This window comes from Vibrio sp. EA2 (assembly GCF_033042495.1).
GTDB lineage: Bacteria > Pseudomonadota > Gammaproteobacteria > Enterobacterales > Vibrionaceae > Vibrio.
Genome location: NZ_JAWLID010000003.1, coordinates 344,823 through 402,493, shown reverse-complemented (window position 1 = coordinate 402,493; position 57,671 = coordinate 344,823). Strand labels below are relative to the sequence as shown.

The following is a 57,671-nucleotide window of genomic DNA, read 5'->3' as shown; positions in this document are numbered from 1 at the left end:
TTACCGTTGTTTCCGCACAATAACAACATCAAAGCCGGTTCAAGCCGGCTTTTTATTTCAGCCCCCAATAAATCATCCTCGCTACCTCACATCCTACGATAATACCGGTTCTTTGTACTCTCTAGTTCTAACAGGCGCTCTGCGAAAAGGTTTAGCGGTTTTTGTTTCACTTAAAGTCGTGCTTTTTGGTAGAATTTGTCGCCCTACTTTCAGCTCGAGATCATCATGAACTATCAATGCCCTCTATGCCACCTGCCTCTTGCGTTAAGCGTAAAGACGTTTAAGTGTGAAAATAACCATCAATTCGACATGGCAAAAGAAGGCTACGTTAATCTGATGCCAGTCCATCATAAACGTTCTAAAGATCCCGGTGATAACAAAGAGATGATGCAATCGCGTCGTCGCTTTCTGGAAGGAAAATATTACGACCCGATGCGCCAAGATGTCGCCCGTATCTGTACTGAGTACACCAAGGGAACCACGCACCAATTGTTGGATATTGGCTGTGGCGAAGGCTATTACACTGATCAGGTGCAAAAATCATTGCAGGCGCAAGATGAACAAGCCGTCACCTATGGCTTAGATATTTCAAAGATAGCGATTCGCTACGCGGCTAAGCGCTACCCAGATTGTCATTTTAGTGTTGCATCAAGCCATCGACTGCCATTCGCAGATCACTCTTTGGATGCTGTTCTGCGAATCTACGCACCATGTAAAGCGGAAGAGCTTAAACGTGTAGTGAAAGACAATGGTGTGGTGATTACTGTCACGCCAGCAGGCCGCCACCTTTACCAACTTCGGGAACGCATTTATCAAGACGTTCGATTACACGATGAAACCCCTGAAACTATCGACGGCTACGAACTAGAACAGCAACACCAGCTTAACTACATGATGGACTTAAAGGACGGTGACGCATTTGACTTGTTACAAATGACACCATTCGCTTGGAAGGCCTCTGACGAACTCCGTGAAGAGCTAAAATCCGCTACACTTTTCCAATGTGAGGCCGATTTTATGTTGCGAGTCTATCGCAAATCCACGCATTGATAACGCTCTATCGCAGCGCAAGTGAACATAGCACTCGTTGACTTAGATTGATCTTGTCGCCTCCACAAATATCTCTGGGACATTTTTGGAGGCTTCCAATGCGCTTTTCTATCTTAGGTCTTGCGTTTGCAACTTTTCTGACAGGTTGTATCTCGACCACAGCAACAACGTCTACTCCCATTTCAGCAGACGTGACCAGCTTTTATGATTACAAGCTGTATTCCCCATCAGGTATCCCTATTTCCATCAATCACCTTACACCTGAGTTACGACAAGCCGATGTGTTGTTGATCGGTGAATGGCACACACACGCAGGTATCCACCGTTTTCAAACCGATATACTAAAGCAATTATCCAACGGACAACGTCCCATTGCCCTTTCAATGGAACAATTCACTCGTGATAAACAAGAGGTATTGGACGAATATCTAAACGGCCAGATCGGTGAGCAGTTCTTCATCCAACAAAGCAATGCCTGGCCCAACTATGAAAGCGACTATCGTCCTCTTATCGAGTTTACCAAGCGTGCTGATATTCCGGTTATCGCGGCTAACGCGCCGAGAAAAATTGTACGTTGCGTTGGACTTAAAGGCGTCAGCTATCTGGATAAACTCGATAGCAAAGAACGCGGTTTTGTCGCTGAAACCATTAATACCGATGACAGCCAATACAAAGACAAATTTATGTCTTCCATGCATCACGGCGAGCCAGCACAAACAGAAAAACAGTACGCTGCACAAATGACCTGGGATGAAACCATGGCAGAATCCATTGTTAACTACCTAGCCAAACACCAGGGTACTCAAGTTGTGCATGTGGCAGGAAATTTCCACACCGAAGGCGGATTAGGTACCGCCACTTCGATTTTAAACCGCAATCCAAACTTAAAAGTGGTGATCATCTCGCCAACCCCAGACATCACCTCAGATAGCACCGACTACCAACTCGAAGTATTAGCGCCACCTATTCGCTACGTCCAGGACAGTAATCGTATGAAAGCCTTTAGTCACCTTATCAAGCGCAACACCGACCTCGAATGCCAATAAATCGCTGGCAAGTTTAAAATGACAAGTCGCCTTGTCATATAGGTCTGTTTTTTGCTTGAACCTTTGGATAATCATGAGAGGCGGCAAAGTCAGGCCTGATTTTTATCTGCACCATTTAAGAATCTTCCTGCATTGCCGATATAGTCAATAACTGCTTTTTACCCACACTCAGTGAGCGAGTGTCGATTTTCAAGGAGTATTCGATGAACCAAGTAGGAAGCAATCCAGTTAATACTTATGCTACTTTGCAGCCCACTGTGTCTTCCACAACGAAAGCCACAGAAGACATCAATGCGTCGCCGTTAAAAGTGGAACAGAACAAAGTGACACTTTCTCCTGAAGGTAAGGCGCTGCTTACCGCACTACAAGAAATCGACCACGAAAGTAAAAAAGCGGCAGCAGAAAATAAAACCGTGGGCGAAAAGGTAGAATCATTCACCCATGGCGCTTTGGGAATGGACCGTCCAGATAAAATCGAAGAAGAAGATAGCTCTTACTCCGCAGGACAGTATCTCTCAGCCGCGTTAAGTGTCGGCGGAATTCTCCTCGCGCTGGCATGATGGGCCAAGAGCATTACCCTTTCTGTCACAGCTTGTTGGTGCTATGGGTAATTTGCTAGTAAATGAAAATGACAATTTAGTTAAGATTCGATGACTTACACAAAAGTGTCATGGTTGGTTGTTTTAATGCCAGCGCTTTTAATAGACAAGGAAAATACAATGAAGCGCTTAGCATATCCTGTAGTTACCGCTCTTGCTGCCTCGACACTCTCTTTTAACGCTCTTTCAGCAGAGATCAAAAACGTCATTTTGATGATTGGTGATGGTATGGGACCTCAGCAAGTAGGTCTTCTTGAAACTTACGCAAATCATGCGCCACACTCAATCTATAAAGGTGAAACCACTGCCCTTTACAAATTGGCACAAGAAGGTGTGATTGGTTCTTCTTTGACTAACCCTGAAGACGCAATTGTGGTCGACTCTGCTTGTTCTGCAACCATGCTAGCGACTGGGATGCCAACCGCTTCAGAAGTAATCGGCATCGATAGCCAAGGTAATCATGTTGAAACCATTCTGGAAAAAGCCAAAAGTATCGGTAAAGCAACCGGCTTGGTTTCTGATACCCGCATGACGCACGCGACACCAGCGGCGTTTGCTGCTCACCAACCTCACCGATCACTAGAAAACAATATTGCAGTCGATATGCTAGAAACAGACGTAGATGTTTTGCTTTCTGGCGGCCTTCGTCACTGGATTCCAGGTTCAGCGAATGATAAAGGCGACACTTATAATCAGCTTGAAAAGCTCACTCAAGGCAACGTTGCCCTTAAGTCTAAACGTAAAGACGAGCGTAACTTGCTGACTGAAGCTCAAGAACAAGGCTATAGCCTGGCATTTAGCCGCGATATGCTAGAGCAAGCGAAAGGTGACAAATTACTTGGTCTTTTTGCTAACTCAGGTATGGCCGATGGCATCGCCTACAGCCAAAGTAAAAACGATCCAAAGCGCACACAGCCTTCTCTTAAAGAGATGACAGTAAAAGCATTGGATGTTTTGTCCAAAGATAAAGACGGCTTCTTCTTAATGGTTGAAGGCGGTCAAATCGACTGGGCTGGACACAGTAACGATGCGGGAACCATGCTTCACGAAATGATTAAGTTTGATGAAGCCGTAAATTCTGTTTATGAGTGGGCGAAAGACCGCGATGACACATTGATCGTTGTGACGGCTGACCATGAAACTGGCTCTTTTGGTTTCAGCTATTCATCAGCGAATCTGCCAAAACCAGAGAAGCGCAGTGGCGAAGCGTTCAAAAACAGAGACTATGCACCTAACTTTAACTTCGGTGATTTCTCTATCCTTGATGGCTTGTACAACCAGAAGAAAAGCTACTACGGCATGATCAGCGAATTCCAAGCGCTTGATAAGAAAGAGCAAACACCAGAGAAATTTGCAGATGTAGTGAACGCAAATAGTGATTTTTCAATTACACCTGAGCAAGCTGAACGCGTATTGGCAAGCAAACCAAACCCATACCGACTTGCAGGGCATAAATATCTGGACTCTGAGTACGTGCCAACGATCAATGACTTTGACGCATTCTACCCTTACAACGACCGCACAAACTTACTTGCACGTGAACATGCAACGAAGCAAAACACAGTTTGGGGCACGGGTACACACACGCATACTCCGGTGAATGTATTCGCTTGGGGTCCTGCTGAGAAAATCCTACCGGTTTCAAAAATCATGCATCACTCTGAACTAGGCGAATTCCTAAAGCAGCAAATCAAATAATCACTTTGCACTTACTTTACCACTTTGTGGTTTTTCAGACGCTCTCCCACGAGAGCGTTTTTTTATGGATGAAAACTGAGGTACACCAACCCGTGCCGCTGATTGTTTTACAAGGCTTCGGCTAATCACCTTCAACTCAATACTTGAACCTCGCTTCCCGATAGAAACAAAAAAGCACTCAAAAGTGTGAGTGCTTTTCCAAATAGAGGGCGAGCAATTAAGCGTCTTTCTTTTCAACCATATGCAGATGTACATCCTGCTGAGGGAATGGAATAGAAATGCCTTCTCGGTCAAAGCGAAGCTTCACTTCTTTGGTGACATCCCAGTAAACGTCCCAATAATCATCCGTTTTTACCCAAGGGCGAACAATGAAGTCCACAGAAGAGGTATTAAGCGTATGCACTTTAACCATTGGCTCTGGCGTACGTAGTACCGATGGATGAGAGGTAATGATATCGGTCAGTACGGATTCCGCCTTAAGTAAATCATCAACGTAACCAATACCAAAAACCATATCCACACGACGAATACGCTCGTGCGTTACGTTTTTAATAACATCACCCCAAATTTTACTGTTCGGTACAATGATGATCTGGTTATCGAAGGTACGAATCGTGGTGTTAACTAAGCTCATATGACTTACTTTACCATCCACGCCACCTGCATAAACGAAGTCGCCAACATCAAACGGACGGTAGATTAACAGCATCATACCTGCAGCGAAGTTCGACAACGTATCCTGCAATGCAAAACCGATGATCACACCGGCAATACCGAAACCGGTAAGAATTGGCGCTAGGTTCAGGCCTATCTGAGACAAGCCAACCATAATACCAATCACCCATACGAACTTGCCGGACATCGAAACAAAGAAATCCTGCATCAAATGGGAGAGTTTTAAGTTTCGAGACGCCACCGCCTTACGCATCACTTTTCGGGTTATTTTTGCTAATGCACGAGCAATCACCAAAATTAATACGAAAATAAACAGCTGAAATAGGTGCTGTGGTGCATTTCCGGCTAACCAATCCACTGCAGAGTCTGACCAGTGACTGACGATAGACCACACAACTTTGCTATTCAGTAGATCATGAGTAATGCTACCGGTGACTTCGAAGATTTGACGCTTGTACTCAGAGGTTTCGATGCCAATCTTGTCCCCAATTGATATCAAGTTGCGCAGGCTTTCCGTTGCAATATCCAACCTTTCCTTGACGATCATTTGGGTCACTTGCTGCGCCGCTTTTTCCGACTCAGGACTAGAAGAAAGTTGCCCACCGATGATTTCACTTTGCTGACTCAGGTACTGCACGGATGCCGATAACAAACGGATACGCTTATCTACCTGTTCTTTAAACTCTGTCTCAGCACGCTTGTTTTGTTCATCCAGTTGCTCTAACCAAACTAAGTTTTGCCGTCTCGCCTCAAAAATCACATCTAGGTAGTGCTGTATTTCACGATAGTCATTCACTATCGATAACTTTTCCTCATCCTTAGCCGCATTCAGTTGCTCTGTCACAGACTTAGTTTTTGAGGCCAGAAAGTCCGTCGCATCGTCAACGTACTTTTCTTGTGTTTTGACTAATTGAACCAGTTTGTCGTGCGGGATAGATTCTTTTTCAATCGCGGTCGCTAACTGAGCACGTAGTTGTTGGTTTTTTTGAAACAGCTGTAACTGAAGTGCATCACGCTCATCACCATTTTGCTGGTTTAAACTCTGGGTTAAATCGATGATATCGATATTCAAGTTATCAATGGATGCTTCAGCCGCTGATACGGCAGGCTCTTCTTGTTTCTCAGCCGCGTTAACAAACACAGGACTCATCATAACGATGAAAAGAGAAAGTAACGCAACCCAAGGTGTCAGGCGATTTTTCAGCGGAAAACTAAACGTCATTTTTACCTCGTAAAAAACTGGATTCGATCAGAGACGAAAGCAGGCGAGAACATCACCTTTGTTTATTTTACATCACGCATTGATAAGTACGCGTCAAAAGAGAGGGTTAGATGTAAAAGTGAGGTCAGGCACACACCAAAAGTGTGTAAATGATCTTAGATGAGTATCTTGACCCTCACTTTAATAGCAGCCCAGGCATATCATTAATGCCATTAGTCACCACAAAATGGCGATAATGTGGCGACAGATTTTACGAACATGTACGTGTACATTTAAGGAGTAGCAGTTTTCATACCCTTGAAAACCCTTTATCACCTAGGCTCTGTGGGGATGGTTTAAAATATGGTCTTCCCAGTCGACAACATCGATTTCGTACACCACTTTATTACGTACACTTTCACCTGCTGCGTGCATCGCTGACTTTGATCCAGTGATAAGTGGGTGCCATTCTGGTAACGATTGACCTTCAGCTAAAAGACGATACGCGCAAGTATGTGGTAACCAAGTAAAATCATCGATGTCTTCACGGGTTAGCTTTGTACATTCTTCACCAGACGTGAAGCGATTTGGATAATCTTTGCATGAGCAAGTTTTGCTGTTTAACCAGCTGCATGCCACGTTAGTGTAATAAATTTCATCAGAATCTTCATCCATGAGCTTGTGAAGGCAGCATTTACCACAGCCATCACACAGAGATTCCCACTCCTCTTCGGTCATCTGCTCTAACGTTTTACTTTGCCAAAATGGAGTGCTCATAGTTTCGGTCTCACCAAAGGAATTAGGGGGCGATTTATACCTGTCTCACCACAAAAGTTCAAGTATTCAGCAATTATCCTGTTAGCGAATTTACCCGTTAACGACAATAAGCGATTTTTTGGTGGAATGCTCTATTCTTAAACCTGTGTAAGTTGGTTTAAATATTGATAAGAGGGAGAATCACTTATGGGCATCATATCTTGGATAATCTTAGGTTTGATCGCAGGAGCATTAGCAAAGTGGTTAATGCCCGGTAATGACGGTGGTGGGTGGATTGCCACTATGTTCCTGGGAATCGCCGGGGCCTTTGTGGGTGGTTTCTTAGGGAGCTTTTTGGGTCATGGCGGCGCAACAGGCATCAACGTAGGCAGTATCATTACCGCCACTTTGGGCGCATTCGTCATCTTGTTTGTCTATAACCGCTTCCTAAAGTGAGCATTTCAACAAGCTGAAAGAGTACAAGGGCTTTAGATATACTTGTACTTTTTATTCGCTTCCCCCTTCCAATCCACGCCAAAATGACCATAATTGCCTGCTCAATTTTTAAGAGGTTTACATTATGGATTGTCGCTTAGGCTGTGGCGCGTGTTGTATCGCCCCAAGTATCTCTTCACCGATTCCTGGCATGCCAAATGGTAAGCCGGCAGGGGTTCGCTGTGTACAACTGAACGATGACAATCTGTGTAAACTATTTGGTCAGCCTGAGCGCCCAAAAGTGTGTCATGAATTCAAACCATGCCCAGTCGTCTGTGGAAAGACTAATCAAGAAGCACTGGCAAATATTACTGAATTAGAACAGTTAACATAGCGCTTTTCTTCTCTGTCATCCCACAGCTTTACTACTCACTCTTTGCTCCTTCAGTGTCATCTCTGAGACTCTTTCCCACATACCATGACTGTTCTTACCTTTTCGTGTTTTTCCTCACACTTTATTGACAGTTCTCAACTATGTTCAGCAAGTTATAGAATAAAAAATAGGAAATTGCATGAATAAGTATTTGGCTGAGGCTTTTGGTACGTTCTGGTTGGTGCTAGGTGGTTGTGGCAGTGCGGTATTAGCCGCCGGGTTTCCCGAAGTGGGCATCGGGCTGTTAGGTGTGGCACTGGCATTTGGTTTAACGGTTCTTACCATGGCTTTTGCTATTGGCCATATTTCTGGCTGCCACCTAAACCCTGCCGTAACAATTGGCCTTTGGGCAGGAGGCCGTTTTGACACCAAAGACATTTTGCCTTACATCATCGCTCAGGTTATCGGCGGTTTAATTGCGGGTGGGACTCTTTATGTAATTGCATCCGGTCAAATGGGCTTCGACATTGTTGCCTCTGGATTTGCATCGAACGGTTATGGCGAACACTCACCAGGACAGTACTCTATGTTGGCCGCTTTAGTGACAGAGATTGTCATGACCATGATGTTCTTGATTGTCATTATGGGCGCAACGGACAAACGTGCACCTGAAGGGTTTGGGCCTATCGCTATTGGTCTGTGCTTAACACTTATTCATTTAATCAGCATCCCCGTCACCAACACTTCTGTCAATCCTGCACGCAGTACTGGCGTGGCTATTTATGTCGGTGATTGGGCCATATCCCAGCTTTGGCTGTTCTGGATCGCCCCGATTATTGGCGGCGTTTTAGGTGCGGTTATCTATAAAAACCTACTGGCTTCAGATTTAGACAACTAGCCCTCCTACGCTCATCGGTAAAACCAAAGATTAATCGATGAACAACAAGAAAAAAGCCGCTGAATCCAGCGGCTTTCCATTATAACTTGTGTCGACCTAAGAGTGAGTGTGACAAGGTGGTGCCATCAACAAGTTCAAGCTCACCGCCCACAGGAACACCATGTGCGATTCGGCTTGCGGCAACTTGGTGCTCTCGACATAGTTCTGCGATGTAATGTGCCGTTGCTTCCCCTTCTACCGTTGGGTTGGTAGCAAGAATGACTTCCGCAATATCACCTCGGCGAAGGCGATAATCGAGCACGTCCAAGCCAATATCACTTGGACCGATACCATCAAGCGGAGATAAATGCCCCATCAAAACAAAGTATCGTCCGGAGTATTGTCCTGTCGCCTCTACGGCTGCAATGTCTGCCGGGCTTTCCACTACACAGATCTGACCGTTTTCCTGCCTTTTAGGATTGGTACAAATATGGCAGGTGTCTTCTTCAGTAAAAGTGCGGCACTCTGAGCAATGGCCAATTTCCGTCATTGCCTGACTAAGAGCATCGGCGAGCTGTAAGCCGCCTTTTCTATCTCGCTGTAACAAATGAAAGGCCATACGCTGCGCCGACTTGGGGCCAACCCCAGGTAGACAACGTAAGGCCTCCATCAACTGTTCCAGCATATGACTGGTACGCATTGAAAATCCGCTTAATTAAATTTCAGCCGATTAGAATGGCATTTTCATACCTGGTGGTAGTTGCATACCGCCAGTTACAGAAGCCATTTTCTCTTTTTGAGTTTCTTCAACGCGACGAGCCGCATCGTTGAATGCAGCCGCAATCAAGTCTTCCAGCATTTCTTTGTCGTCTTCCATCAAGCTTTCATCGATGTCAACACGACGTACACTGTGACTACCAGTGATTGTCACTTTAACTAGACCAGCACCAGACTCGCCAGTTACTTCCATATTCGCAATTTCTTCTTGAAGCTTTTGCATTTGCTCTTGCATTTGCTGGGCTTGCTTCATTAGGTTGCCCATACCGCCTTTACCACCAAACATGTTTATCTCTCTGGTTTAATTGGGTGTTGGATCAGTTAATGGGGTTATGACTTAACGTTTTCAACCCCATTCCGTTCAATTATTAGATAGGACGCACGCTATCTTTCACAAGCTCTGCAGCAAATCGACGTTCAATAAAATGAACGTTTGGATCGTTTTCCAGGCTGTTCAAAGCTTGTTGCAATTTTTCTTGATAGAGTCGATCTCTCAGCTCTAATGGTGTCTCACCAGCATCGCTAATCTCAACCGTTAAGTGGCAATCTTCACCTAAAAGTGTACTTAAGGCTTTGAGTAATTCACCTTGTGCTCTATCTGTATTTAAGTGTGCCTGAGCACTTCTTAGCTGCAAAGAAACGGTCGAACCTTCTTTACTATAATGTGAGTTTAGCGCAAGTTGCTCCACCAGCTTAGGCATATTCATTTGGCTGATCAGTTTTGCCCACTCATTGAGTTCAAGAGACTCATCGACCAGTTTTTGCGCCATTTCAGGTGTTTTCTCGTGCTCAAGGGCTTGTTTAAGCTGCGTAGGTGTCAGTTTGGTATTAACTTTTGTCTCAGTAGGTTTACTTGGACGCCAGCGATACGCTTCTTCAACAACTTGCTCTTCCTCTTGGAGCGTTGAGCTTGGCGACACCTGCGCGGAATTGCCGTGTCGTTGTGCTACACGATCAAGTACCGACTCTGGTTTAGCAGATGCCGCTTTAGGCTTTTTTGGACCACCACTCTGTTGCGGAGCATTTTGTTGTAATCCCTGACGCTGAGAGCGGAGTTGATGACGCAAACCACTTAACCCACCACGAGGAGGTGTTGCTGGAGCACGCTCTGAGGCTTGTTGAGGCGGTTCCTGATTCTGAGGCGCGTCTTGTATCGGAGCCTGGTTGTTGACCGCAGGCTGGCTAACTGGCTGAGTAACCGGTTGATTTGATGACTCTGGCGACGGTCTTGACTGCGGTGGTTGAGCCGAAGTCTGCGGAGTTGCAGCTGTCTGTGCTTGTTGCGGACTCACGTTCGGTGTAGACGTAGTCTGTGGTTGCGTTGCCGTAGAAACAACATTTGCACTGTTACTAACTGACGGACGAAATGCCATCATGCGCAGTACGATCATTTCCATGCCAACGCGGCCGTTTGGCGACAACGAGAGGTCTTCACGACCTTTTATTGCAACCTGGTAGTAAAGCTGCACATCTTGTGGACTGAGCGCTTTACTTAATAATTCGATTTTCTCTGCATCAGGCTGAGCTTGGTCTAACGTCGATGGCAACGCCTGATACATGGCAATTCGGTGTAATTGAGCAGCCAATTGTTGCAATAAGCCGTCCCACTCTACGCCATTTGACGCCAGTTGCTGGATTTTTTCTATCGCTTGCTGTGGCTGTTTGCTACTTATCGACTCAAGTAAGTGGATGGCCTGATCAGTATCGATCGTGCCGAGCATGTGGCTAACGATGCCTGATTCTACTGCCCCATTACCTAGAGCAATCGCTTGATCAGTCAGGCTCAGCGCATCACGCATACTGCCATCGGCCGCATGAGAGATCATACCCAACGCTTTCGGTTCTGCTGAGACCTGCTCTTGCTCAAGGATGTAATCTAGCTGCTGGTGAATCTCATCGACACTGATCGGTTTTAAGTGGAACTGCAGACAACGAGACAAAATCGTCACAGGTAGCTTTTGCGGATCTGTGGTCGCCAGTAAGAACTTGACGTATTCCGGCGGCTCTTCCAATGTTTTCAACAGCGCATTGAAAGAGTGACGTGACAGCATGTGTACCTCATCGATGAGATACACCTTAAAGCGCCCGCGAGCTGGTTTATACTGAACGTTGTCTAACAGTTCTCGAGTGTCTTCAACTTTAGTACGTGAAGCCGCATCGATTTCTAGCAGGTCAACAAATCGACCCTCATCAATTTCGCGGCAAGTATCGCACTGACCACAAGGTGTTGCGGTAATTCCGGTTTCACAGTTCAGCCCTTTGGCGAACAAACGGCCGATACTCGTCTTACCAACACCACGAGTACCACTAAACAAATACGCATGATGGAGGCGATTTTGCGCTAACGCATTCTCCAATGCCGTAAGAACATGTTTTTGTCCCACGACTTGGTCAAACTTATTAGGACGCCATTTTCGCGCTAAAGCTAAATAACTCATTGAATGTATTAATGTCCTTCGAAATCGCAGATGCTGTACACATTTAGACCTAAGGCTTCTAAACGCTTGTCACCACCGATTTCAGGTAGATTGATAACGAATGCAGCATGCTCAACTTCCCCACCTAGCTGGCGAATCAGTTTCGTTGTTGCTTCGATAGTACCGCCAGTGGCTAGCAAATCGTCGACAACAAGTACTTTGTCACCTTCTACGATCGCATCAGTATGGATTTCTAATGTATCCATTCCGTACTCTAACTCATAGGACTGAGCAATCGTTGGACGTGGCAGTTTGCCTGGCTTACGCACTGGAACAAAACCAACACCTAGCTCAAGCGCTAATGGTGCACCAAATAGGAAGCCTCGCGCTTCTGTTCCCACAACTTTTGTGAATCCCATCGCTTTGTAACGGTCAACCAATAAACCTATCGTCGCCTGATACGCTTTCGCGTCTTCTAACAGGCTGGTTACGTCGCGGAAAAGGATGCCAGGCTTTGGGTAATCTTGGATGCTTTTGATGCTAGATTTGATCAGTGAAATTGTTTCTGTAGTCATAATACCGATTTACTTAGATTGGCTCATCACCCTCTCGCTATCTCAGTATCACGAGGGCAACGAACAATAGGTTTTCATCACTATGTGCTTATTTTCGTAAAGTCACAGGCGCTGAAAATACAAACGCCCACTCGAAGAGCGGGCACACTATTCCCTACAATCTTAGTGATTTTCTTCTCGGTCAGCAACCAACTCAATCACAGGTAGACGCATAAACCAGCTAAGTAAAACGATTGCCATTACTAAAAGTACAATTTTCACCCAAACAACAGGAACAACGACGATCGAAATGGTAAAACTGAGTGCAATAAAAATCGCGCCACGCTGTTTTACTTTGGGCTCGACGGCTTTATTTTGATTCCAGTTATACAGAATAGGACCAAAAGTTTTGTGATGATGCAACCAATGATGGAATGTTGGGCTACCTCGCATAAAACACGCGCTGGCAAGCAAGATAAACGGAGTAGTTGGTAAGAGAGGAAGGGCAATCCCGGCGATGCCGAGCAAAATGCAGAGCCCACCAACGGTATTGAAAAAGTAACGTTTCATACGATGGTGGACTCCAGAATACGATAGCTAATTCATTAGCCCGCGTAACCGTTAAGCACGCGCAACCATGTTAGCGTTGCAGGTAATGTTGGGATCATAAGTACTGCAACGAAACCTAAAAAGTAAAAAATATTATAAGGCTCTTTAAACTCTTTGTCTGCCATGATGCTTCTTCTCACTATTTGACTTTGCTTCTCCCATGCCGCAACGTTAAGCGCACGTTACACAAATGGGTCATTATTGTTTAGGCGCTGACTATACCTTAAGCAGTCAATGATAAACACAAGCAAAAAGTAAGGTTATTCCCCCTCAACTTGTTTTATTTGATCTAAGCCCGCAGAAAAAAAGCAGCTTTTTCAGCTGCTTTTTATTGATAGGCTGCGATTTAATTTATCAACTGTGACGAGTAATGTTCAGGCTAAAACTTGAAGAGCCGAGACACCCTATGGACAATTGTCCGGTTGTGCTTAAGGGTAAGTCGCGAGTAATGAAGTTTTTCAAACTGCCATCCCCTAGGCTATTTCCAGCCGCGATATGCTGGTTAGAAACACCATTTGACCATTGACTATCTAAACCTGCCGGCAAGATGGAAACGGTTGACGAAGCCAGGTCCGCAATACCAAACACAGCATTAATCGGCCCAGCACATTCAGAGCATTCAATTCCTTTCTCAAGAATACCTGCGATGTCTTTAAGGTCTGCACTAAAACTCTTTAAGTTACGTAAGTAATCATCAAATAGAGCCCTAATGAGTAATGTTGTCCCGACTCCACATTTGTCCTGAGAAGCGGAATCAACCAAGTAGAAAGCAAACTGCCCATTCATCAGCCATCGATAGTCAAACACTAACGGCATGACGTCCGTTGATTGAAGTAAACGGTACGAGCATCGCCAGTCTCCCTGAGACGCGTCTTTATCCGGTAATAACGCATGGAGCAAATCTCTTGCCGCATTCGGGTTTTGTTGCAAGTATTCTAAATGCCAGTGAAGCTCTTGTTCATCTGGTATTTCTCCACCATCATCGACCCTGAACCACTGACTTGAAAAATCACGTTGTTCAGAAAAATGGCTGTCACAATCTTCAAGCGTATTATCGATTGCTTGAGATAAGTGCTTATAGTTACCTATCGGTTTGGGAAGAAAGTCTTTTATACCAAAACGCAGTGCTTTTGCGACGTCTGACATTTCATCAGTACCAGACACAACAATCAGCGGCAACGATGGATATTCCATGCTGACTTCTTCGACAAATTCTACACCATCTAACAACGGCATAGACAAATCACATAAGACAAGATCGGGTTGGCGTTCCCTAAGTTGTTGAAGTGCGTCTAAGCCATTTTCGGCTTCTACTACCTCAAAACCCTGACTTTCTAAATAGGCATTGGTTACGTTACGAAATATGGCGTCATCATCCACTAACATAATGAGTTTATGATGAACCGCTTCCTGTGCCGAGACCATTGCCGTTTGACTGTGAGCCTTAAACATACCTTTACACCTCACATAGGTCAGTCAAAAACAAGTTTTTGTTAAATCATTATTATTATTGAGCTTTTATCGAGGTTCTCCCTGCTATCTAAAGGCTTGGGAAGCCTCACCTCGTTATAAAACGTAGTCTGAAAAAGGCGTTTATACAAATATTCGTCGCTTAAACGTTGCTATATCAATGTTTGCTCATAGAGGCCCACTGTGGTCAAATAGTGCAACATGTTGACTTAAAGCAATCTTTAATAACAAAGTTAATTATAAATTAGCGTTAATTAGTAACTTAATGTGTCTGGAAATATGAAATTAGATGATTTAAACCTATTTCGATTGGTTGTCGAAAATGGGAGCTATACAGCAACTTCACGGAAAACGATGATTCCGGTTGCAACCATCACCCGACGCATTCAAGCGCTAGAAGACTCCGTCAATCTTCGATTACTGAACCGTCATGCACGTAAACTTTCGCTTACCGAAGCTGGAGAACGTTTTTACAAAGAGTGCTCACCACTACTACAAAGCCTGACATCTACCGCCGAGGAAATTACTGACGACTGTCGTGGCGCATCCGGGCGAATCAAAATATCAGCACCGTACAATCTGACAAAACGTATGATGATGCCGATGTTTAATGGCTTTATGAAGCAGTACCCTGATATCAATATTGAGCTAACGACAGAGAATAATGCGGATAAACTGGATCCGACGGAATGGGACGTCATCTTCCGTGTCGGCCCACAACGTGATTCAAGCTTGATTGCTCGCAAGGTTGGCGAGGTTAAAGATATCTTAGTAGCCAGTCCCGACTACCTGAAGGCAAACCCGGCTCCAGAACACGCTGAGGAGCTTTCTAAGCACTCTTTGCTAAAAGGCTACCCGTTAATCAAGTGGACACTAAATAATAGTAAAGGCGAGTCTGTGGTTAACGTAGAGCGTGGTCGCTTTCAGGCCAATGCACTAAATGTGGTTCGTAGCTCCTGCTCTGAAGGACTAGGAATTACCTTGATGCCGAATGTCATGGTCAAAGAGTACATTGAGCGTGGCGATTTGACTCGCGTGTTGCCAGACTGGAGTGCTAACCCTCGCGACATTTATATGCTTTACAACCATAAAGACCATTTACCAGAAAAGGTGCGTCTGTTCATTGACTACGTGATCGCTTATAACATTCATTGATTATGATTGTTCCCCGCTAGAAACAAAAAAACCAGAACTTAAGTTCTGGTTTTTTTAGTTCAACGCAATGTGAATTAAGCGCCTTCGTTATGAAGCTCTAGGTTGGCTAAATCCTGCTGAATCTCACGTTGAACTTTTGCATCATCATTACGCAGGCCATCAAGGAAATCCAGATACTGCTGATCGATGTCACCTGTGACATACTCACCGTTAAATACGGATGTATCAAACTGAGTAATATCTTGGTTACCGAGGCCAACAGCTTCAACCAAATCTTCCAGCTTTTGGTAGATCAATGCGTCTGCGCCAATCTGCTTACAGATAGTCTCGTTGTCACGACCGTGCGCAATTAACTCGGTCGCGCTTGGCATGTCGATGCCGTAAACATTCGGGAAACGAACCTCTGGAGCCGCTGAAACCATGTATACACGCTTCGCACCAGAATCACGAGCCATCTCAATGATCTGCTCTGATGTGGTACCGCGAACAATAGAGTCATCAACCAAAAGTACATTTTTGTCTTTAAACTCAGAACGAATCGCATTCAGTTTACGACGCACAGACTTCTTACGCTGTTGTTGACCCGGCATGATGAAGGTACGGCCAACATAGCGGTTTTTCACGAAACCTTGACGGTATGGCTTCTCAATCGCTTGTGCAATTTGCAGGGCAATATCGCAAGAAGTTTCAGGAATTGGAATAACAACGTCGATATCCAGATCAGCGTAATCTTCACTGATACGTTCACCTAGCTTTTTACCCATTTCAACACGAGCGCTGTAAACAGAAATTTTGTCAATGAATGAATCTGGACGAGCGAAGTAAACAAACTCAAAAATGCATGGGTTTAACTTCGGATTATCTGCACACTGCTTAGTGTACAGCTCGCCGTCAAATGTCGCGTAAACGGCTTCACCTGGCGCAACATCACGCATAAAGTCAAAACCTACCGCATCCAGAGCAACGGATTCAGACGCTACCATGTATTCAGTACGACCATTTTCTTCACGTTTACCCAGACAAAGAGGGCGAATACCATTCGGGTCACGGAAGGCAATCATACCGTGACCAATGATCATTGCTGTTACGGCGTATGCGCCGCGAATCGTACGATGAACGTTGGTAACCGCGCGGAATACGTCTTCTGTCGTCACATTACCTTTAACAGAATCGATCTCGTGAGCAAGCACGTTCAGCAACACTTCTGAATCAGAGGTGGTGTTGATGTGGCGGCGGTCTTTTTCAAACAGCTTTTGGCGAACTTCGTTAGCGTTGGTTAAGTTACCGTTGTGGGCAAGTGTAATACCGAAAGGAGAGTTTACGTAGAAAGGCTGAGCTTCTGAAGCACTTGAACTACCAGCAGTCGGGTAACGAACGTGGCCGATACCTACTTCACCTTGCAAGCGCTGCATATGTTTTGCTTCGAACACATCCTTGACTAAACCGTTCGCCTTACGCAGACGAAAACGATTGCTTTCTATGGTACAAATACCCGCTGCATCTTGGCCACGATGCTGTAACACCGTTAACGCGTCATAAATAGACTGGTTTACAGGGGTTGTGCCCACGATTCCAACAATACCACACATGTCCTAATCCTCGATTTGCGACAGTAGCTGGCACTACTAGATAGTGCCAGAAAGAAAACTTGACGTTGCTTGTAAATGCTCGAAGAAGGGAGCGATCACACGTTTGAACTCAGGAACTAACTGTGACGCTTTCCACCAATCCGAACTTGGGAATGCGGTAAACGCATCCATAAAAAACAGCACCGCGGAAACAATCAATACTCCGCGTAAACCACCAAAGACCATACCAAGAATTCGGTCGGTACCTGATAGACCTGTTTTTTGTACCAGTTGGCCAATGACGTAATTCACCACTGCACCAACGATTAATGTAGCGACAAATAGTGCCGCTATCGCCGCGCCGTTGCGGAACATGTCGTCTTCGATATTGGAGAAATAAACCGCCAATTTGGTGTAGTAGTTACTGGAGATAAAAAACGCTCCAAACCAAATCACCAAAGACAACGCTTCTTTAGCAAAGCCACGAACTAAACTGATCAAAGCTGAAAACCCGATCACCCCTAAAATGACAAAATCTAACCAATTCATATTTTCTTCATCTTAAGTTGGCGCGCATTTTAACAGAAAAAATGCTGACGCAAACGTTTTCTTATGGATTTAACGGCTTAAATTTAAGCAATTGACCTTTTGAGCCAGTAATTTTTTGTAATTCCTGAACTTGTCGTTCAAGTTTACTTTTTGACACATCTGGGCCAACAATGACACGCGTAAATTCATTTTCTTGTTTTGTGTGAGCTTGATAACCACGCTTCTGTAAATCGGCTACTAACGCCACTGCATTGTCATGATTCTTCAGCGCCATCAATTGAATGATCCATGCAGAATCTTCATATTGATTTTTCTCCACAACCGGACGAGGAGCCACTTCAACTTGCTCGGGCTGTTTCGCTTCCTCTGGCTCAGCCACTGGTTCAGGAACCGGCTCCTGGCTGGAAACGGCAATCTGAGGCTCTTGTGACTCCTGCACTACAGCCTCTACGGGAGAGTCAGGTAATGCAATATCATCTTCGACTGGCTCGAGTATTTCGAAGTTCTCCACATCACTATCAAGCTCAGGTTTGATAGGAATGCTGGCAAATTCTTCTTTGTAGTGAAGTTTTTTACCATCTAGTACATCTGGAAGTACGATCACTCCCACTGCAACCAGAATGATAGTGCCGACTAAACGACTCTGAAATTTACTTGCCATCAAATTACCTTTGCTGCTTGTTATCTTTGCTTAATTACTTGCTTGCCAATGCTCCAACACCTCACCCACGGTATGGAAAGAGCCAACCACCAAGATCACATCTTCTTGTTGCGCGTTGGCTTTCGCACTTTCAAACGCTTCTACTGGTGTCTGGAACTGAATCTGCCCCTGAGGTAAGTATTGACACAATTCCTCTGCAGTTGCAGCACGAGGGCCAGTCAGCGATCCTGGGTACCATTGAGTGGCGATAGGTGTCAGTGCCTCAATCGTGGCCTTGATATCCTTATCGTGCAGCATGGCAACCACAACATGGATGTTCTTACCCGCATACTGATGCTTCACTTTTTCTACTAAGTATTCAGCAGAGTGTGGGTTGTGAGCAACATCAAGTACAATCTCGGGCTGACTGTGCAACACCTGCATTCGACCTGCGAGTCGAGCATTATTCAAGCCATTGACGAGGTTTATGTCAGTGATTTGCAATTCTGAAGCACCAAGGGCCATCAGCGCGGTTGCCGCGTTTGGCAAAGGCAACGACGGAACAGGTAAGTCTTCAAGGTCAAATGCGCCACTTGTCCACTTCCAACCTTTCTCGGTCAGTTGATAATCGAACTGGATACCAACCTGGAAAAATTCTGCACCGATATCATCCGCATGCGCGGCCACGGTGGCAGGTGGTAAAGGCTGGCCACAAATGGCAGGCTTACCTGAGCGGTAGATACCCGCTTTTTCGAATCCAATCACATTGATGTCATCACCAAGCCAATCAACATGATCAACGGCCAAACTAGTGATAACAGAGACATCGTGATCAACAACGTTGGTTGCATCCAAACGGCCGCCTAAACCAACTTCCAGCAGGACTACATCCACCTTTTCGGTTTGGAAAATACGCAAGGCGGCAAGCGTTCCGAATTCGAACAGGCTTAATGTGATGTCACCGCGCTGCTTTTCTACGTAATCAAACGCTTGGCAATGCTTCGCATCTTCCACGTCTATGCCGTTAATGCGTACACGCTCGTTATAACGAATCAGGTGAGGTGAGCTGTAAACACCGACTGAGTAACCAGCGTCTAATAGAATCGCTTCCATTAACGCACATGTTGAGCCTTTACCGTTGGTTCCGGCAACAGTGATTACTGTCGGGGCAGGTTTAGTGAGGTTGGCTTTATTTGCGACCGCTTGAACACGGTCTAAACCAAGGTCGATTGCTGAGGAGTGAATATTTGTTAAATAATCAAGCCACATCTCTAGAGAGGATGTGGCTTGAGGAATTGGGTTTTGGGTCATCTAACTTTAACCATTAATTTCTTTGGCTTTATGTTAGTTGTTACTTTACCCTTTTTCGTCCGCTTCTGGTACAGAATATGACTCTTCATTTGGAGATTCGTTAACCGAAACCACCAAAGGAGACTTGTGGTTAGTCATCTTAGCGATAAGACCACCCACACGCTGACGCATTTCACGACGATCAACAATCATATCGATAGCACCGTGGTCAAGCAGGAACTCGCTGCGCTGGAAGCCTTCTGGAAGATCTTCACGTACCGTTTGCTCAATTACGCGACGACCCGCGAAACCAATCAACGCTTTAGGCTCACCAATGTTGATGTCGCCCAACATTGCCAAACTTGCTGATACACCACCCATTGTTGGGTCAGTCAGTATCGAGAAGAACGGTAGACCTTTCTCAGAAAGACGCTCAAGTGCTGCACTGGTTTTTGCCATTTGCATCAGAGACATCAACGCCTCTTGCATACGCGCGCCACCACTTGCTGAGAAACAAACTAATGCACAGTTGTTCTCGATTGCTGCTTCGACCGCTTTCACAAATCGCGCACCAACCACCGAACCCATTGAACCACCCATGAATGAGAATTCAAATGCACAAGCGACCAGAGGAATGCCCAGCAGTTCACCCTGCATGACAACCAATGCGTCTTTCTCACCACTGCTCTTTTGAGCAGCTGAAATACGCTCTTTGTAGCGCTTAGAGTCTTTAAACTTCAGCTTGTCTTGAGGCTCAAGCTCTGTACCCAGTTCAACACGGTTACCTTCATCCAGGAATGTTTCCAAACGACGACGCGCTTTCATACGCATGTGATGGTTACACTTAGGACATACTTCTAAGTTACGCTCTAGTTCAGCATGGTAAAGAACCTGCTCACAAGAGGTACATTTCGTCCACACGCCTTCTGGGATAGACGCTTTACGTGAACTTACAAGACTGCTTTTTTCTAAAATCTTTTCAAGCCAACTCATGGAAGACCTTTTCTCTCAACTCTTCCGCTTCATTGCGAAAGATAGTAATTCGAAATAACACCGACGGATTAAACCATATCTTGCCGCTACTGTAGATAAAAAACTGGTTGTACCTATTTTTGTTATCATAAATAGCGCATAGTTTCCGTACACATTCAGTGTAAACTACCGATATTTTGAAGCAAGTTTGTAAAATTAGTTCAAATTATCTGGCAGAAATAACGGGCCGATCGGCACACGAGGTAAATCAAATTCTTGTGGGTAATCCACATCGACCAAATATAGGCCTTCTGCTTTTGCAGTCGCCCCCGCAAGTTTGCGATCTTTTGCTTCTAACAACCACTTAATCCACTCTGGGCTTTCTTCACCACGTCCAACCTTTATCAGACTACCAGTGATATTACGCACCATATGATGAACAAACGCGTTTGCTTTGATATCAATGACGACATAATCACCATGACGAGTTACGTTCAAGTGCATCATGTTGCGAAACGGACTGAGAGACTGACAGTGAGCAGCTCGAAATGATGAAAAGTCATTTTCTCCCAACAGATACTGTCCTGCTTGATGCATTTTTTGCTCATCCAGATCACCATGATAGTGACTGACACCCGAACTTAAGATCCCCGGACGTAGCGCGTGATTGAAAATAATGTAGCGGTACCGGCGCGCTGTTGCTGAGAATCGGGCATGGAAGTCGTCTGATACTTCCTTTGCCCAGCGGACAGCGATATCACTTGGCATGTTTGCGTTCGCGCCCATGGTCCAAGCTACCATTTTTCGGTTTACGTTGGTATCAAAGTGAACAACTTGTCCCGTGCCGTGCACGCCTGCATCAGTACGACCCGCGCATTGAACTTCTACAGGGTGGTTTGCAACGATGGACAAGGCTTTTTCTAGCTCTTCCTGGACGCTTTTTACGTCTCTCTGGCGTTGCCAACCAAAGTAGTTTGTACCGTTATACTCGATACCTAATGCGATTCTCATCTTAACCTTCGAACTCTAAAATGGGGCGGGAAGTATATACCCAAGTAACGTCTGGTTGCCAGTTTCAGCAAGAATGACTTGGCTTGCAGAGACAAAAAGGGCAGCTCGCGCCACCCTGATTTGATTTATCGACCATTGATGGTGTCGATGAGGCTCTTCGCTTCACGGCGAACATCATCTTCACCAAATACTATCGCCTCTTCCAGCAATTTGATCGCCCCTTTCGGATCGTTCATTTCCAGGTAAATCTTGGCCAAATCCAGTTTTCCTGCACCTTCAGAATCGGAATCAACATCCCCATCAGTGATATCGCCAATGACATCCGGAAACTCGTTCAGACCCACATCCAGATTCAGGTCCTCTTCCTCAAACTCTCCACTTTCACCATCGACTTGCGCCATCAATTCATCAATCGTCATGAATTGATTTTTCTTGGGGTCAAAATCGTCCAGGGTTGTCTGCTGTTCCCAGTTTTCTTCGGCTATTGCGGGTTGGCTGAGTGCCTCTTTTGAATCCCAGATGTCACGCTGGTCCTCTGGTACGTCCTCAACGCGAGATTCGGTGTGCTCAGTCGGCTTTTTAAAGCCTTCCCAATCATCACCCACATCAAACATGGCTTCGAAGTCCATGCCTGCACTATCTATCGCGTCACGATCTAACTGGCCCTCAAACGCCTCAGATTCGCCCTCTTCAGATAAAAGGCTTTCCATATCAGACTCAGCTAAACCAGTCATGTCTGGCTCTTGAATGGCTTGAGTCGGTTCTGGCTCTTGAATGGCTTGAGTCGGTTCTGGCTCTGCATCAAAGCCGCTCTGTTGAGCAAACAGTTCAAACAACGCATCATGATCGTTGTCTGATTTAAGAGTCATTTTAGCGCTGGTTGACGGCTCTGCATCCAATTCAGTGCTGTCGGATGTAGAAGACAATGCATCTTCTTCAGTAAATTCAGGAAGTTCTGAATCATCGAAGCTGACTGTGTCTTCTTCGGGATCTGGCTCAACGACTTCATTTTCAGTCTGGCCCCACTCCGGTTCTTCGGCCATTGATGCCAACGCGTCTTCTTCGCTGAATTCCGGAAGCTCGAGCTCATCATAGACAAACTCGTCTTCATCACTTTCATCACAAGTTGCTGTAACCGATTCTTGTTCCTGCTTGATCTCAGGCTCTGGGGTAACGTCATCCAGTAACCAGTCTTCTTCCTGCGGCACTCCAAATTCATTTTCAACAGTATTTGGTGTTGGCGTAAATTCAGGTTCTTCTTTCTCTTCTTCAGAAGCTGGCGATGCCTCGACAACCGGCTCCTCAAGAACTTCCTCTGGAGCGACCTCTTCACCTTGCTCTGACGGTTCTGTCTGATCTATAGATTCGGCGTTAACTGATTTTTCTTGCTCATCAGACAGGGAATCTACATCTGAAGACGCTTCTTTATCGCCCTCTTCTGCTGAATTGATGTCGTCGTGACTTGATGCAAACAATTCATCCAATTCACGCATCAGAGGATCGTATTCGAGAGAGATATCTTCAATATCTTCTGGCAATTCTTCGCTAACAGGTGCGTCACTCTGTTGCTCTGCAGAGTCTTGAGTCTCTGACTCTTGCATCAGATCCGGCTGATGTTCATTAAGAAGTGCATCAATATCTAAGTCCGACTCCAGCTCAATATCAGACTCGCGAGATTGTTCCGGTTCGGATTGCGTAGGTTGATTTGATAACGGCTCTTCCTGAGCACTTTCTGATGGCGAATCATCTAAGTCATCAAAACCCAGCGATGCGAGTAAATCATCCTCTTCTTGCTGGTTTAGCTCACTTTCCGGTGCTTCATCGGCACCAATTAATTCATCAAAAGGATCGAGTTCATCAGCGGCTTCATCTTCTAACTCAAGATTAACGTCATCGTCGAGCAACTCGTCGAGTAAGTCGACACTGTCCGCATCCAACTCTTCGAATTCCTCATCACCAAAGCCTGACAATGATTCCAGCTCGTTAAGTGGATCAAACTCATCCTCTGACTCTTCATCATCAAAATCGATAAGTTCATCCAACAAGTCCGTGCTGTTTTCATCGATATCGGTACTGCTATCAGACAAATCAAAAGTACTGTCGTCTGCTTCTTCGGCCTTTGTCTCGCTCTCCTGCTCATCGGACTCAAGAAGTGACTCCGCAGCTAGATCAGGCGATTGCGCTTCAGACTGCTCATATTGTGCCAGTAGATTATCAACTTCATCATCAGACGCTTCACCAACAGTAAAATCATTTTCAGAAACGGCGGATGAATCAGCGCCTAGGTCAAGATCATCGCTGTCAAGTTCAGCGAACAGCTCGTCTAGTGTCGCCTGATCGATTTGTGCGCTGCCAGTTTTATCGTCTGACGTCGTGTCGGCTAATCGTTCGGCGAAGGCATCTTCTCTTTCAAGCTCTTCATTCTCATCATCAGCGAGGTCAAAATCGGGCTCATCCAGTACTTCGAGATCAGGTGACGCTTCGTCTAGCGCGCGCTCCATTTCCTCAAGTCCAAGTGCTTTTTCTTCGCCATTGACTTTTATTCCGCTTGACGATGAATCAAACTCATCAAACCCGACATCAAGGTCACCATTGTCACCAATTCCAGCAAATGGATCTTCGCCGTCGTCGCCTTCTAAATTAAAATCCAGATCTTCATCTTCGAGGCCAGCAAATACATCGTGTTCTGATTCAGAGCCACGCTCTTTGTCAGAAATAATGTCGCTCTCATCTTCAGCAAAGAGATCATCATCCAGGTTCAACTCTTCTTCGAGTTCATCTGCTGCGGCTAAACCAATTGGCGCTGCCAGTGGATCGACGCTTGGTGACGGTGTCTGAGCAGCGGGCTCTTGTTGTTCTTTGTTTCGGCGTCCAAGTAACATGACCACCAAGAAGGCAAGGAGCGCACCCGGAATAAGAGCCGCCAGCCCGACAAGCCATCCATTAGATAAAAAGTTATCTAATGCGGTTGGCTGCATGCGTTGTTGTTCATCAACACGCTGACGCTCCTCTGCCAACAGTCTCTCTACTTCGGAACGAATACGCTCTTCATCGTTGAGTTCACTTTTCAACGTCTCTACTTCGCTTTGTACTTCTGACAGCATCAGACGTAAACGATGATTTTTCTCTTCCAGCGATGTAAGGTCACTCTGAGAACCTTGCAGTTTGCTCTTTAGCTCAGTGACCTGCTGCTCACCTTGTGGTGACGTTTTTACAGGTGGAACGGGGGTCGCTGGTTCAATGCTTTTAACCTGTTTGACTTCCTCAGGTGTAGCCACTTTGGGTTGAGGAGCAACCGGTTCTTGATTGACTTTCGGTGTTGGTGGTTGCTCCACGCGCTGAACCGACGCAGGCTGGCTGACTGGCTTGGCCTGCTTAAGCTTCTCCTCATGCGCCTTCATGATAGCAACAGCTTGTTCTGTGCTCGCACTTTGGACTTGTTCCAAAGAAGGAAGACGAAGACGGCTTCCCGGGATCAGTTCGTGGATATTTTGATTTTCAAATGCCTGGGGATTGAGTCGGTAAATAGCAAGTAACGTTTGTTGAACAGTCACATTGCGAGAAGGCCGTACTTGAGACGCAATCGACCATAAGGTTTGATTTTCTCCTGTTGGCCCAATAAAACGAGAAGGCTGAGAATTTGCAGGAGGAGCGGGTAATGCTCGTTCAATCTCTTCAGCATAGCTAGGAGACGATTGCACTTCACCTGAAGGTCCAACAAGACGAATTCCTTCGGCTTGAACCACTGACGATGTCTGAGTCGCACTTATTAACACTAAGGTGGTTAACAAACGCTTATAAATTTGGCGCATAGAAGGCTCAGTTTTGTGCTTGATACAATTTGAAATGGTGATCAGTTAAATATATCGGATATATCAAGCAAAACTATAGCCTTAGGCGTAAAAATGTGTGACATTAGCCATATTCGTACTAATCTCACACAATTACGCGCGGATAGAACAAAAAAAGCCCCGCATGAAGCGAGGCCCTGGTTTCAATAACTCTCAATACTTAGTAGTAATCGCGAATAAGCACTTCTGCAATTTGTACGGCGTTGGTTGCCGCGCCTTTGCGTACGTTGTCTGCAACTACCCACAAGTTAATGCCACTGTGATGGCTGATATCATTACGGATTCGACCAACCATAACGTGGTCCTTACCACCTGCATCACGAACTTGAGTTGGGAAATCTTCACCGTGGAATACTTCAACACCCTCAGTTTGCTCAAGTAAGTTGATCACTTCTTGTGCATCGATTGGAGAGCGAGTTTCAATGTGAAGTGCTTCAGCGTGGCCATAGAATACTGGTACTCGTACACAAGTTGGGTTTACGGTGATACCTGGATCATTAAAGATTTTTTGCGTTTCCCACACCATTTTCATTTCTTCTTTGGTGTAGCCGTTATCCATCATCTGATCGATTTGTGGAATACAGTTAAACGCGATCTGCTGTGAAAACTGTTTTGTTTCCGCTGGCAGACCATTAAGCAACTTGGCTGTTTGACCAGCTAGTTCGTCAATACCCGCTTTACCTGCACCAGCAACAGATTGGTAAGTTGAAACGTTAATGCGCTCAATACCTACTGCGTCGTGGATTGGTTTTAGTGCTACCAACATTTGGATGGTAGAGCAGTTAGGGTTCGCAATGATGTTACGGTTACGGAACTCTGCAATGGCTTCCGGGTTTACTTCTGGAACCACTAATGGAATGTCGTACTCGTAACGGAAGTGTGATGTGTTATCGATAACAATCACACCTTCATCAGCGGCAATTGGCGCCCACTTTGCTGATAGATCGCCACCAGCAGAGAATAAACCGATGTGTGCTTGTGACCAGTCAAACTCTTCTACGTTTTGTACGCGTATGGTTTTACCATTAAAGCGGTAAGTCTTGCCTTCACTGCGCTCACTCGCCAAAAGATAGAGTTCACCTACTGGGAATTTGCGTTCTTGAAGCACTTCTAAAATTGTTTCACCGACCGCACCGGTCGCGCCTAAAATGGCAACATTATATTGTTGGCTCATTGACTTACCTCAATCTGAAAACCTAGTTCTGCTAATGGGGCAAGATTGCAAGATTCATTACCCATTAGAGTGACAGCGCTGTATTCACGGCGATCCCAGTAATTTTTACGCATCAGGTCAAAAGCACCCGGCTTACCGATTTCGCGACGGAAAAGAGCGTCATCTTTACGCACATCATAGATTAACTGCGTGATGTTATGCAGTGTTGCTTCATCCCATGCTCTGTCCAACATCATGGTTGGCACTGGCGCGGTTGGCAATAAATCGCTGGCATGCGCACGTAATTCGTTATTTAAGAACTCACAGTAGCTATTGAAAATCATTGTTGTACCGCGAGCTTTCCCTTCCAGACCATAGCCTGCAACGTGAGGGGTGGCGAATGCTAGCAGAGGCAGAAGCTCCATATCAACCTCTGGCTCAAATTCAAATACATCCAGAGCCGCAGTGAAGCCATCATTTTTCTGTAATCGACGCTTTAATGCGCTGTTGTCAACAATTGGACCTCGCGCGGCATTGATAAGAATTTGATCTGCACGTAGACCGTTTAATACCGCTTCATCAAACATATGATGGGTTGGGTACTTGCCTGCTTTGGTAATTGGCGTATGCACGGTGATGATGTCTGATGTTTCAATCAGCTCTTCAAGCGGCGTAAAGCTACGCGTGTCACCCTCTTCCTGCTTGAACGGATCGTTAAGCAGCACTTTGATGCCCATGCCTTTTAAGCATTTTTCCAAGTAGCTGCCAACCTGCCCTGCACCGATAATCCCTACCGTCTTATCAAATACAGAGAAACCCTGTTGCTGCGCCAATACCATCATTACGCTGAACGCATATTCTGCAACACCAACTTTGTTACAGCCCGGAGCTGCCGTAAAGAAAATACCTTTTTCTTGTAGAAGTGATTGATCAACATGATCCATACCTGCAGTCGCGGTACCAACAAATTTAAGTTTTTTTGCTTTACTGATCAGCTCCGCATTGACCTTGGTAACAGAGCGAATCATAAGTGCATCAACATCAATCAGATCATCAGCCGTTAGTGAACGGCCCGGTTTTAGAATCACTTCACCGATTTGGCTGAATAGTTCTTCAGCGTACGGCATATTTTCATCAACAATAATTTTCATAGCGCCAGCGTTTTAAGGTCCATTTTTAAAAATTGCAGTGATTGTGCCTTTTTCCCGAGAAATCTCAAGAAATATACCCAAATGACTTCCAGCCCCTGTCGAAGGAGAGTGTGAGTTTGTCGCAGCTCATCAATGGATAGTTACGCGATAAAACATTTTTGCATAGAAACGTTTCAGTCTCGCAAATACCTCTAACTAGGTTGAGCATTATCATCAACATTTATAGGAATCAGGTTGAGTATTTGTTTGTCGCTGTTGACCATCCGTGGTCTTATTTTCCATTGCCCGAACAAACTTAACTCCCCGATAAACGGGCAAAAATAAATAATGATGGGCAATGGCAGATGGGCCTATCTGACTTTTTTTGAGAGAGTACTCGCAGAACATCTGTCGTTCCACCACATATTAATCAGACTCGAATAAATTAGTTGAAACATCGTTTCGGAATGTTTGTTTAAGCATCGTTGCTAACCCATTCCTTAGCGAACACGGATAACCCGTGACTGTTCTTTCGACGTGAAATAAATAATAAAGGTGCCCTGTGAAAAATACTGCCCTACCCCTTTTTGTTACCCAAGTCGCAACAAGTGTTGCGCTTGCAATCTCCTTTTCCAGTCAAGCGGCCACATATAATGAAGCGCCACAATTAGCTGAATTAGTTAACTCCGGAACGCTGCCTGCAGTGGAAAAACGCCTACCGGAAAACCCGTTGGTGGTTGAACCGATTGAATCTATTGGCCAATACGGTGGAGAGTTACGACTGCTGGGTCTGAAGAAAGACAATGGTCATCGTATGCGTATGCTTAAATACGACAACCTGTTCAACTTCAACCGCACTTACACCGGCATTGAGCCAAACTTAGCCACTGGCTACACGGTCAACAAAGATTTGACCGAATACACCATTACCCTGCGCAAAGGCATGAAGTGGTCTGACGGTCACCCATTTACCGCTGAAGATATCGCATTTTATATCGATCTGATGAACCGTGACGACTGGTCTGGTAACCGTCCGTTTTTTGCCCGCAATGTAGGCGACGCCAAAGCAGAAGTGATCAACACCAACACGATTAAGTTCACTCTGTCTAAACCAGACGGTATGTTCATCCGTAAGCTGGCCAACACCGACGGCTCCAACATCGTTCAGTTCCCTAAACATTATTGCCAACAGTTCCTGCCTGAATTCAACAATAACGCCGAAGCAAACGCCAAGGCAGCAGGATTTGATAGCTGGCAGCAGTACTTCCAGACCAAGTGCCGCGCTCACTACTTCTTTGAGCACTACACCAACCCTGAGCGCCCAACCGTTAACGCCTGGAAAGTGAAAGTTCCGCCAGGTCCAAAAACACAGTATGCCGTATGGGAGCGAAATCCTTACTACTGGATGGTAGACACAGCGGGCAACCAACTGCCTTATCTGGATAGTATTTATTTCTCCTATTCTGAGAATAAAGAAGAAATGGTGTTGCGCGCTGCTGCAGGTGAGACTGATTTCCAAACCCGCCATATCGGCCTGAGCACCTATCGCCCTATGTTGATGGATAATCAAGAAAAAGGTGGCTACAAATACGACTTCCGCCCTAGTACTAGGATGAACGCTTTAGTCTTACCGTTTAACCAAACGCATAGAGATCCGGTTAAACAAGAGCTATTTAGCAATAAAGATTTCCGTATTGCTCTGTCTCATGCCATCGATCGTGATGGGATCAGTGAAACCATTTACTCAGGTGTAGTAAAGGCTTATCAGGCAGCACCAGCCGAAGGCTCTGCTTTCTATGATGAAGAGTTCGCCACGCAATTTACCAAGTATGACCCAGACAAAGCCAATAAGATGCTGGACGCTATCGGTTTGAACAAACGTGACGAACAAGGCTATCGTTTGGATAAAACTGGTGAACGTCTGCGTATTGAAGCCTTGATGGATCAATCTCACGTAGGCGAGCGCACCGACATCCTTGAGTTAGTTAAAAATGACTGGCGAGAAGTGGGTATATTTTTAGATATTCGCATTGTTGAAGGTTCATTTATGCAGACACAGCGCCTCGACAACAACTTCGATTTACTGCCGCCTCCAGGCGATGGTGGTATCGGTGTATTGGACTCGTTCGCGAACTATGCAGTGCAGAACCCTGCGTCTACCTGGGGCATTGGTTACTACTACTGGATGTCTGATAAAAACCATGCCACAGCAGTTGAGCCGCCGGCGCATGTGAAAAAGCAAATCGAGCTGTATCGCAAAATGGGGGAAACGGCATCTCAGGAAGAGCAAAACAAACTGATGAAAGAAATCCTCCAGATCTCCAAAGAAAACTTCTACACCATCGGTACAGTATCATCTTTGGATGAAGGTGTTGTAATCAAAAATGGCGTACACAATACCGATACGCAAGTACCGGATTCTTATTCCATTGCTTCTCCAGGCCCAATGCGTACTTCGCAGCTGTGGAAAGAGTCACAATAATATAACTTAAGAGTGCAAAAGCCGGCCATGCCGGCTTTTTTATGCGCAAAACAAATGTATGCCCCAAAGCGTATCGTAAAGTCGACGCTATGCCCGTTTCTCACTTACCGAACCGATTGTCCGTCTTCAGAATTACTTTGGCGAATGGGCAAGGACACCCAACATTAATTCTCTGACGCAAACTATCTGTATTAAATTGGAGGGGGGATAAAAGAAGAGATCGACACGATACGACGTGAATTGACGTGAACCGCGTAGGTTCTCATCAGCGGCGATCTGGCCGCATTGTTGCAGCGATCATGTAATGAATGGCGGGAGTGTCCTTGTTCAGAATGGAAATAGCGGCACAGTGGATGGCATGGTTACGCCTTCGGTAGTGCATCTACAGGCAGGTAAGACTTGCCGCATATATTAGCCACCGCTAAACCGGCGCAAGCAAAACGCAACAACTTGGATTCGAGATCTTCAGTAATGGAGATATCTTCCGTTTCGTTCTATCTCTTCTTATTTATGCTTTCTTTGTTTTTATGTCAGCGAGCTTATCCATCAATAACCAGAACCTGGTTTTTCTTTAGGCACTGCCGTAACTTACTGTTTACCCGGCTATCACTGATAAATATATCTATCTCTGTGGCGTCACAAATCTTGATCAGCCCCTTTTTATCTATTTTGCTCGTATCGGCAAGCAGTACTACCTGAGCCGCACAACCCAGCATGCGGCGTTTGATAGAGGCATTCAGTTCGTTAGACTCCCAGACGGCTCCGTTTTCATCGACCCCACTGCAGGACAGTAAAACCACATCCAGATTCAGACGGGACAACGCCTGTTCGGCAATAGGGCCGTGAAAGGCAGAGTATTTGACGGAAAAACTGCCCCCTGTAACAATGAGTGACACCTGTTGTTTTGCTGCAATACATTGCATTATGCCAGTGGAATTTGTTACCAAAGTGCAAGTCATATCGGGCATCTGTCGGGCAACGTGCAGACAGGTAGAGCTGGCATCCATTCCAATGACGCTTCTCTCGATAAGGTAGTGCTGTGCATGTTTTGCCATTATATGCTTAGCTTGTGCGTTTAACTTCTGTCGTGAGGAGAATGTCTGGCCTATGTCACGAGCCTGCAGGCTGACTGCACCACCATGAGTACGACATAACAGGCTGTGTTTTGCTAATGTATTCAGATCGCGGCGTATGGTCTCAACAGAGACGCCATACTCGACAGCTAACTCCTCAACCTTAACCTCACCTTGCTTTCGGACTTGATCAACAATGTGATTTTGTCTGTTGTTCATGCTCTAAACATCACTTAATGAAACATCATTTCAATAAAGAAGATGTTAAGTTGAAAATAGTAAGCGCAGCACACGTTCAAACTGTTTGTGCGATTAATATCACGCAAGTCCGGGCAAAGTGGGTATTTTGGTTGAAGGATTACAATGAGTTAATGACTGATTTGGGGAGGGCGAGATTAAAACGGGCATAAGCCTGCATTAGAGAAAACCGTATATACATAAACGTACCAAAGATAGCGTGAGAAAGCTCGCATCTAACTGCATCTGACTCTGTTGAACCCGATAAAACAATTATTATGAAAAGGCATTTCATAAAATTAGACAGGTGTATCATGACCAAGCCCACAGCAGGTGAGCTGACAGGAACAAGCAGCCAGGCTAACAGCCAGTTGGACAATCGCAATGCCTTTACTGGCGTCAGTAAGCAAGGGCTGAACCGCTGGAAAAAAAATACCTTTGGCATGTTTATCCACTGGGGGCTTTATTGCCACCGGGATCTGGCCGGGTATTATCAGGGACAATACTACGACATCATTAGCGAATGGCTGCCCCACTTTGCCCGTATTCCTATGCGGGACTACAAAGAATACGCTTCTGACTTTAACCCTAGCGACTTTGATGCCGACCAGGTAACAGCGTTGGCCAAATCCGCCGGGATGAATTATATGGTGGTCACCGCTAAGCATCACGACGGGTTTGCCATGTATCACAGCCCGTCACATCCGTTCAACATCACAGACGCCACACCGTTTAAACGCGATCCTGTCGCGGAACTCAGTCAAAGCTGTCGTCAAAAGGACTTGGATTTTGGTCTGTATTATTCGCATGTGATCGACTGGGAAAACGAAAATGCGGTGACTAAGGCACCCAATGACTGGGATTTCAACCCAGACCAAGCCAATTATCAGGAATACTGGAATAACAAGTGCGTGCCTCAGGTTAATGAATTGCTTGAGCAGTACGGAGAGCTATGTTCACTGTGGTTTGACATGGGAGGCTTTGATGAACAAGAAGAAGCTGACCACGTACGTCGTATCGACGAACTGATGGCATTAATCCGGAAAAAACAGCCTGATGCGGTGGTTAACAGCCGAGTTACGGCACCTGAGTGTGAGTACCAGTTGGATTGGGATATTAAAACCGGCCATGATAATTACATGGAGCCACTTTATATCAAGCCATATTACTGGGAAGGCATTGCCACCAGTAACGACAACTGGGGTTATAGCCGCAACGACAACAATACCAAATCCAGTAAGGATCTGATAAACCAGCTGTGTTCTGTAGTCAGCCGGGGCGGAAACTTTCTGCTCAATATAACCCTGGATCATAACGGGCGTATTCCACAGTCCCTTGTGCGATTACTGAGCGAGATAGGCGAATGGATGCAGGTGAATCAGGAAGCGGTGATCGATACAGAAGCTACTCCACTGCAAACTGGTTTCAATTGGGGCGTGGTAACACATAGACCAGCCACCAATAAGCTGTATCTGCATGTGCAGCGTCAGCCAGAGCAAAACGTTATCTGCTTACATAGTCTCAACAATCGAATCAAACAGGTGCGATTGCTTGATCACCAAATCAAAGGCCATGTTTCCTATTTGCAGAAAACACATACGGATACGGGCATTACGGCCAGCACCCTCAACCTGCAATTCGAGCACAATTATGATCGGATGCCTCTGGTGATCGAACTGGAGTATGACGGTGAGCTGGACATCAACCCTATCATCCATCAGGACCGACTGGCCAAAGTGCGCCTGGACACGCTCAATATCGCTCACTTTGATCCTGAAAAACTCACTTACCGCTGGACCTTCCAAGTTGAGCGCCCGGGTCGGTTCGCCTTAGATCTGGTTTCTTTGGAAACCATGCATCATAAAGACCCTCAATGGGTGCACAACGGTAAAACCGGTCGCATAAGTTGTGCGGGGCAGAGTTGGGAGTTTGAGCTAAACCTCGACAAAACAGACGCCAACGATGCTCAGGTACCGTGGAAAAACGTTCACAGTCGCTTGGGTGAGCTGCATTTTCCCCAAGCCGGTGAATATACACTGGAGATCAGCGAGTTGCCGCTGGCTATCGATCAGTCTGAAAAATATGCTCAGGATTACATTAATCTTGAATATCTGCAGTTAGGACCCCGCTTAGCCTGAGCCTCAAATTTGCTGATAACTCGGTGAGGTGTGACTCTTATTACACCAAATAAAAAGCCCGGCATTAAGCCGGGCAAAGTTCCAGAACAAAAGGATCTTATCCCGCTCTCCATGGGATAAAGTCTGCGTCTGTTCGACCAGTTAGACTGATCAAGCTCTGGAAACTGGTTGTTGGAGCTCACACCGTATGGTGATTTGCCCCAACAATTTCGATTAGCTTGGGTACTGACTAACCTTGGTATTTCTTGATAACTAGCGTTGCGTTGGTACCGCCAAAGCCAAAGCTGTTTGACATTACGGTATCGATCTCGGCATCACGAGCTTCAGTCACGATATCCAGACCTTTCGCTGCTTCGTCCAAGTTTTCAATGTTGATGCTTGGAGCAATGAAGCTGTTGTCTAGCATTAGCGTCGAGTATATAGCTTCGTGAACGCCAGCTGCACCCAATGCGTGACCTGTCATCGCTTTTGTCGCTGATATTGCAGGGCTGTTTTCACCAAATAGCTCTTGGATCGCACCTAGCTCTTTCACGTCACCTACTGGTGTAGACGTACCGTGCGTGTTGATGTAGTCGATGTGGTCAACGTCTTGCATTGCCATCTTCATACAACGAACTGCACCTTCACCTGATGGTGCTACCATGTCGTAGCCGTCTGAAGTCGCGCCGTAACCTACGATCTCACCGTAGATTTTCGCGCCACGTGCTAGTGCATGTTCTAGCTCTTCGACAACCAGCATACCGCCACCACCAGAGATAACGAAACCGTCACGGTCTGCATCGTAAGTACGAGAAGCTTTTTCTGGTGTATCGTTGTACTTGGTAGACAGTGCGCCCATTGCATCAAACATCATAGTTTGAGACCAATCTAGCTCTTCACCACCACCTGCAAATACGATGTCTTGTTTACCAAGCTGGATAAGCTCCATCGCGTGACCGATACAGTGTGCAGAAGTCGCACAAGCTGAGCTCATGGTGTAGTTCACACCACGAATTTTAAACGGCGTAGCAAGACAAGCAGAAACCGTTGAAGACATAGTACGTGGAACCATGTATGGACCAATACGCTTCACGCCTTTCTCACGCATAGTATCTGTTGCCACTGTTTGGTTTAACGCAGAAGCACCACCAGAACCCGCAACGATACCAGTGCGATCGTTTGAAACTTGATCGTCGGATAGGCCTGCGTCTTCAATAGCCTGCTGCATTGATAGGTATGCATAAGCGGCCGCATCACCCATAAAGCGCATTTGCTTACGGTCAATGTGTTCCGCAGGGTTGATTTTCAGATCACCCCACACTTGTGAACGAAGACCGTGCTCTTTGAACTGCTCAGATGCAGTGATGCCAGATTTGCCCGCTTTTAGAGACGCTAGAACTTCTTCGACGTTGTTACCGATACTTGAAACAATACCCATACCGGTGATTACGACTCGTTTCATTATGACATTCCTATAATTCAAAAATCCGCTAGATAATAACTAAGATAGTCAACAAAAGTGGTCAGCTTTCCTATAAATTCGTACAATCGTCCTATTGTTACCGCGCCAAATCACAAAATTACAACCAATATGACTTCAATAAAAAACGCAGAACTGGGTTGGAACGAAGCTGGTACGCCAGTTTCTGACCAATTTGATGATGTTTACTTCTCTAACGTAAACGGTCTTGAAGAGACACGCTACGTTTTCCTCAAAAAAAATCATCTCCCAGAAAGATGGCAAGAATTTGATCAAAGACGCTTTGTCATCGGTGAAACCGGATTTGGCACCGGACTCAACTTCTTGGCCGTGTGGCAATGGTTTAACGAATTTCGTCGTGAAAATCCTGATGCGACGTTAAAAGAGCTGCATTTTGTCAGCTTTGAAAAATACCCTCTCAGCAGGGCTGATCTTGAAAAAGCCCATCAAGCGTGGCCAGAGCTGGCGGAGTACGCAGAGAAACTACAAAAACACTACCCAGCAGCAGTACCTGAATGTCACCGAATCGTATTGGAAGATGGCGCAATTACACTCGATCTTTGGTTTGGCGATATCAAAGACTGCATGCCACAAGTGCCTTACGGTGAAGCAGGATTAGTTGATGCCTGGTTCCTTGACGGTTTTGCACCAAGCAAAAACCCTGAAATGTGGAACCAGAATTTGTTCAACGGCATGGCCAAACTGGCAAAGCAAGATTGTACTGTCGCCACGTTCACCGCAGCTGGTTTTGTACGTCGTGGGTTGATAGAAGCCGGCTTTTCCATGGCCAAAGTAAAAGGTTTTGGTACTAAACGCGAAATGATCGCTGGCGTCATGGAACAGCGTGATACGCGCACCAATCATTTACCCTGGTTTAATAGAACGGCGGCAAGCAAATCGGATTCCATTGCTATCGTTGGTGGCGGTATCGCCAGTGCAGCCCTGGCAAAAGCGCTGAGTCGTCGTGGCAAAAATGTCACGCTTTATTGCCAAGATGCGAGACCGGCAGAAGGGGCATCGGGTAACCGACAAGGCGCCGTTTATCCACTACTTAATGGTCCGCATACTGGTGTGTCGCGTGTGTTTGCTCCTGCCTTTCTATTCGCGCGTCAGTTTGTCGAGCAAGCGGCACAAGAGATCAGCTTTGACCATGAGTGGTGTGGTGTTACCCAATTGATGTGGGATGAAAAATCAGCTGCCAAGTTAGAGAGAATATTAGCGGGCAACTTCACACCGGATCTTATTCAGAAGCTGTCAGTAGAAGAAACAGCCGCAACCATCGGTTTACCTATCGATATGCCTTCCGTACATTATCCTTTGGGTGGTTGGCTTTGTCCTGCTGAGCTCACTCGTGAACTCATTGCGCAGCTTGAAAAAAATGCGAACTTCGAGGCCAAGTTTGAGCACAAAATTGAAGCCCTCAGTTGGAGTGACGACACGCAAAGCTGGACCCTGACATCGAAAGGGCAATCATTTGAACATTCTGCTGTTGTGATTGCGAATGGACATGAGTTCCAAACGTTAAGCCAAACTGCCGATCTGCCAATGGGACAAGTGAAAGGCCAAGTCAGCCACGCGCCTGCAACAGAATCGTTATCTAAACTGAAAACGGTGCTTTGCTACGACGGCTACATGACGCCTGTTAACCCAAATAATCAGCAGCTCTGCATTGGCGCGAGTTACGATCGCACTCACTTGGATTTCGAATTTGATAGCACAGCGCAACAAGACAATGTAGACAAGCTAATCAAGTGCATACCCAATCAGGATTGGGTACATGAAGTCGACACAACAGGTAACTTCTCTCGCCAGGGGATTCGTTGTGTGAGTCGCGATCATTTGCCATTTATCGGCAATGTTGGAGATGTTGAGTCCATAAAAGAACAGTACGCTGACTTGCAAGGTAAGAAGGAAGAGGAAGTAGAAACGATTCACCACTACCCTAACCTGTTCTGCTTCTTGGGGTTAGGCTCTCGCGGATTGAGTTCTGCGCCACTGATGGCGGAATTACTGGCTTCACAAATTTGTGGCGATCCACTGCCATTGCCTGTGGACGTGTTAGCTCAATTACATCCAAGTCGGATGTGGGTACGTAAACTGCGTAAAGGTAAAGCAATTACTGAGCTTTAAGCAAATGACGAAAAGCGTGGTTAGGAATCTATGACTAACGAAGTCAGGAGATTCTCTACATAACCACGCTTTTTCTCGAAGGAATGACAGTGTTCAGAGAACAGTGGGGGCTTGTACCACTCACTAAACACCGGTGTCATTCCCGAGAAATAACAACTGTGACAGGAAATCCAGGCTGTGTTATACCAATTGAGCGACGGCTTGTTGTACTTGCTCAGCGATTTCTGGGTTTAGACTCGCACCCGTTTCTGCATCAAAATTCTCGTAGAAGTTTGGCACTGACAGAGACGCTTTTACATCTGCGCCAAAGAAGTGAGCAGAACCCGTTGCCGCAGCCAATACGCTTTGCGCGCCACCTGGGCCTGGAGAGGTTGCTAGGTAAACCACTGGCTTGTTTTGGAATACATTACGTTCAATACGCGTCGCCCAGTCAAACAGGTTTTTGTACGCTGCAGCGTATGAACCATTGTGTTCAGCAAAAGAAACCACGATTGCATCCGCTTGTTCTAGCTCTCGTAAGAAGGCAATCGCGCCCTCTGCCTGGCCGATCTCTTTCTCTGTATCTTCACTAAACATTGGAACTTGATAGTTGTTTAGATCCAATACATTCACTTGTGCGCCGTCAACTTGATTGGCAGCGTAAGTGGCAAGTACTTTGTTGATTGATGTTGAGCTGGTAGAAGCAGCAAATGCGACAATTTTCATGGTTGTATCCTTTTGTTCACTCTTTATGGCATTCAGAATAAAAGTTAAACAGTGTGCCAACAACCACAAAATTTTTACGGAGAGATTCAAATTTTTCGAAGTAGAGAACAAAACCTACTTCGAAATTTAGAAATGGGGGTGAAAATAATTAAGCTTGAGCCTGTAGCTCTTGCCATAAGTCACTAACGATACTGCGATCAGACGGACTTAGCTCAGTACGAGCCTCATCTAGACTATTTGCGATGCGAGCTTTCAGTACTTCAATATCATTGATGCCTTCGTCTTCACACGATGCAGCAGATAGAGAGATGTGACCACGCAGATAACCACCAGCAAACAGCTCATCATCTGATGCTGTTTCAATTCGAGCATCAATCAGTTCCAGTAGTTTTTCTTCAAATTCAATAATCATGGTGTATCTCTGAGGTTATTTAACGATAAAGTCAGACGCTTCCAGCGGCTTAGTTTGATAAAAAGAGCGTAGTGCTTCGGACAGCATTTTCACTCGTTGTGGTAATCCTACTTCCAGAATACCTAACACTTCGTTATGCACTTTATACATAAAACCAAGCCTATCTGGTTCAAAATCGCCGTGTAGATTGTCACAACTGACGGTAAAAGGGAAGCCAGCACTTTTAGACAGTATCCACTCGTATGCCTGAGGGCGAACTTCTACTCTCTCAAACTCTGCCTGAACCTCAGCGGTTCGACCATCTGGCTCGTACCAGTATCCAAAATCTTCCAACAAACGACGTTCAGGGCCAGCCACACACCAATGTGAGATTTCATGGAGCGCAGACGCATAGAAGCCACGAGCAAAAATAATCCGGTGGTGCGGGTGCTCGTCATCAGCAGGAAGGTAAATAGGCTCATCCCCACCCAGCTCTAATATCGTATTAAAAGGCTCAAGAAATGTGTCGTTAAATAAGGTGATAAGGTCTTGATAGTCGTGGGTCATCATCGATTCTGTATTTCAAACTGACATGCGCTGCGTATTGTCGCTGTTTTTAATCGGCGCGTAAAGCCACACAACAGGTTTGGTTATTAGCAGGATTAATCTGAAACCATGCTTCTCCATACAATTTCTCATTCGTCACCAATCACATTTCCCACTACACTCTCGCCATATTTTATGCTCTCAGATGACTAGAGTGTATTGATAGGTTTGAGGTACTTTCCCATCGCTTCAGACCTGGTTGTATTTGATGTTGAGTGTCCCTTATGCTGCTAAGTGTGTTGTATGTCATTGGTATCACGGCTGAAGCCATGACTGGTGCGTTAAGTGCCGGACGAAGAAAAATGGATTGGTTTGGAGTTATGTTGGTCGCGAGTGCAACTGCCATCGGTGGTGGAACAGTGCGAGACATCCTATTGGGACACTATCCGCTTGGCTGGGTAAAGAACCCCGAGTTTCTTGCCATCACTTGTCTGGCGGGGATCCTGACGACAGGACTGGCGAAGTGGGTAATCAAATTAAAAGGTCTTTTTATTCGCCTCGATGCCTTAGGCTTGATCGTGTTTAGTATCATCGGCACTAAAATCGCGCTGGATATGGGGCTGCACCCGGGTATCTGTATGGTAGCTGCATTAGTGACGGGGGTATTTGGCGGGCTACTTCGTGATTTGATTTGTCGTCAGCCTCCGTTAGTACTGCATGAAGAGCTCTACGCATCAGTAGCGTTAATCGCTTCGGGACTGTATTTAGCACTATTGGAATTTAACGTGCCGGACGTGACTGCAACCATCGTTACACTGGTGGTCGGTTATACGCTTCGTATGGCAGCCGTTCGATTTAAATGGCGCTTGCCATCATTCCATTTGGAAACTGAAGGTTCACTGCACTAAGTAGAAGCTGCTAAATCAAAAAAAGTTGCCTGATAAAGTTATGCCACCCGCTATTCAGTGAGTGGCATATTTTTATATTCAGTCATCCTGAACAGCGACGAAGGAGCGTGATTCAGGATCTATTGTCCGGGCACTTTGTTGCCAGAGGTATTTATTTCTCTTTTCATCGCGCTGAAATTAGATTCCTAGTCTCGCTAAGGCTCGCTGGAATGACACAGAGCTCTTAAATCTTTGGCGTTTCAGTGGTCACACCAAAGTTCTGACCACGGTGACGAAGCAAATGATCCATCACAACAATCGCCAGCATCGCTTCAGCAATCGGCACCGCTCGAATGCCAACACATGGGTCATGACGACCTTTAGTGATAAGCTGAGTTGGTTCGCCTTCTTTGGTAATCGTGTCACCCGGAACCGTGATACTTGATGTCGGCTTAAGCGCAATATTTGCCACAATATCCTGGCCAGTAGAGATACCACCAAGAATACCGCCAGCATGGTTACTGCCAAAACCTTGTGGAGAAAGCGTGTCACGGTGCTGGCTGCCGCGTTGGTTCACAACATCAAAACCGTCACCAACTTCAACGCCTTTTACCGCGTTAATGCTCATCAGCGCATGCGCGATATCCGCATCCAAACGGTCAAAAACTGGTTCACCAAGGCCAACAGGCACATTGGTTGCGACAACCTGAATCTTAGCGCCAATTGAGTCGCCTTCTTTTTTCAGGTCGCGGATCAGCTGGTCAAATGCTTCAACTTTATCAACATCAGGACAGAAAAACGCGTTGTTTTCGATTTCATCCCAATCCACTTTGTCGATAGACACATCACCCATTTGCGATAGGTAAGCGCGAATTTCTACACCGAATTCATCCTTCAGATATTTCTTCGCAATTGCACCGGCAGCAACACGCATCGCGGTTTCACGAGCTGACGAACGGCCGCCACCACGGTAATCGCGAATGCCATATTTCTGATGGTAAGTGTAATCTGCGTGTCCCGGACGGAACTTATCTTTAATCTCAGAGTAATCTTTCGAGCGCTGATCCGTATTCTCAATCAACAAGCCAATTGATGTGCCCGTTGTTTTACCTTCAAACACGCCAGAAAGAATTTTCACTTCATCCGGCTCACGACGCTGCGTAGTGTAACGTGATGTGCCAGGACGACGACGGTCAAGATCAACTTGTAGATCTTCTGCTGTAATTTCTAACCCCGGCGGGCACCCGTCTACGATACATCCCAGTGCGATACCGTGACTTTCCCCGAATGTCGTCACTCGGAAATGTTGTCCGATACTGTTTCCTGCCATTACTTCCTCAAATTATTGTCGCCACGCCTTCTCAAACCAAGGCGCAACTGCTTTTCAATTCTTCGTGGATTCATAGTCGCTCTATTACGTTTTGATGTAAAGAGCAAATAGTCACTTAATCTTGATGAATTACGCATAAAAAAACACCGAGCACTAAGCTCGGTGTTTTAAAAAATGATGGGTATGGCTATTAGTCTTTGTACAGTTTGAACTCTTCTGCACACTCCACCAATTGATCACGGGTCAGCATGAATACACCGTGGCCACCATTTTCGAACTCAATCCAGGTAAATGGAATCTGTGGGTATTGTTCCATCATATGAATCATTGAGTTACCCACTTCACAAATCAAAATGCCATTGTCTGTCAGGTAGTCAGGCGCATTAGCTAGAATACGGCGAACCAGTTTCAGACCGTCACTACCGGCGGCAAGGCCAAGCTCAGGCTCATGGGTGAACTCGTCTGGCAGGCTGTTCATGTCTTCTTCATCCACGTACGGTGGATTCGACACAATCAGGTTGTACTTCTCTTTTGGCAGATCACGGAAAAGATCTGAACGGATTGGGAATACTTGCTGTTCCATGCCGTGATCCTGAACGTTTTGTTCAGCCACTTGCAGAGCGCCTGTCGAGATATCGATAGCATCGACTTCTGCTTCTGGGAACGCGTGCGCACAAGCAATCGCGATACAGCCGCTACCGGTACACATGTCCATAATACGAACTGGCTCTTCCACCAACCAAGGTTGGAATTCCGCTTGGATCAGCTCACCGATTGGAGAACGAGGCACAAGTACACGTTCATCTACGAAGAACTCAAGGCCACAGAACCATGCTTTGTTCGTCAGGTACGCTGTTGGCGTACGATCATTGATGCGTTTTACTACACGCTCAACAATGCGCATGCGCTCGCTGGTTGTCAGGCGAGAGCTCAATACGTGTGGAGGCACATCGATCGGCAAGTATAACGTTGGCAGGATAAGCTGAACGGCTTCATCCCACGCGTTATCAGTGCCGTGACCGTAAAACAGGTTAGCGGCATTAAAGCGGCTGACCGTCCAACGAATCATATCTTGAAGGGTATGTAGCTCAGATACCGCTTCTTCTACAAAAATCTTATCCAAAATTGCCTCCGAAAAGCGCTACAATACTGCTAATAACATTTATTAGTGAAATTTGTTTACCTAATGAGCAAAAAAGACACCGAATATGATGACGATTTCGCCTTGTTTCAGGAAGCAGTACAGGGCGTAAAAAAGTTGCGACAGGATACCATAATCCAACAACCAAAAAAAAATACTAAGCAAAAAGAAATCAAGCGCTCAAACCGCGAAGCGAGTGATTCTGAATTTTACTTTTCTGATGAGTTTGTCCCGCTTCTCAATCAAGATGGACCGACTCGCTATGCACGTGATGACGTTTCTACTTATGAAGTAAAGCGTCTACGTCGTGGCGTGTATGTGCCAGACGTATTTCTCGACATGCATGGTATGACTCAGCAGGAAGCAAAGCGCGAATTGGGCGCGATGATCGCTTACTGCGTAAAGAACGAAATTCACTGTGCTTGTGTTCAGCACGGTATTGGCAAGCACATCCTCAAACAAAAAACGCCACTATGGCTGGCTCAACACCCTGATGTGATGGCCTTTCACCAAGCGCCTTTAGAGTTTGGGGGTGACGGTGCGCTGCTCGTTCTTCTCTCGATTCCCGAGAAGTAAAAGATTCGCTCTAAAACAATCTTCTTTTTATAACAATAAAGGCAGGATATTCCTGCCTTTTGCTTAAATTTAGTTTCACACTTATGGCGTGATATGCCACAACACCTCACCCTGCTGGGTTTGAGGGTCGTATTCGACACAAACCAATCCGGATGTCGGGAACATGGGCGGTGCCAAGTCTCTCACAAACTCGGCGGTTAGATAGCCGACTAAGGGTAAATGCGAAACAAACAGCAACGACTCAAGCTTTTCAACTTCAATGAGGGCATTAGCATAGTCGTACACGCATTCAGATTGTCCGTAAGGCGTGATATCTTCAAACGTTTCAATACTTTTGGCCGAGAAGTGTTCGCTGACTTCTTGCCAGGTTTGTTGAGCTCGAATGTACGGGCTCACGAGTACTTTGTCGAATTGAGCACAACCTTGCTCTTTGCACGCTCGGGCGACCGCCTCTGACTCATCTCTGCCTCTTTGGGTCAGTTGTCTAGCTGCGTCAGAATCCGCAAAGTGTTCGGCTTCGCCATGACGCATAATGAATATTTTCATGTTATTTCCTATGGATAGCTAACGCTACCAAAAGGTTGACTGCTATCTTTATAAGATATTCGGGGCTAATTTTAATAATGTCGAAACATAAATACTGATATAATTGTCTGTTCATTATACCAATTAGCTTGCCAAAGATAGCGACTTTCTTAACAATCTATTAAAAAAGAATATACTCAGTTCATCACCGCGTTTGCTATGCCATGAACTCAGTGCATTCCTTCAAACAGTCCTACCCCATACGCAAAAGCGATGGGCCTATGCAGTAGTCTTACGAAAAACAAAAACGCAGGGAGCAGTATTTGTCGAAGCGCAACATTTGCGCTGCCCCTCTCAGGGTTCATAATTACTGTAATGCGAAATCTGGAGACGCATCGTGCACCTAAGTCCTAACGATTCAAATCAATACCGTTACATTACGCTGAGTAATGAGTTGCGTGTGTTGGTGATTCATTCCGATACCGCTCAACAGTCTGCTGCCGCTCTAGCAGTGAACGTTGGACACTTTGACGATCCCGATGATCGCCAAGGTTTAGCGCACTATTTAGAACACATGCTTTTTTTGGGTACGGAAAAATACCCTAAAGTAGGCGAATTTCAAAGCTATATTAGCCAACATGGGGGCACAAATAATGCCTGGACCGGAACAGAGCACACCTGTTTCTTTTTCGATGTCACCCCAAATGCTTTTGAAAACGCACTCGATAGCTTTAGTCAATTCTTTGCCGCGCCTTTGTTTAACGAGGAAGCGTTAGACAAAGAACGTCAGGCGGTAGATTCAGAATACAAACTAAAACTGAATGATGACTCTCGTCGTCTGTATCAGGTCAATAAAGAAGTTATCAATCCCGAACATCCATTCGCAAAGTTTTCTGTTGGTAATCTTGATACGCTTGGCGACAGAGACGGTAAGTCAATTCGTGACGAAATTGTCGAGTTTCATCGTTCTGAATATTCTGCTGATTTAATGACACTGACGCTGTTTGGCCCTCAATCCCTTGATGAGCAGCAAGCGTGGGTAGAACGTATGTTTGCGGACATTCCAAATCATCAATTAAAAGGTAAATCGATTGATGTACCTATTGGAACAGAGAACAGCACCGGAATATTTGTTCAGATAGAGCCGATTAAGGAGTTCCGCAAGTTAATTTTGACCTTTCCAATGCCGGGAATGGATGAATACTACGGCACAAAACCCCTCTCCTATTTTGCTCACCTGCTGGGGTATGAAGGAGAAGGCAGCTTAATGATTCAGCTCAAGAGTAAGGGATGGATCACTTCTCTTTCTGCTGGTGGCGGGGCAAGCGGCAGCAATTATCGTGACTTTACCGTTAGTTGTACACTGACACCGACAGGCCTTGACCACGTCGATGATGTGGTTCAGGCGGTCTTTCAATATTTAACCTTGATTCGTCAAGAAGGCATGGACGAATGGCGTTACCTTGAAAAACAGGCGGTGCTCGAATCCGCTTTTCGCTTTCAGGAACCGTCCAGGCCGCTGGATTTTGTCAGCCACCTTGTGGTCAATATGCAGCACTATCAGCCACAAGATACCATCTATGGCGATTACAAAATGTCGGGCTATGACGAAGCACTGCAACGCGATTTGTTGAAGTATTTAAGCATCGACAATGTACGAGTGACGCTCATTGCCAAAGGTTTAGACTATGATCGTACCGCAGAATGGTATTTCACCCCGTACTCAGTGACACCATTTACCGGCGAACAAAAACGTTTCTTCCATCAAATTGACCCGCGTTGGCAATTTGTATTACCCGAGAAAAACCCGTATATCTGCTATAACCTCGATCCTATGCCGCTGGAAAATGGTCATTCTCTGCCGGAATTAATTGAGGACTTAGAAGGTTTCCGTCTGTGGCATTTACAAGACGATGAATTCCGTGTGCCGAAGGGCGTGGTGTACGTAGCAATAGACAGTTCTCACGCCGTCGCTTCACCAAAAAACATCGTTAAGACCCGCCTCTGTGTTGAGATGTTTCTCGACTCGCTAGCGCAAGAGACTTATCAGGCAGAAATTGCCGGTATGGGTTATAACATGTATGCCCACCAAGGTGGCGTGACGCTAACTTTATCCGGGTTTAGTCAAAAACTTCCCCAGTTGTTAGAGATGATTTTGCGCCGCTTCGCCGCTCGAGAGTTCAGCCAGGCGCGATTTGACACCATTAAACAGCAACTACTCAGAAACTGGCGAAACTCCGCTCAAGACCGCCCTATTTCACAGCTGTTCAACTCGCTAACCGGATTGTTACAGCCAAACAATCCTCCGTTTGCAACGCTTGCCGAAGCACTGGAGCAGATTGAAGTCGACGAGTTATCCGTGTTCGTAGAATCGATTCTCGCCGAACTGCATATAGAAATGTTCGTTTATGGCGACTGGCAACGTCAGCAAGCGCATGACATGGCGACGACACTGAAAGACGCACTGCGGGTCAAAGAGCAACGTTATGAAGAAGCACTTCGACCACTGGTGATGCTAGGTCAAAACGGCAGTTTTCAGCGTGAAGTGCACTGTGACCAGCAGGACTCGGCTGTCGTGATTTATCATCAATGCGAGGATATTGAACCACGTAATATCGCGCTTTATTCACTGGCAAACCATTTGATGTCGGCGACGTTTTTTCACGAAATCCGCACCAAGCAGCAATTAGGCTACATGGTCGGCACAGGGAACATGCCGCTTAACCGACACCCTGGCATCGTACTTTATGTTCAGTCTCCCAATGCAGCGCCTGCGGAGCTCGTCACCTCTATTGATGAGTTCTTAAATGCCTTTTACATGGTGCTGTTAGAGCTCAATGATTATCAGTGGCATACCAGTAAACGCGGCTTATGGAATCAAATTGCCACACCAGACACCACACTGCGTGGTCGCGCTCAACGCCTTTGGGTAGCAATCGGTAATAAAGACACTGAATTTAATCAGCGAGAGAAAGTACTGGCAGAGCTTAAAAAGCTGACTCGTGCAGATATGATCCGTTTCGTTGTAAATGAGCTAAAACCTAGAACAGCAAACCGTTTGGTTATGCATTCTCAAGGTCTGGCTCACATCGATGAACCGCGCATTCACTTAGGTCAGGAAATTGGCTCAATAGAAGAGTTTCAGCTACGACCGAAAGATTGCGGATTAGGATAAAGGACTTTGGTTTCAGATAAAATTGGCAGAAATTTGAAATTACGTCATTGCAGCTTATGCTCTAATTAGCTTATGCTCCAATTGGCTTATACTCAAATTACAACAACTTGCATATGAGGCACCTATGAAAAAATTCCTATTAATTGCTGCTGTTCTACTTCCATTCGCATCAGCTCATGCAGAAATCACTGTGAAAGGTGATGACTTTGAGCTAAGCAAAGACTGTGTACGCTTGAGCGGTGACAATATCTCTGTGAAGTCAGATGACTGTACTTCTAAAAATTGGGATAAAGACAAGAAAGGTAATGCGAGCGTTCACGGTGATGACAACCCAGGTCAGGGTCACAAAGATAAAAAAGACAAGAAGAAATAATCTCTTCTGCAAAATTAAGAAAGGCTTGCGAGATGCAAGCCTTTTTGTTTTCAACGTTGTTCAGCGCTGAGAATTAATAAAACGTACGTTCTTCACCCGCTCGAGTGAGTAAGCCGTCACAAGGTGCAAATCGGTCACCGTATTTCGATGCAAATTCATTCATTTTCTCGACCAGCTCTTTCAAGCCATACTGATCCATATAACGGAAAGGACCACCCAAAAATGGTGGGAAGCCAATACCGAAAATCGCACCAATATCACCATCGCGTGGCGAACGAATAATACCGTCATCTAAACAGCGTACCGCTTCATTCAACATTGGCAGCACACAGCGCAGGGCAATATCGTTGTCGCTGAGCTTAGACTCAGGCTCAAGTTTCAATAGCTTATAGACAGACTTATCGACTTCTTTCTTCTTACCTTTGTAAGTGTAAAAGCCTTTGCCACTCTTACGACCTTTACGGCCGTCGTTAAGCAACGTATCGAATACATCCGGACCTTTGAAACGCTCGCCCAATTCATTGACCAGAATCGGCATGATTTTCGCGCCAATATCCACGCCTACTTCATCAAGCAGTGTGATTGGCCCAACCGGGAAGCCAAAATCCAGTAACGCGTTATCTATCTTTTCTATCGGCTCGTTTGCCAGCAAGATATGCGCAGCTTCGTTCATGTAAGGTGCAAGAATGCGGTTTACGTAGAAGCCAGCTTTGTCCTTGACTACGATTGGCGTTTTACCCTGCTTCTTAGCCAACGCCACCACCGTAGAGATGGTCTCGTCTGATGTGGTTTCATGTGGAATAACTTCCACCAGCGGCATTTTTTCCACTGGGCTGAAGTAGTGTAGACCTACTATGTTCTCAGGACGCTCTGCTTTCTCAGCTATCTTATGAATGGGCAACGACGAGGTGTTGGTCGCAAAAATGGTCTCTGGCTTCGCGTTTGCTTCAATATCCGCAACCATTTGCTGTTTCAAATCTAGGTCTTCAAACACCGCCTCAATAACCACATCGATCTGGTTGAAACTGGTGAAGTCTACGCCACCCGAAAGCTGCATCATTTTTGCTTGGAGATCCGCTTTAGAGAGAATGCGACGCTTACGTTGCTTGTCGAACAACTTGTAGTTGTAGTTCAGCGCATTTAAGACCCCGTCATTGCTCACATCTTTAATGCGAACCGGCACTTTAGCTTTCGCAACGGAGACATGACTAATGCCAGCGCCCATCAAACCACCACCAAGTACACCGACTTTTTTCACGGCAGCAGGCTTAGCATCCGTGCCGTGTTCTTTCTTCATCTCTGTGGTAGCAAAGAAGATGGAACGCAGCGCTTTCGATTCTGAGCTCATAACCAGTTCGCCGAAGCGCTTCGCTTCAAGCTCCTGGCCTTTAACGAACCCTTTCTCCAAACCATGCTGGATCACTTCCAAAATCGCCACTGTAGCAGGATAGTTGCCTCGGGTTTTTTCGTTGGTTTTCTTCGCGGCTTGCTCAAACACAAACTTACGCCCTAACCCGCTGCCCGACATCAGCTTTTCTTTGGTCGACTGCTTTTTCTTACCTTTGCTTTTGCCTTTGTCGATAAATTGCTTAGCGACATCAAGCAAAATAGTCTCTGGTACACACGCATCCACTACGCCCAATTTCTTAGCTTTTTTCGCACGTAGCTGCTTACCGGTTAGGATTAAATCAAGTGAAGGTAACAGACCAATCAGTCGAGGAAGTCGCTGTGTACCACCAGAGCCCGGAAGCAACCCCAATTGCACTTCTGGCAGACCTAAACGTGTGATGTCGGATTCCGTACAGACACGATAATCACACGCCAAAGCAAGCTCTAACCCGCCTCCAAGACAAGGGCCGTGAATGGCTGCCACTACAGGATAAGGCAGGTCAGACAGCTGTTGAAATAACTCTTGTCCTTGTTTTGCTAGTGCTTCAGCTTCGCTTGCGGTAGTGCATGCCTCAAGCATACGTACATCAGCACCTGCGACAAAGTTATCAGGTTTGAGGGAATGAATAATCATCCCTTTTACGCCAGTTGAGTCTTTTAACTGAGTGAAGATCTCCTGCATATCTTCAACAAAAGCCGCCTGTAGCGTGTTCATCTTTTCATTAGGCACATCGATGGCTAACCAAGCAATGTTCTGCTCGTCAATCTTAAGACTAAATGCTTTTTGTTCACTCATTACTCAACCTCCAGAATCATTGCCGCACCAAGACCACCCGCCGCACATGCGGTGTTCAATGCAATACCACCACCTCGACGTTTTAGCTCGCGTAGTGTTTGCGTCATCATGCGCGCGCCCGTTGCTGCAAACGGATGCCCATAAGCAATCGAGCCACCAAGTACGTTGAATTTATCCATGTCGATTTCACCAATGGCTTTTGAACGGCCAAGGTTTTCTTGAGCAAACTTATCAGAGGCAAACATTTTCACGTTAGCCAACGCCTGAGCCGCAAAGGCTTCATGCATATCAATCAGAGTCAGATCCGACAATTCCAGCCCTGTATTTTCCAATACCTTCGCCGTCGCGTAAGAAGGGCCCATTAACATGTCGGTCTCTACGCCAATAGCAGAGAATGCGTAGCCGCGAATGTAGCCAAGGATTTCCATACCAAGCTCTTTCGCTTTACCTTCGCGCATGAGCATCACAGCAGCACCACCATCAGTCAAAGGCGTGCTGTTTGCTGCGGTTACGCTGCCATATTGACGGTCAAATGCCGGGCGAAGTTTTGCGTATCCCTCTAACGTAGAGTCATGACGAACATTATTGTCTTCTGAAATCCACTTTTTATACGGTTCAGGGAAAGCGGTCATGACTTCGCCTTGAATCTTACCCTCTTTCCACGCTTGCGACGCCAGAGTATGAGAACAGTGTGCCAGAGCATCTTGCTCTGTACGGGAGATACCGTGTGATTTCGCCATTTGCTCGGCGGTTTGCCCCATCGACAAACCAGTGGAATACTCAGCAACGGCAGGAGGAACCGGCATTAAATCTTTAAAGCTTAGGTTTCTAATCACATTGAGCTTTTGGCCGAGCGTTTTGGTCTTGCTGAGAGCCAGCAGGTTAGCTGCAAGCTTTTTGGATACACCAATCGGTAGTACCGATGAGGAATCAGCGCCACCCGCGATACCGATATCAATCGTGCCAGCCATAATACTTTCTGCGACATTCACGGCGGCCTGGAAACTTGTCGCACAGGCTCGCGTCACGCTGTAAGCATCGGTATGGACGTTCATTCCCGTCCCCAATACGATTTCACGTGCAATATTTGGTGCCTCTGGCATTTGTACGACCTGTCCAAATACCACCTGTTCTATTAATTTCGGATCAAGATCGGTTCGAGCAAGCATTTCACTTACTACCATCTTCCCTAAATCGACGGCTGGCACTTGGCTAAATTCCGTGCTTTGACGAGCAAAGGGAGTTCGAAGCCCCGCGACAATAGCAACGCGTTCACCTTGACGCGTCTTTACTTCCTGCTTGCTCATTGTTTCTCCTTAATTAACAAGAGGTCTGACCTGATGCATTGTAATCAACTTGTTAAATTTATCAAAGGTGCGTTTAGATAAACGTGAAGCAAGTAGATCAATTACTCTAAACCACCACCAATAGCGATTTTAAAACGTTACAATGGCGATAGGTCACCTAATATCTCGATTTAAGTAAACTTTTCGCCAAGTGTCATAAAGATTGATCGCAAACCGGATGCCTAGATAAATACTGGCTTTTGGCTTTGATTGATATGCAATGCATTATGCTGACGGCACGATTAACCGACTATGAACAATGAAGATAGTTGAATAAGAACTGGGTTAGAAATGCGAAATTGAGACAAAAAAAAACCACACAGAACTGTGTGGTCGGAATATCTATAAAAACAATTAACTTACGCCAATTGAACATAATCAGTTTCCTGATTAGGAGAAAGTAAAGTCAGCCTTCAAAAGGAAGTGTCATCTTGCTCAACATGTTAATCACAAGGACTAACGAGATGACAGGAGTAACTATAACCGCTTCACTGATCGAGTTTTTGAAATAGATCAATTTTATATTGATTTAGCTCTGCTGAGACGATCTATTTTCTTCATTCTTCCAAATAAATCGTTTTCCTACTGATTTTCTCTCTATCTTTTAGTGGAATCCTCAACGTTCAATCTGTTGGTTACTCAGTCGCGAGCAAATCGTTGAGGCTGCTAAACTCTGTATGTCTATCCAAATGACCACACTATGCTGGTTTAATAAAAATGGAGGCTCTTGCAGCCATGTTAAAAATATTTGGAAAGAAAAATTCCAACAGTCCGGTCAGCTCTGATATGGACAAACAAAGAAAATATGAATCGCTCGTTCGGGGCTATCATCGTGATTTATATCGCTATGCTTACTGGCTATGTAAAGACAAAGCGGTAGCCGAAGATTTGGTGCAAGAAACCTGTCTTCGTGCCTGGAAATCTCTGGATAGCTTGCTAGACGAAAAAGCGGCTAAGTCTTGGCTTATTACTATTTTAAGACGAGAAAATGCACGCCGATTCGAACGCAAACAATTTGATTTAGTTGATATCGATGACTATGGCAATGATGCGAAGGTCAACGACGACCCTCATCACCAGCAAGAGTGGCTTCAGGCACAGATCATGAAATTAGACGTCGAATATCGTGAACCTTTATTTCTGCAAGTCGTAGGCGGTTTCAGTGGAGAAGAGATCGGCGACATACTGAAGCTGAACAAAAACACTGTAATGACTCGACTATTTCGTGCTCGTAATCAACTTAAAGAGATGTTGGATTCTCAAGATACAAAGAGAGGACAAAAAAATGGATGATTTAGAATTTCGTCGTCGTATTTTGTCGGATCCAAAACAGAAGGATGAAGAGATACTGCAAGCTTTGGCAAACAACAGTGCTAACCATAAGTTTGTTGAAGACGTTTTGGATCTCGATGAAAAAATCAAACAGGCTATGAATGTCGAAGTGCCAGAAGATCTTGCTGACAAAATTTTGTTCAGTCAAAGTTCGAGCTCTTTTGAACAAAACGTTGTCCGCCCTACTTTTGCTAAGAAGGCAATGGCTTTGGCTGCATCGGTAGCATTTACGGCTGGCTTGTTAGTTGGGCAGATTAACTGGAGTAATATTGTCGTCTCACCAGCGCATGCCACTCTGGCGGATACAGCAATCGAACATGTAATAAACGAAGAGCCTTTTGTGCGTCACTTGGATGAAGATGTGCCAAGCACATTCATCAACGCAAAAATGTCTCCGCTGAACTTTAAGTTTAACCAGAGCTTTCCTTACCACGTCTATTACTTAAATCACTGTGGATTCGGAGAGTCTAATGCCGTGCATATGGTTTTTCAGGGTTTAAAAGGTAAAGTCACCATGTTCATTACCAGAATCCCAAGCGAGCAAGCTGTCGACTTCAGCAAAGAAGGCATGAGTGGCGTCGTTCAACCTATTGGTAGTGCCAGTATGATCTTGGTCGGTCAACAAGGCGAGGATATCAATGTGATCGCCAGTAAACTGACCCCTCTGATTCAGCCTATGTAATAAGTTGAAACATAATTAGTGTAAAGCCCATTAGCTGCCGCTTAGTGTGACCTCTAAGCGGTATTTTCATGTTTGTAGGACGCAAACGTTTACCTCCTACACTCGACACAAGCGACATTAGAGCATAAACTCTAAATATTGCAATTTAGATGTCATTTCTCTGCATTTAGCATCATTTCTATAATTTTTCCTATATTTTATCCAATGGTCGGATTTGTTAATGACACTCTTGTGACTACTATCTGCGCCACTGAGCAAAAGCTCGAATTATCGTCCAAAGAGACGACTCTAATAAGGAAAAACACATGACTTATAATAAGCGTCTGTTCAAAAAGACTCTCTTAGCAGTAACGGTAGCTTTTGCCTCAGGTCAAACGATGGCAGCAGGTTTCCAAATTAATGCCCAATCAGCGACCGGCCTAGGCCGTGCCTTTGCTGGTGATGCAGTTATCGCAGACAACGCTTCAGTAATGGCTCGTAACCCAGCAGCAATGGCTCTGTTTGACAAAATGGAACTGTCTGTTGGTTTTGAAACCATTACTTCATTGATTGAAGTAAAAAACGCAAAATACAGCGTTAACACTCCTCTAAGTTCTAATACAACAACTGTAGACGATGTAGATGATGTGGGTGACACCGCTCTTGCGCCAAACATTCACCTGATTGTCCCAGTAAACGATAAGTTTGCCTGGGGTGTGAATGCCTACTCGAACTTCGGTACCAAGACTGAATTCTCTGACAGCTACGTGGCAACTGAATACGGCGGCCTGACTGACGTGAAAAGCGCTAACTTTGGTCTGGCAGGTTCTTACCGCCTGAATGATCAATGGAGCTTTGGTGCTGGTCTGGATGTGATTTACGGCAAAGGTACAATGAAGCGTGTAACAAGTTCTGCTCTTGCTGCTGTAAACCCTGCTCTGGGCGGAGCAACACTTCTCGATGTCGATTCTGCTGACGGTTGGGCTGTTGGTTTCAATGTAGGTACAGTATTTGAACTAGACGAAAACAACCGTTTCGGTTTTGCATACCACTACAGTCCAGAATTTGAAGCTAAAGACGACGACGGTCAGAAGATCACGCTACCACTGCCTGATATGGCTGAGTTCTCAGGTTTCCACAAAATCAAAGATACTAAGTTTGCGGTACACTACAGTGTGCAATACATTGGCTGGAAAGACTTTGACCAGATTGATTTTGAAAACCTAGATCAAGGTATGATCCCTGGTAGCTACGCTAAACAATATCAGTGGCAAGACGGCTGGCACTACGCGATTGGTGGAACTTACTACCTGAACAACGATTGGACCCTGCGTGCAGGTTACATGTATGACACCAGCGCACAGGACAATGTGACATCTATTTCAGTACCTGACTCAGATCGTCAGTGGTTCTCAACAGGCTTAACCTACCATCTTGACAGTAAAGCTAACATCGACTTTGGCTTCACGTACCTGTTAGGTGATGATGTTGACGTTAATGAGAGTATAGCTCCAGTTCCAGGTGTTTCAACTGGAGTGAGCGCAACAACTCATGCAGACGCGATTCTAGTCGGCTTACAATACAGCCGTAGCTTCTAATTGACGTACTAGTCGCTATTGCAAACACTTTCTCTATAAAAGGCTGGATTTCCAGCCTTTTTTCTTACCTGCGAGTTATTATACGCTCTATTTCAGTGAACACGTGTATCTAAAAACCCACCTTAGGACGCACAACTGTTCGCTGAATATCTTTCACAACTCTTTTACAGCCAGGCGTTTAGTCTTTTAAAGATTGCCTAGCTAGAATTTAATACCAAAAACGTACCCGTTCCGGATTTTCATTTCTAAAGTAAAAGCTCTATCTTTAAAATTTTACCCCACATTTTAAATAATTCAGCGAACACAAAATGAAAACCAACAAGACCCTTCTTTCTATGACAGTAGCACTCAGTCTGCTGGGCACAGCAAGCGCGACTCATGCAGCCGGTTTCCAACTTGCGGAGTTCTCTGCGACAGGCTTAGGCCGCGCATACGCAGGGGAAGCAGCAATGGCAGATAATGCAAGTGCACAATGGCGAAACCCAGCGATGCTGACTTACTTAGAAGGCACACAAGTATCTGTTGGTGCTATCTATGTGAACCCAAATCTTGATGTAGACGGTAACGTCGATTTCTATGGCAATAACATTCCAGCGTCTTCAGATGACTTCGCTCACGATGCAATCATTCCTAACTTCTACCTATCGCATCAGTACAACGATAAGTTCGCTGCCGGCTTAGCGCTGGGAACCAACTACGGTATGGAAACGGATCTCGGTACTGGCTTTGCGGCGTCACACTTCGGCAACGAAGCCAGCGTGACCACAATGGAAGTCAACCTGAATGCAGCCTACAAGGTTAACAACGCTGTAAGTATCGGCGGTGGCGTTCGTTATATCCTTGGTGAAGGTAGCTTTGGCGCAACAACACCAGCCACAAACGCATTGGGTCTTCCTCAAGATACCACACTGAAATACATGGAAGGTGATGATACCGCTTGGGGTTGGCAAGTCGGTACGGCATGGCAGATCAACGACGACCACCGCGTAGGCTTCGCATACAAATCAGAAGTAGAACTGAAGTTACAGGGACATGCTGAAGGTCTTGGTTTTGGCTTCGGTACTCAACTGCCGCAAACGCGCGACAACGGTTACATGTACCTGACGCTACCAGCAACCGCAGAACTGGCCAGCTACCACCAGATTACTGAGCAGCTTGCCCTGCACGCGAGTTTTAACTGGACTGACTGGAGCTCATTCGAAAAACTGGAAGCGCACCTTGATACCGCAGGTACGCACATGGTTAAAGTTGAAAACTGGGAAGATAACTACCGTTTTGCGTTAGGTGCGACCTACCAGCTTCAGCCACAACTGGCATTAAGAACAGGTATTGCGTACGACACATCAGCCGTTAGCGATAAAAACCGTACTATCACTATTCCAGAAACCGATCGTACCTGGCTAAGCATTGGCGCAACATACGACTGGACAAAAGATTTCAGCTTAGATGCAGGTTTCACTTATATCATCGCGAAAGATGCCTCAATTACAGAGTCACGCGGTTATGATTCTGACGATACTGCGGAGCAAGTTGGTGGTCAGTTTGTCGGTGAAACAACGGGTAATGTTTGGTTGATTGGTCTTCAGGCGAACTACCGTTTCTAATCGAATACACCATTGAAGAAAAAAGGCTTAGCAACTGCTAAGCCTTTTTCGTATCTACTATTTAAACCTGAGAGGTTTAAAATTCGTCTAAGTATTCGTCCAGATAAGCTTCTTCTTCGGCGTCGACTTCTTTGACAGTCTCCACTTCTGCTTTAAAGTTTTGGCGCTGGATATAAATATCACGCGTTAAGACATAAGGATCTGGTGAGTTGTCCAGCTGCGCTTCCTGAGAAACAAGCAACGCGCGTTTTTCCATTCCTTCAAAAGCCCACTTACCCAGGCTTGCCCAGAAGTTTAGGTAGGTCAGAGGGACATACATGCTGTCTACCGTATCGGTGACTTCACGCAGTGTGTAAGGGCCGTACCCCGGGACCATAAAGTAAGGTCCATTACCTACACCATAGTGACCGACGGCATCACTGAAAACTTTTTCATCGTATTTGGTAATCCCTGCGGCGGTGGCGACATCCACCAGACCAAGGAGACCAAATGTGGAGTTAAGCCAGAATCGATTAAAGTGGTCCACGGCTTTACCACCATTACCCATCAGCAGATTGTTCACCATACTTGCTGGTTCGTCTAAGTTCGCCAGAAAGTTAGCAATACCATAGCGGATAGGTGTAGGCGTGTATTCCACATAAGCTAATGATACCGGACGCACTAAATACGGATCCAGGTAATCGTAGTTAATGTCCCACATGGCACGGTTAAAGCCTTCCAACGGATCGTACGCATCAGAAGTCGTTTGATTTGTTTCTTCTGTTGCTGCCTCCTCAGGCGCACTTGAACAGCCAACCAGTCCAATTGCCAACAGCATTAAGAAGATGGATTTACCCTTGTTATACATTCTATGTTCCATAACGACTATTAATATACGTAAGCAACCTTGCTATAAAACGCATGGCTCAGATACAGTTTAGAAGTCACTTAAGTATAAAAACAAGGCCAGCATAAGCTGGCCTTGTTCATTCTACTCGATCGTTTAGAGCCATACCACTATAGGGATATGACTCGCAACTATTAAAATTGCTTATTGATAATAACTTCAACAGGTTGCCCGAATTCGACCACACCACTCTCACCGTGCCAGTCATGATCACGAGTTGCCACGTTACCGTCAGAATCAACACGTACACGCACCAAAAGCTTGTCCAATGAAGACAACTTTGAACCTTGCATCATCGCATTGCCATCATCCAGAACCACGGTTCGCGGGAAGGATGCAACTTGGTAACGGGCCGCAGCTACAGGCATAGGGGAACCATCAGCACGGTGGACAGAAACAATAAGCACGCCGTTCGGATCGATCTGAGCTTCAGGAGCAAGTTCAATGGTAACCGCAACACTTTTATCCGGAGAAACCGCTTCGCCCATCTGCTTACGTGCACTATCAATGCTGCGAGAAAGCATTTCATAGCGGCTATCTTCAGGGCCAATCATCTGTTGCATCACGCCCCAGTATTTGATCGCAGCTGGGTAGTCTTGACGCTCAAAGGCATCAAATGCAAGCAATGAGAAGACACGCAGATCCACTCGATCTTGTTGTACGAGTTGGCCTAACAGAGAGCGGGCTGTGTTCTGATCCATTTCTTCTTGAGAAAGCATCAGAGCTTGTGCATACCCCAGCATAATATCCGGGTCTTGAGGCTCAAGATTGAACGACTTTTCCATGGCATCGATCGCAGTAGAAACATCACGATTCGCCAAAGCAATACGCCCTAACAATAACCAACCTGTTGAGTCTTCCGGTTGATAATGCAGGCGAGTACGCAACGCTAAGGTTAAATCTTCCATCTCTTCATCACTCAGCGGTTCAGCTGAAGACGACATCAGTTTTTTCGACAACTCTGGTAAGTTTGCTGATACTTCCTGCCATCTAACGACTTCCTGAGAAGCGCCAAATTGGTAGTATAAACCGTAG

Annotated in this window: 50 protein-coding genes and 1 pseudogene (2 of these 51 cut by a window edge); 20 read left to right on the top strand and 31 right to left on the bottom strand. The window is 45.7% G+C overall.

The window, feature by feature from the left end:
- The 5 genes from RXX31_RS09850 to RXX31_RS09830 all read left to right on the top strand — a co-directional run.
- Positions 1–23, top strand: the 3' portion of a protein-coding gene (locus tag RXX31_RS09850) for a D-hexose-6-phosphate mutarotase (RefSeq protein ID WP_317589052.1). 862 nt of this gene lie to the left of the window's left edge; 23 of the gene's 885 nt are visible here — the last part of the coding sequence; its start codon lies off the left edge, out of view; it ends in the stop codon at positions 21–23.
- Between the two features lie 202 nt (positions 24–225).
- Positions 226–1,050: a 23S rRNA (guanine(745)-N(1))-methyltransferase gene (gene rlmA / locus RXX31_RS09845; RefSeq protein WP_317589051.1), complete on the top strand. Its 825-nt coding sequence runs from the start codon at positions 226–228 to the stop codon at positions 1,048–1,050.
- A gap of 98 nt (positions 1,051–1,148) precedes the next feature.
- Entirely contained in the window at positions 1,149–2,096 is a 948-nt protein-coding gene (locus RXX31_RS09840; protein WP_317589050.1) for a ChaN family lipoprotein, read from the top strand.
- Between the two features lie 203 nt (positions 2,097–2,299).
- Complete coding sequence (locus RXX31_RS09835; RefSeq protein WP_317589049.1) at positions 2,300–2,656, top strand: hypothetical protein; 357 nt, start codon at positions 2,300–2,302, stop codon at positions 2,654–2,656.
- Between the two features lie 159 nt (positions 2,657–2,815).
- Positions 2,816–4,393, top strand: a complete 1,578-nt coding sequence (locus RXX31_RS09830) for an alkaline phosphatase (RefSeq protein WP_317589047.1) — start codon at positions 2,816–2,818, stop codon at positions 4,391–4,393.
- A 217-nt stretch (positions 4,394–4,610) separates the two neighbouring features.
- Here the strand turns inward: RXX31_RS09830 and RXX31_RS09825 are convergent, their stop codons facing one another.
- Both RXX31_RS09825 and RXX31_RS09820 read right to left on the bottom strand, forming a co-directional pair.
- Positions 4,611–6,290 (bottom strand): mechanosensitive ion channel domain-containing protein, encoded by a 1,680-nt coding sequence (locus tag RXX31_RS09825; protein WP_317589045.1) that lies wholly within the window; start codon positions 6,288–6,290, stop codon positions 4,611–4,613.
- Between the two features lie 315 nt (positions 6,291–6,605).
- Positions 6,606–7,046, bottom strand: coding sequence for a YcgN family cysteine cluster protein (locus RXX31_RS09820; protein WP_237315018.1), 441 nt, complete (start codon positions 7,044–7,046; stop codon positions 6,606–6,608).
- A 186-nt stretch (positions 7,047–7,232) separates the two neighbouring features.
- On the opposite strand from RXX31_RS09820, the gene RXX31_RS09815 reads away from it, so the two are divergent.
- The 3 genes from RXX31_RS09815 to aqpZ all read left to right on the top strand — a co-directional run bounded on the left by RXX31_RS09815 (position 7,233) and on the right by aqpZ (position 8,731).
- Positions 7,233–7,481 carry a GlsB/YeaQ/YmgE family stress response membrane protein gene (locus tag RXX31_RS09815; RefSeq protein ID WP_317589043.1) on the top strand — a complete coding sequence of 83 codons (249 nt, stop codon included), beginning with the start codon at positions 7,233–7,235 and terminating at the stop codon, positions 7,479–7,481.
- Between the two features lie 124 nt (positions 7,482–7,605).
- Positions 7,606–7,854: a YkgJ family cysteine cluster protein gene (locus tag RXX31_RS09810; RefSeq protein ID WP_317589042.1), complete on the top strand. Its 249-nt coding sequence runs from the start codon at positions 7,606–7,608 to the stop codon at positions 7,852–7,854.
- A 178-nt stretch (positions 7,855–8,032) separates the two neighbouring features.
- Positions 8,033–8,731: an aquaporin Z gene (gene aqpZ, locus RXX31_RS09805; protein WP_317589041.1), complete on the top strand. Its 699-nt coding sequence runs from the start codon at positions 8,033–8,035 to the stop codon at positions 8,729–8,731.
- 79 nt (positions 8,732–8,810) lie between these two features.
- Here aqpZ and recR read toward each other — a convergent pair whose 3' ends face one another.
- The 7 genes from recR to RXX31_RS09770 all read right to left on the bottom strand — a co-directional run bounded on the left by recR (position 8,811) and on the right by RXX31_RS09770 (position 14,519).
- Positions 8,811–9,410 (bottom strand): recombination mediator RecR, encoded by a 600-nt coding sequence (gene recR, locus RXX31_RS09800; RefSeq protein ID WP_317589040.1) that lies wholly within the window; start codon positions 9,408–9,410, stop codon positions 8,811–8,813.
- 30 nt (positions 9,411–9,440) lie between these two features.
- On the bottom strand, positions 9,441–9,773 hold the full coding sequence (locus RXX31_RS09795; RefSeq protein ID WP_317589039.1) for a YbaB/EbfC family nucleoid-associated protein: 333 nt from the start codon (positions 9,771–9,773) through the stop codon (positions 9,441–9,443).
- 82 nt (positions 9,774–9,855) lie between these two features.
- Positions 9,856–11,925, bottom strand: coding sequence for a DNA polymerase III subunit gamma/tau (gene dnaX, locus RXX31_RS09790; RefSeq protein WP_317589037.1), 2,070 nt, complete (start codon positions 11,923–11,925; stop codon positions 9,856–9,858).
- A gap of 8 nt (positions 11,926–11,933) precedes the next feature.
- A complete protein-coding gene (apt, locus tag RXX31_RS09785) occupies positions 11,934–12,479 on the bottom strand; it encodes an adenine phosphoribosyltransferase (protein ID WP_317589036.1) in 546 nt (181 codons plus the stop codon).
- 162 nt (positions 12,480–12,641) lie between these two features.
- Positions 12,642–13,028, bottom strand: coding sequence for a YbaN family protein (locus tag RXX31_RS09780; protein ID WP_317589034.1), 387 nt, complete (start codon positions 13,026–13,028; stop codon positions 12,642–12,644).
- A gap of 35 nt (positions 13,029–13,063) precedes the next feature.
- Positions 13,064–13,192: a hypothetical protein gene (locus RXX31_RS09775; protein WP_267135896.1), complete on the bottom strand. Its 129-nt coding sequence runs from the start codon at positions 13,190–13,192 to the stop codon at positions 13,064–13,066.
- Positions 13,193–13,421: 229 nt separating this feature from the next.
- Complete coding sequence (locus tag RXX31_RS09770; RefSeq protein ID WP_317589032.1) at positions 13,422–14,519, bottom strand: response regulator; 1,098 nt, start codon at positions 14,517–14,519, stop codon at positions 13,422–13,424.
- Positions 14,520–14,816: 297 nt separating this feature from the next.
- Here RXX31_RS09770 and RXX31_RS09765 point away from each other — a divergent pair, with 297 nt between their 5' ends.
- Positions 14,817–15,692, top strand: a complete 876-nt coding sequence (locus RXX31_RS09765) for a LysR family transcriptional regulator (protein WP_317589031.1) — start codon at positions 14,817–14,819, stop codon at positions 15,690–15,692.
- A gap of 74 nt (positions 15,693–15,766) precedes the next feature.
- On the opposite strand, the gene purF is transcribed toward RXX31_RS09765, so the two are convergent.
- From purF to RXX31_RS09720, 9 genes are all read right to left on the bottom strand, one after another.
- A complete protein-coding gene (purF, locus tag RXX31_RS09760) occupies positions 15,767–17,281 on the bottom strand; it encodes an amidophosphoribosyltransferase (protein WP_317589029.1) in 1,515 nt (504 codons plus the stop codon).
- 36 nt (positions 17,282–17,317) lie between these two features.
- A complete protein-coding gene (locus RXX31_RS09755) occupies positions 17,318–17,809 on the bottom strand; it encodes a CvpA family protein (protein WP_237315031.1) in 492 nt (163 codons plus the stop codon).
- Positions 17,810–17,870: 61 nt separating this feature from the next.
- Positions 17,871–18,470 carry an SPOR domain-containing protein gene (locus RXX31_RS09750; protein WP_317589027.1) on the bottom strand — a complete coding sequence of 200 codons (600 nt, stop codon included), beginning with the start codon at positions 18,468–18,470 and terminating at the stop codon, positions 17,871–17,873.
- Positions 18,471–18,500: 30 nt separating this feature from the next.
- A complete protein-coding gene (gene folC / locus RXX31_RS09745) occupies positions 18,501–19,760 on the bottom strand; it encodes a bifunctional tetrahydrofolate synthase/dihydrofolate synthase (protein WP_317589026.1) in 1,260 nt (419 codons plus the stop codon).
- Positions 19,761–19,805: 45 nt separating this feature from the next.
- Positions 19,806–20,732 (bottom strand): acetyl-CoA carboxylase, carboxyltransferase subunit beta, encoded by a 927-nt coding sequence (gene accD, locus RXX31_RS09740; RefSeq protein WP_317589025.1) that lies wholly within the window; start codon positions 20,730–20,732, stop codon positions 19,806–19,808.
- 195 nt (positions 20,733–20,927) lie between these two features.
- The gene (truA, locus tag RXX31_RS09735) at positions 20,928–21,722 is read right to left on the bottom strand and encodes a tRNA pseudouridine(38-40) synthase TruA (RefSeq protein ID WP_317589024.1); all 795 of its coding nucleotides are present in this window, start codon (positions 21,720–21,722) and stop codon (positions 20,928–20,930) included.
- 125 nt (positions 21,723–21,847) lie between these two features.
- Positions 21,848–25,534 carry a FimV/HubP family polar landmark protein gene (locus RXX31_RS09730; RefSeq protein ID WP_317589023.1) on the bottom strand — a complete coding sequence of 1,229 codons (3,687 nt, stop codon included), beginning with the start codon at positions 25,532–25,534 and terminating at the stop codon, positions 21,848–21,850.
- Positions 25,535–25,733: 199 nt separating this feature from the next.
- A complete protein-coding gene (locus tag RXX31_RS09725; RefSeq protein WP_317589022.1) occupies positions 25,734–26,747 on the bottom strand; it encodes an aspartate-semialdehyde dehydrogenase in 1,014 nt (337 codons plus the stop codon).
- Positions 26,744–27,877, bottom strand: coding sequence for a 4-phosphoerythronate dehydrogenase (locus RXX31_RS09720; RefSeq protein ID WP_317589020.1), 1,134 nt, complete (start codon positions 27,875–27,877; stop codon positions 26,744–26,746). The genes RXX31_RS09725 and RXX31_RS09720 overlap by 4 nt, the downstream gene beginning before the upstream one ends.
- Before the next feature lie 541 nt (positions 27,878–28,418).
- On the opposite strand from RXX31_RS09720, the gene RXX31_RS09715 reads away from it, so the two are divergent.
- Entirely contained in the window at positions 28,419–30,338 is a 1,920-nt protein-coding gene (locus RXX31_RS09715) for an ABC transporter substrate-binding protein (RefSeq protein ID WP_317589019.1), read from the top strand.
- Between the two features lie 286 nt (positions 30,339–30,624).
- Here the strand turns inward: RXX31_RS09715 and RXX31_RS09710 are convergent.
- Together RXX31_RS09710 and RXX31_RS09705 are read right to left on the bottom strand one after the other, a co-directional pair.
- A pseudogene (locus tag RXX31_RS09710) lies at positions 30,625–30,702 on the bottom strand (L-fuculose phosphate aldolase); the annotation flags it as partial.
- Positions 30,703–30,877: 175 nt separating this feature from the next.
- Positions 30,878–31,630 (bottom strand): DeoR/GlpR family DNA-binding transcription regulator, encoded by a 753-nt coding sequence (locus RXX31_RS09705; RefSeq protein ID WP_317589018.1) that lies wholly within the window; start codon positions 31,628–31,630, stop codon positions 30,878–30,880.
- A 332-nt stretch (positions 31,631–31,962) separates the two neighbouring features.
- Here RXX31_RS09705 and RXX31_RS09700 point away from each other — a divergent pair, with 332 nt between their 5' ends.
- A complete protein-coding gene (locus tag RXX31_RS09700; protein ID WP_317589017.1) occupies positions 31,963–33,786 on the top strand; it encodes an alpha-L-fucosidase in 1,824 nt (607 codons plus the stop codon).
- A 229-nt stretch (positions 33,787–34,015) separates the two neighbouring features.
- Here RXX31_RS09700 and fabB read toward each other — a convergent pair whose 3' ends face one another.
- Positions 34,016–35,227: a beta-ketoacyl-ACP synthase I gene (gene fabB / locus RXX31_RS09695; RefSeq protein WP_317589016.1), complete on the bottom strand. Its 1,212-nt coding sequence runs from the start codon at positions 35,225–35,227 to the stop codon at positions 34,016–34,018.
- Between the two features lie 129 nt (positions 35,228–35,356).
- Here fabB and mnmC point away from each other — a divergent pair, with 129 nt between their 5' ends.
- Positions 35,357–37,375, top strand: a complete 2,019-nt coding sequence (mnmC, locus tag RXX31_RS09690) for a bifunctional tRNA (5-methylaminomethyl-2-thiouridine)(34)-methyltransferase MnmD/FAD-dependent 5-carboxymethylaminomethyl-2-thiouridine(34) oxidoreductase MnmC (RefSeq protein ID WP_317589014.1) — start codon at positions 35,357–35,359, stop codon at positions 37,373–37,375.
- Positions 37,376–37,555: 180 nt separating this feature from the next.
- Here the strand turns inward: mnmC and RXX31_RS09685 are convergent, their stop codons facing one another.
- The 3 genes from RXX31_RS09685 to RXX31_RS09675 form a co-directional block, all read right to left on the bottom strand.
- Positions 37,556–38,080, bottom strand: coding sequence for an NADPH-dependent FMN reductase (locus RXX31_RS09685; RefSeq protein WP_317589012.1), 525 nt, complete (start codon positions 38,078–38,080; stop codon positions 37,556–37,558).
- Positions 38,081–38,228: 148 nt separating this feature from the next.
- Positions 38,229–38,492 (bottom strand): YfcL family protein, encoded by a 264-nt coding sequence (locus RXX31_RS09680; protein WP_317589010.1) that lies wholly within the window; start codon positions 38,490–38,492, stop codon positions 38,229–38,231.
- Positions 38,493–38,507: 15 nt separating this feature from the next.
- Complete coding sequence (locus tag RXX31_RS09675) at positions 38,508–39,038, bottom strand: elongation factor P hydroxylase (RefSeq protein ID WP_317589009.1); 531 nt, start codon at positions 39,036–39,038, stop codon at positions 38,508–38,510.
- A 263-nt stretch (positions 39,039–39,301) separates the two neighbouring features.
- On the opposite strand from RXX31_RS09675, the gene RXX31_RS09670 reads away from it, so the two are divergent.
- The gene (locus RXX31_RS09670; protein WP_317589008.1) at positions 39,302–39,925 is read left to right on the top strand and encodes a trimeric intracellular cation channel family protein; all 624 of its coding nucleotides are present in this window, start codon (positions 39,302–39,304) and stop codon (positions 39,923–39,925) included.
- A gap of 223 nt (positions 39,926–40,148) precedes the next feature.
- On the opposite strand, the gene aroC is transcribed toward RXX31_RS09670, so the two are convergent.
- Together aroC and prmB are read right to left on the bottom strand one after the other, a co-directional pair.
- Complete coding sequence (gene aroC, locus RXX31_RS09665) at positions 40,149–41,234, bottom strand: chorismate synthase (protein ID WP_317589006.1); 1,086 nt, start codon at positions 41,232–41,234, stop codon at positions 40,149–40,151.
- Positions 41,235–41,424: 190 nt separating this feature from the next.
- On the bottom strand, positions 41,425–42,357 hold the full coding sequence (prmB, locus tag RXX31_RS09660) for a 50S ribosomal protein L3 N(5)-glutamine methyltransferase (RefSeq protein WP_317589005.1): 933 nt from the start codon (positions 42,355–42,357) through the stop codon (positions 41,425–41,427).
- A 63-nt stretch (positions 42,358–42,420) separates the two neighbouring features.
- On the opposite strand from prmB, the gene smrB reads away from it, so the two are divergent.
- The gene (smrB, locus tag RXX31_RS09655; protein ID WP_317589004.1) at positions 42,421–42,951 is read left to right on the top strand and encodes an endonuclease SmrB; all 531 of its coding nucleotides are present in this window, start codon (positions 42,421–42,423) and stop codon (positions 42,949–42,951) included.
- 81 nt (positions 42,952–43,032) lie between these two features.
- Here smrB and sixA read toward each other — a convergent pair whose 3' ends face one another.
- Positions 43,033–43,497 (bottom strand): phosphohistidine phosphatase SixA, encoded by a 465-nt coding sequence (gene sixA, locus RXX31_RS09650; protein ID WP_317589002.1) that lies wholly within the window; start codon positions 43,495–43,497, stop codon positions 43,033–43,035.
- A gap of 376 nt (positions 43,498–43,873) precedes the next feature.
- Here sixA and RXX31_RS09645 point away from each other — a divergent pair, with 376 nt between their 5' ends.
- Together RXX31_RS09645 and RXX31_RS09640 are read left to right on the top strand one after the other, a co-directional pair.
- Entirely contained in the window at positions 43,874–46,651 is a 2,778-nt protein-coding gene (locus tag RXX31_RS09645; RefSeq protein WP_317589000.1) for an insulinase family protein, read from the top strand.
- A gap of 124 nt (positions 46,652–46,775) precedes the next feature.
- On the top strand, positions 46,776–47,024 hold the full coding sequence (locus tag RXX31_RS09640) for a hypothetical protein (protein WP_014232627.1): 249 nt from the start codon (positions 46,776–46,778) through the stop codon (positions 47,022–47,024).
- Between the two features lie 73 nt (positions 47,025–47,097).
- Here RXX31_RS09640 and fadJ read toward each other — a convergent pair whose 3' ends face one another.
- Together fadJ and fadI are read right to left on the bottom strand one after the other, a co-directional pair.
- Positions 47,098–49,209, bottom strand: coding sequence for a fatty acid oxidation complex subunit alpha FadJ (gene fadJ, locus RXX31_RS09635; RefSeq protein WP_317588997.1), 2,112 nt, complete (start codon positions 49,207–49,209; stop codon positions 47,098–47,100).
- The gene (fadI, locus tag RXX31_RS09630) at positions 49,209–50,516 is read right to left on the bottom strand and encodes an acetyl-CoA C-acyltransferase FadI (RefSeq protein WP_317588996.1); all 1,308 of its coding nucleotides are present in this window, start codon (positions 50,514–50,516) and stop codon (positions 49,209–49,211) included. Before fadI ends, fadJ begins: the two co-directional genes overlap by 1 nt.
- Before the next feature lie 756 nt (positions 50,517–51,272).
- Here fadI and RXX31_RS09625 point away from each other — a divergent pair.
- The 4 genes from RXX31_RS09625 to RXX31_RS09610 all read left to right on the top strand — a co-directional run bounded on the left by RXX31_RS09625 (position 51,273) and on the right by RXX31_RS09610 (position 55,750).
- Entirely contained in the window at positions 51,273–51,848 is a 576-nt protein-coding gene (locus RXX31_RS09625) for a sigma-70 family RNA polymerase sigma factor (protein WP_317588995.1), read from the top strand.
- Positions 51,841–52,569, top strand: coding sequence for a DUF3379 domain-containing protein (locus RXX31_RS09620; protein ID WP_317588994.1), 729 nt, complete (start codon positions 51,841–51,843; stop codon positions 52,567–52,569). The genes RXX31_RS09625 and RXX31_RS09620 overlap by 8 nt, the downstream gene beginning before the upstream one ends.
- A 305-nt stretch (positions 52,570–52,874) precedes the next feature.
- Positions 52,875–54,146 carry an outer membrane protein transport protein gene (locus tag RXX31_RS09615; protein WP_317588992.1) on the top strand — a complete coding sequence of 424 codons (1,272 nt, stop codon included), beginning with the start codon at positions 52,875–52,877 and terminating at the stop codon, positions 54,144–54,146.
- A gap of 308 nt (positions 54,147–54,454) precedes the next feature.
- A complete protein-coding gene (locus RXX31_RS09610) occupies positions 54,455–55,750 on the top strand; it encodes an outer membrane protein transport protein (RefSeq protein WP_317588990.1) in 1,296 nt (431 codons plus the stop codon).
- Between the two features lie 76 nt (positions 55,751–55,826).
- Here the strand turns inward: RXX31_RS09610 and RXX31_RS09605 are convergent, their stop codons facing one another.
- Together RXX31_RS09605 and ccmI are read right to left on the bottom strand one after the other, a co-directional pair.
- Positions 55,827–56,597, bottom strand: a complete 771-nt coding sequence (locus tag RXX31_RS09605; protein WP_014232634.1) for a VacJ family lipoprotein — start codon at positions 56,595–56,597, stop codon at positions 55,827–55,829.
- Positions 56,598–56,770: 173 nt separating this feature from the next.
- On the bottom strand, positions 56,771–57,671 hold the 3' portion of the coding sequence (gene ccmI, locus RXX31_RS09600; protein ID WP_317588988.1) for a c-type cytochrome biogenesis protein CcmI. 314 nt of this gene lie beyond the right edge of the window; 901 of the gene's 1,215 nt are visible here — the last part of the coding sequence; the start codon falls outside the window, past its right edge; its stop codon occupies positions 56,771–56,773.

Excerpts from the sequence above, each read along its gene's own strand:
- rlmA (WP_317589051.1), top strand. The coding sequence starts at position 226 with ATGAACTATCAATGCCCTCTATGCCACCTGCCTCTTGCGTTAAGCGTA.
- RXX31_RS09840 (WP_317589050.1), top strand. The coding sequence starts at position 1,149 with ATGCGCTTTTCTATCTTAGGTCTTGCGTTTGCAACTTTTCTGACAGGT.
- RXX31_RS09835 (WP_317589049.1), top strand. The coding sequence starts at position 2,300 with ATGAACCAAGTAGGAAGCAATCCAGTTAATACTTATGCTACTTTGCAG.
- RXX31_RS09830 (WP_317589047.1), top strand. The coding sequence starts at position 2,816 with ATGAAGCGCTTAGCATATCCTGTAGTTACCGCTCTTGCTGCCTCGACA.
- RXX31_RS09825 (WP_317589045.1), bottom strand. The coding sequence starts at position 6,290 with ATGACGTTTAGTTTTCCGCTGAAAAATCGCCTGACACCTTGGGTTGCG.
- RXX31_RS09820 (WP_237315018.1), bottom strand. The coding sequence starts at position 7,046 with ATGAGCACTCCATTTTGGCAAAGTAAAACGTTAGAGCAGATGACCGAA.
- RXX31_RS09815 (WP_317589043.1), top strand. The coding sequence starts at position 7,233 with ATGGGCATCATATCTTGGATAATCTTAGGTTTGATCGCAGGAGCATTA.
- RXX31_RS09810 (WP_317589042.1), top strand. The coding sequence starts at position 7,606 with ATGGATTGTCGCTTAGGCTGTGGCGCGTGTTGTATCGCCCCAAGTATC.
- aqpZ (WP_317589041.1), top strand. The coding sequence starts at position 8,033 with ATGAATAAGTATTTGGCTGAGGCTTTTGGTACGTTCTGGTTGGTGCTA.
- recR (WP_317589040.1), bottom strand. The coding sequence starts at position 9,410 with ATGCGTACCAGTCATATGCTGGAACAGTTGATGGAGGCCTTACGTTGT.
- RXX31_RS09795 (WP_317589039.1), bottom strand. The coding sequence starts at position 9,773 with ATGTTTGGTGGTAAAGGCGGTATGGGCAACCTAATGAAGCAAGCCCAG.
- dnaX (WP_317589037.1), bottom strand. The coding sequence starts at position 11,925 with ATGAGTTATTTAGCTTTAGCGCGAAAATGGCGTCCTAATAAGTTTGAC.
- apt (WP_317589036.1), bottom strand. The coding sequence starts at position 12,479 with ATGACTACAGAAACAATTTCACTGATCAAATCTAGCATCAAAAGCATC.
- RXX31_RS09780 (WP_317589034.1), bottom strand. The coding sequence starts at position 13,028 with ATGAAACGTTACTTTTTCAATACCGTTGGTGGGCTCTGCATTTTGCTC.
- RXX31_RS09775 (WP_267135896.1), bottom strand. The coding sequence starts at position 13,192 with ATGGCAGACAAAGAGTTTAAAGAGCCTTATAATATTTTTTACTTTTTA.
- RXX31_RS09770 (WP_317589032.1), bottom strand. The coding sequence starts at position 14,519 with ATGTTTAAGGCTCACAGTCAAACGGCAATGGTCTCGGCACAGGAAGCG.
- RXX31_RS09765 (WP_317589031.1), top strand. The coding sequence starts at position 14,817 with ATGAAATTAGATGATTTAAACCTATTTCGATTGGTTGTCGAAAATGGG.
- purF (WP_317589029.1), bottom strand. The coding sequence starts at position 17,281 with ATGTGTGGTATTGTTGGAATCGTGGGCACAACCCCTGTAAACCAGTCT.
- RXX31_RS09755 (WP_237315031.1), bottom strand. The coding sequence starts at position 17,809 with ATGAATTGGTTAGATTTTGTCATTTTAGGGGTGATCGGGTTTTCAGCT.
- RXX31_RS09750 (WP_317589027.1), bottom strand. The coding sequence starts at position 18,470 with ATGGCAAGTAAATTTCAGAGTCGTTTAGTCGGCACTATCATTCTGGTT.
- folC (WP_317589026.1), bottom strand. The coding sequence starts at position 19,760 with ATGACCCAAAACCCAATTCCTCAAGCCACATCCTCTCTAGAGATGTGG.
- accD (WP_317589025.1), bottom strand. The coding sequence starts at position 20,732 with ATGAGTTGGCTTGAAAAGATTTTAGAAAAAAGCAGTCTTGTAAGTTCA.
- truA (WP_317589024.1), bottom strand. The coding sequence starts at position 21,722 with ATGAGAATCGCATTAGGTATCGAGTATAACGGTACAAACTACTTTGGT.
- RXX31_RS09730 (WP_317589023.1), bottom strand. The coding sequence starts at position 25,534 with ATGCGCCAAATTTATAAGCGTTTGTTAACCACCTTAGTGTTAATAAGT.
- RXX31_RS09725 (WP_317589022.1), bottom strand. The coding sequence starts at position 26,747 with ATGAGCCAACAATATAATGTTGCCATTTTAGGCGCGACCGGTGCGGTC.
- RXX31_RS09720 (WP_317589020.1), bottom strand. The coding sequence starts at position 27,877 with ATGAAAATTATTGTTGATGAAAATATGCCGTACGCTGAAGAACTATTC.
- RXX31_RS09705 (WP_317589018.1), bottom strand. The coding sequence starts at position 31,630 with ATGAACAACAGACAAAATCACATTGTTGATCAAGTCCGAAAGCAAGGT.
- RXX31_RS09700 (WP_317589017.1), top strand. The coding sequence starts at position 31,963 with ATGACCAAGCCCACAGCAGGTGAGCTGACAGGAACAAGCAGCCAGGCT.
- fabB (WP_317589016.1), bottom strand. The coding sequence starts at position 35,227 with ATGAAACGAGTCGTAATCACCGGTATGGGTATTGTTTCAAGTATCGGT.
- mnmC (WP_317589014.1), top strand. The coding sequence starts at position 35,357 with ATGACTTCAATAAAAAACGCAGAACTGGGTTGGAACGAAGCTGGTACG.
- RXX31_RS09685 (WP_317589012.1), bottom strand. The coding sequence starts at position 38,080 with ATGAAAATTGTCGCATTTGCTGCTTCTACCAGCTCAACATCAATCAAC.
- RXX31_RS09680 (WP_317589010.1), bottom strand. The coding sequence starts at position 38,492 with ATGATTATTGAATTTGAAGAAAAACTACTGGAACTGATTGATGCTCGA.
- RXX31_RS09675 (WP_317589009.1), bottom strand. The coding sequence starts at position 39,038 with ATGACCCACGACTATCAAGACCTTATCACCTTATTTAACGACACATTT.
- RXX31_RS09670 (WP_317589008.1), top strand. The coding sequence starts at position 39,302 with ATGCTGCTAAGTGTGTTGTATGTCATTGGTATCACGGCTGAAGCCATG.
- aroC (WP_317589006.1), bottom strand. The coding sequence starts at position 41,234 with ATGGCAGGAAACAGTATCGGACAACATTTCCGAGTGACGACATTCGGG.
- smrB (WP_317589004.1), top strand. The coding sequence starts at position 42,421 with ATGAGCAAAAAAGACACCGAATATGATGACGATTTCGCCTTGTTTCAG.
- sixA (WP_317589002.1), bottom strand. The coding sequence starts at position 43,497 with ATGAAAATATTCATTATGCGTCATGGCGAAGCCGAACACTTTGCGGAT.
- RXX31_RS09640 (WP_014232627.1), top strand. The coding sequence starts at position 46,776 with ATGAAAAAATTCCTATTAATTGCTGCTGTTCTACTTCCATTCGCATCA.
- fadJ (WP_317588997.1), bottom strand. The coding sequence starts at position 49,209 with ATGAGTGAACAAAAAGCATTTAGTCTTAAGATTGACGAGCAGAACATT.
- fadI (WP_317588996.1), bottom strand. The coding sequence starts at position 50,516 with ATGAGCAAGCAGGAAGTAAAGACGCGTCAAGGTGAACGCGTTGCTATT.
- RXX31_RS09625 (WP_317588995.1), top strand. The coding sequence starts at position 51,273 with ATGGAGGCTCTTGCAGCCATGTTAAAAATATTTGGAAAGAAAAATTCC.
- RXX31_RS09620 (WP_317588994.1), top strand. The coding sequence starts at position 51,841 with ATGGATGATTTAGAATTTCGTCGTCGTATTTTGTCGGATCCAAAACAG.
- RXX31_RS09615 (WP_317588992.1), top strand. The coding sequence starts at position 52,875 with ATGACTTATAATAAGCGTCTGTTCAAAAAGACTCTCTTAGCAGTAACG.
- RXX31_RS09610 (WP_317588990.1), top strand. The coding sequence starts at position 54,455 with ATGAAAACCAACAAGACCCTTCTTTCTATGACAGTAGCACTCAGTCTG.
- RXX31_RS09605 (WP_014232634.1), bottom strand. The coding sequence starts at position 56,597 with ATGTATAACAAGGGTAAATCCATCTTCTTAATGCTGTTGGCAATTGGA.